Genomic DNA, 53,646 nt, shown 5'->3' on the forward strand with positions numbered 1-53,646 from the left:
ATCCTCCGTGGTGATCCGCAGGGTCACGAAGTTCCGCGAAGGACTGGTCACAAAGACTTCAGCAGCAATGATTTTCACAGTTGGTCCAGGCTTTCGGTGTCGGTTGAAGTTCGGTGGAGGGCGGGTGGATGCTTGCGGGCATTCCCTAGCGCTGGGTGGTTCCGCTGGGCGTGGCCCCGAGCAGCGCGAGCTCGTCCCGGCGGGGCAGGCCCTCCCAGTCACCTGCGGTGCTGACGGCGAAAGCCCCCGCGAGGGCGCCGCGCTGCAGGCGGCCGGCCACGTCCTCGCCGTCGAGCAGGGCCGAGAGGTAGCCGGCGGTGAAGGCGTCCCCGGCGCCCACGGTGTCGATGCTGGTGACGGGTACGGCAGGTGTTTCCCACCTGCCGGCCGCGGTGTGGACCCCGGCGCCGGCCGCGCCGCGCTTGACCACCACCTCCCGCACGCCGCCCTCGAGGAGTTCGGCGGCCATGGCCGTTTCGGCGTCGTCTGCCGCACGGGGTTCGGCCGTTCCGTTGACGCCGTCTGCAGCGCAGACCAAGCCAAGTTCGTCGTCGGAGGCGATCAGGATGCTGGCATGCCGGGCCAGCGGGGTGAGGACGGCGCGCGCCTCGTTCCGGGACCAGAGCTTGCTGCGGTAGTTGACGTCGAGGGAAACGTCCAGCCCTTCGCCGGCAGCCCGCGCGGCCGCGTATTCCACAGCCCGCCGCGCCTCCTGGCTGAGGGCGGCCGTGATTCCCGTGAGGTGCAGGACGCGGGCGCCATTGCGGAAGGCGGCGTCGACGTCGTCTCGGCTGAGTGTGGATCCGGCGGACCCCGCGCGGTAGTAGAAGGCACGGGTGACGTCCGCGGTGCGCTGCTCCAGGAACATCACCCCGGTGCCGCGGGAGGCGTCCGCCCGGTGGTGCACCCCGATGCCCTCGCTCCGCAACTGCCGCAGGATGAACTCTCCGTGCGGGTCGGCGCCCACCACTCCGGCCCAGCCCACCCTGTGGCCGAGCCGTGCGACTCCGACGGCCACGTTCGATTCCGCCCCGGCCACATGCATCGCCAGGGAGCCGCCGGCGGACAGCGGTCCGGCCGAGCGCAGCGAGACCATCGACTCTCCGAAGGTCAGGAGCTCAGGAATCCCCGGGACGGGTAGCACAGGTCCGGAAGTCACGGCAGCCGCTCCGCGGCGAGCCGGCGATCGAAGTCGGATGCGAGTGCCACGAAGGCGCGGGCCCGCTCGCGCATCGGCGCCAGATCCCCGCCAGAGCCCGCGTCCCCGAAGAGCGGTCCGCCGAGGCCGACGGCGACGGCACCCGCGTTCCAGTAGCCCGCCGCCTCGTCGAGCCCCACGCCGCCGACGGCAATGAAGGGGATCCCGGGGAACGGGTCACGCAGCGCCTTGAGGTAGCCCGGCCCGCCGATGGAGGCGGGAAAGAGCTTGACCGCGGCGGCGCCGCGATTCATCGCATCGTAGGCCTCTGTGGGTGTCAGGGCGCCGGCCAGCACGGGGATCCCCAGGGCAGCAGAGGCTTCGATCGACCCGGCCAGCGACGGTGTCACCATGAACTGGCCGCCGGCCTCGGCCACGTGGTCCACGTCCTGTGCCGTCAGCACCGTGCCGGCGCCGACGAAACAGCCTGCCGGGGCGGCGGCGCGGACTGCGCGGATCGCCGCGAGGGCGTCCGGCGTGGTCAGGGCGATTTCGACGAAGCGGAAGCCCTCCTCCATCGCGGCGAGGGCCGCCTTCGCGGCCGCGCCGCCGTCGGTGCCGCGGACTATCGCCACCAGGCGGGTCTCCCGGATTCCCGCGAGGAGCAGTTCAGGGGTCAGCACTGTTGTCATGTCGTTCACCATTCTGCGAAGGCTCCGTCGGGATGCCGCCAGACGGGCCCGCGCCAGGCGTGTCCGCGTTTGTCCGCGGCGCGGACCACGGCCTCGTCGATTTCGATGCCGAGACCCGGGCCGGTCAGGCGTTCGATGTGGCCGTCCACGAACTTCAGCGGGGACTTGTCCACCACGTAGTCCAGGACTTCGGCGCCCTGGTTGTAATGGATGCCGATGCTTTGCTCCTGGATCAGGAAGTTGGGCGTGGCGAAGCCCACCTGGAGGCAGGCGGCCAGGGCCAGCGGACCCAGCGGGCAGTGCGGGGCGAGCTGGACCTCGTAGATTTCGGCGAGCGAGGCGATCTTGCGGACCTCGGTGATGCCGCCGGCGTGCGAAAGGTCCGGCTGGGCCACGGCGATGCCGGCCTGCAGTGCGGGCAGGAACTCCTGCCGGCTGTAGAGCCTCTCGCCGGTGGAGACCGGCGTCGTGGTTGACGAGGTGAATTCGCGCAGCAGGTGGGTGTTTTCCGGGACCACGGGCTCTTCGAGGAAGAACGGCCGGTACGGTTCCAGCAGCGGTGCCACCCGGCGGGCGTTGGCCAGGCTGAAGCGGCCGTGGAAGTCGACCGCGACGTCGCGGTGGTCGCCCAGGACCTCGCGGGCGGCCGCGACGCGGCGGACGACGCCGTCGAGCTCGGCGACGGAAGCGATGGGGCTCATCCGGCCGCTGGCGTTCATTTTGACGGCCGTGAGCCCGACCTCCAGCTGGGCGCTGATCTGGTCGGCCACCTCGTTGGGCTCGTCCCCGCCCACCCAGCCGTACATCCGGATCCGGTCGCGGACGTGGCCGCCCAGGAGCTGGTGCACGGGGGTGTCGAAGTGCTTGCCGGCGATGTCCCACAGGGCCTGGTCCAGCCCGGAGACTGCGCTGGCCAGGATCGGGCCGCCGCGGTAGAAGGACCCCTTGGTCATCACCTGCCAGTGGTCCTCGATCCGCAGGGCATCGTTGCCGATGAGGAGTTCGGAGAGCTGGTCGACGGCGGTGCGGACGGTTTCGCTGCGGCCTTCGCAGCTGGCCTCGCCCCAGCCGACGATCCCGCTGTCGGTTTCGATCCGGACGAACAGCCAGCGCGGCGCGACGAGGAACGTTTCAATCCTGCTGATGAGTGTCATCGGTGGCCTAGCCCTTGGTCGCGCCGGCGGTCATGCCGGAGACGATGTACTTCTGCGTGAAGAGCGCAATGATCATGATCGGAACGGTGACCACCGTGGCGGCCGCCATGAGCCCGCCCCAGTCGATGCTGGCGTAAGAGACGAAGTCGAAGATCGCGACCGGGAGGGTCTTGGTCTTGGAACCGGAAAGCACCAGGGCGAACATAAAGTTGTTCCACGAGAAGATGAAGGACAGGATGCCCGCGGTGGCCATGCCGGCCACCGAGAGCGGCAGGGTGATGCGCCGGAATGCACCTATCGGGGTGAGCCCGTCCACCTGCGCGGATTCCTCCAGCTCCAGCGGCAGCGAGTCGAAGTAGCTCATCATGATGTAGACGATCAGCGGCAGCGAGACGAACATGTGGCTGAGGATCAGGACCTCGAAGCCGCCCACCATCTTCAGGTTGGAGAAGACGTAGTACCAGGGCACCAGCAGGGAGACGCCCGGAATGACACGGGCCATCAGGACCACCAGGGCCGAGCGGTGCATCGTGAAGCGGCTCATCGCATAGGCCGCCGGAACACCGAGGACCAGGGACAGGACCGTGGAGACGAAGGCCACCCAGAAGCTGTTGAAGATAAAGACGAAGTAGTTGTTGCGCTGCAGCACGTTCGCGTAGTTCTCGCCCGTGGGGGTGAAGAAGAACGACTTGCCGGTGTCGTAGATGTCCACGTTGGTCTTGAAGGATGCCAGCAGCATCCAGAACAGCGGGGCCACCAGGAACAGCACGACGGCGATCAGGGCGGCGACGCGGAAGGCCTTGTAGGCGCGCGTGCCGAGGGGTTTGCGGCGGCGGGGGGCCGGTGCGGGCCGGGCGGGGGTTGCGGACCGGGGTTCGGTCTTTTCGGTGTGTTCTGTGTTTTCAGACAGTACGGTCATTTGCTTACCGCTTTCTTGCGCATGGTCAGCAGCCACATGGAGCCGATGATGATCATGAAGAACAGGATCAGCACCGCGGAGGAGAGCCCGTACTGGTTGTAGTCGAAGCTCAGGCCGTAGGCGTAGACGTTGAGGGTCTCCACCTCGTGGAAGGAACCGCCGCCCTTGCCCTTGGTGGCGTACAGGATGTCGAAGGTCTTCAGGGCGTCGATGCCCCGGAGCAGGATGGCCACAATCACGGTCGGCATCATGAGGGGCAACGTGATGAAGAAGAAGCGCTGGAAGGCGTTGGCGCCGTCCATCCGGGCTGCCTCGTCGGGCTCCTCGGACAGGGAGGTCAGGCCGGCGAGCAGGATCAGCACCACCATGGGCGTCCACTGCCACACGTCCATGAAGATTGTGGTGCCCAGCGCGGTGTCCTGTCCGGACAGCCACGGCTGGGGCGGGATGCCGACCATGCCCAGCAGTTGGTTGACGAAGCCGATGTTGGGATCGAAGATCAGCCGCCACATCATGCCGACAGCTACCGGGGTGGCGACGAGCGGCAGGAGAATGGCCACGCGGACCCACTTCTCACCGCGGAAGGGGCGCCATAGCAGCAGCGCGATACACATGCCCAGGACCACCTCGCAAACCAGAGCGACTCCGGTGAACGTCAGCGTGCGTCCGACGGCGGGCCAGAAGCGTTCGACGTCGGACAGGACCGTGACGTAGTTTTCCAGGCCGATGAACTCGGAGGCAGCCCGGACCGAGCCCTGCGAATCGGTGAGGCTCAGGTAAAGGGTCCAGGCCAGCGGAAAGATGATCAGGACGCCCACGAAGATCATGGCGGGGGCCGCGAAAAGCCACTTGCGGTGCTGGTTCGCCCAGGCGGAGAAATTCTCACGGGCACCGGCCGCGCGGCCGGCGTTGCGGCTGGACGGCGGCTGGGACTGCGCGCTGCGGGGAGGGGTCAATACAGACATGGTTCACCTAAGGAGTCGGGGGTGAAGTGAAGAGCTGGCCCGGCGGGGCGGCGGTTCGGGCTGCCGCCCCGCCGGGCTGGTGATGCATCGGGCGCGAAGTGCGCCGGGCGCGTTACTTCTTTTCGCTGTCCAGGAACTTCTGGAAGGCGTCGTGGGCCGTGTCGGCTGCTGCGGAAGCGTCTTCACCGGTGATGGTGGCTACGATCGGTCCGCCCACGATTTCGCGGGCCTTGCCTACCGTGACCACCTCGGGGCGGTCGTGGCCGACGCCGTTCTTGGCGCTGGCGGCGATGGCCTCGGCCAGGTCCGCCGGGTAGGTGGAGGTGCCGGCGGGGTCGGCCCAGACGGAGGTGCGGGGTCCGGGGACACCGGCCTTCTGTGCTTCCAGGGTGCGTTCCTTGCTGGTGGCCCACTGGATGAACTTCCAGGCGTTGTCCTGGTTGCCCGAGGCTTCGTTGACGGCGAGGCCCCACGACGGGATGTTGTACGGCTTGGAACCGGCCGGGCCGGCGGGGAGCGCGGCGAAGCCGACCGTGTCCGCGACCTTGGACTTGGCCGGGTCGGTGGCGTTCTTGTAGAGCGAGTCGGCTTCGGTGTAGAAGGCGGCTTTGCCCTGGGTGAAGATGGCCATCGCCTCGGGCCAGCTCATGTCGGTGCTGACGTTGGCCGGGCCGTAGTTCTTGATCAGGCCGCCGTAGTACGCGTAGGCCTTCTTGGCGGCGTCGGTGTTGACGGCGGACTTGCCGCTGGCATCCGTGAAGTCGCCGCCGAAGCTGTACAGGAAGCTGGAGAACTGGGTGACGGCGGCGGATTTGCCGGTGCGGGCCACAAAGCCTGCGGTGCCCGGCGAGGAAGCTTTGATGGCCTTGGCCGCTGCTTCGAGCTCTTCCATGGTCTTGGGCACTTCAAGGCCGGCCGCCTTCAGCAGGTCCTTGCGGTAGTAGAGCACTTCGCGTTCGGTGATGATCGGGACGCCCACCACCTTGCCGTCAGCCGTTGTGGCCTTGACCGGGCCCTCCTGGTAGTCCTTCCAGTCCCAGCCGGTGTCCGAGGAAACCTTGGACGTCAGGTCGGCGAGGTAGCCGTTCTTGGCGAACGCCTTGCCCTCCTGCAGCGGGCGGTACATCATGACGTCGATCTCGTCGCTGCCGGCATTGAGCTTGACGTTGTACTGGTCAGAAAGCTGGTCCTCGCCGAGCTGCGTCAGCTCGACCTTGAGGCCGCTGGACTTCTCGAATTCCGGAATCGCGGCCTTGATGCCCTCGGTCCAGACGTGGTTTGCGAGGGTGACCCGGACGGTGCCGGCGGCTTTGGCATCGCTGCTGCCGCTGGCTCCGCCGCAGGCGGTGAGGCCCAGAGACAGGGCCGCGGCGACAGCCGCGTACTGCACGATCGAACGTCGCTTCATTACGACTCCCTTGGTTCTTCAGGGCTGGGCGTCACAGTCCAGCCGGCTGCAAATGCATCTTTACATCTGCTCTGGAAGCGATCTTAGAGAAATAAAGCAGACTTAAACAACCCCTTGCGCCTCACCCGTATGATTTATTTATGAAAACCCCAAAGGCGGAGTCCTCAGCTGACCTGCATTCCGTGCTGGTCCAAAACCTGGGACTCGCTATTGCCGAGGGGACCCTGGCGCCGCACTCGATCCTGCGCCTGGACGAGCTTGAGGCGCAGCACAGCGTGTCCCGTTCGGTGGTCCGGGAAGCCACCCGGGTGCTCTCCTCCAAGGGCATGCTGGAATCACGACGCCGTCTGGGCACCGTAGTCCAGCCGGAAGATTCCTGGAACGCCTACGATCCGCAGGTAATCCGCTGGCGGCTCGCCTCATCCAAACGGCTGGAGCAGCTGCAGGCCTTGAACGAACTCCGCGGAGCCATCGAACCCCACGCCGCGCGTCTGGCCGCCGGGCGTGCCTCCTTGGACGCCGGCAGCGACCTCGTCTCCCAAGCGGCCAGGCTCTGGGCAGCGGGGCAGCGCGGAGACCACGACGAATTCCTCCGGCTCGACATCGAATTCCACGCCGCCGTGCTCAAGGCTTCCGGAAACGCCATGTTTTCCCAGTTGCACAACCTCGTGACCGAGGTCCTGACGGGGCGCACCGAGCACGGCCTGATGCCGCACCTGCCGCACCATGAAGCGCTTCAGCTGCATGTGGATGTGGCCAGCGCCATCCAGCGCGGCGAGGCGGCGGCGGCCCAGGCCGCGATGAGCCGGATCGTGGAGCAGTCCACCGAGGAGATGGGCGACATCTGGTCCAGGCACCAGCAGCCCGCCGCGCCCGCCCCTTAGCGGCCGCCGTTGAGCTTCCGGCTGCGCTGCTCCTGGGCCAGCGGTCCGTACGGGTAGACCCCGACGCGCGGCCGGCTCACCTCGCTCAGCCGCATCAGTTCCCCCTCGGTCAGCAGGAGATCCGCGGCCGCGAGATTGTCGGCGAGCTGTTCCGTGCTCCGCGCACCCAGGATCACGGAGGTTACGGCCGGCTGTTCGGCCAGCCAGGCCAAAGACACCTGGGCGGCACTTGCCTCGTGGCGGCCGGCGATGTCGTGCACTGCCTCCACGATTTCCCAGGTGCGCGGGTCGGCATTCCGGGCCTTCCAGGCTTCCATGCCGCGTTCCGGGTTTTCACCCAGCCGGGTGGCGCCGGCGGGCGGCTGGTCCCGCCGGTACTTTCCGGACAGCCAGCCCCCGCCCAGCGGCGACCACGGCAGCAGGCCGATCCCGGCGTCGAGCGAGGCCGGAACAATCTCGGACTCGATTTCGCGGACCAGCAGGCTGTATTGCGGCTGCAGCGTCACCGGCCCGCTCCAGCCGTGGGCGCGCGCCACGTGGACGGCCTTCGTCAGCTGCCAGCCCAGGAAATTCGAGAACCCGTAATAGGCGATCTTCCCGCTGCCGACGGCATCGTCCAGGAACCGCAGGGATTCCTCCAGCGGCGTGATCGGATCCCAGGCATGCAACTGGTACAGGTCGATCTGTTCCACGCCCAGACGGCGCAGCGAGTCATCCAGCGCGCGATTAAGGTGCCGCCGGGAGGTGCCGACGTCGTTCGGGGCCGCGCCCATCGGGAAGCGGCCCTTGGTGGCGAGCACGACGCGGTCCCGGGCGTCCGGGCGCGCGGCGAACCAGCGGCCGATGATCTCCTCCGAGACCCCTGCGGCGTAGACATCGGCGGTGTCGATAAAATTGCCGCCCGCCGCGACGTAGTGGTCAAGGATCGCGTGGGACTGCTCCTCGGTGGACTCGGCGCCGAAGGTCATGGTGCCCAGCGCGTAGCTGGAGACAACGGCGCCGCTGGTGCCCAGGGTGCGGTAGTGCATGGGGCTCCTCAGTCTTCGGTGGGAGTGGTGCGGAGCGGGTGGTAGCTCCGCCAGCTGTGCTCCGGCGCGTAGCCCAGCAGGCGTTTGGCCTTGTCGATGGAGAGCAGGGTTTCGTGCTCTCCGAGTTCCTTCACCACGGGCACGTCCGGGAACACCTCCGCGGCCAGACTGGCGCTGGAACGGCTCATCACCGTGTCCGCGTTGGCAATGATGAACGCCTCAAACCCCGGGGTGCCGTGCTCAAGGGCCCGGGATACCGCCTGTGCCCCGTCCCGCCCGTCGATGTAGCCCCAGAGGTTCCACTTGCGCTGCCTGGCGTCGGCGTCGAAGCCCGGGAATTCCTCGTAGTCCTGCGGGTCCATCACGTTCGAAAAGCGCAGGCCGGTGATGCTTAGCTCCGGATCCCAGCGGGTGAGTTGGATAGCCATCTGCTCCTCGAGGTGCTTCACCAGGGAGTAGGTGCTTTCCGGCCGGGCCGGGTACTCCTCGTCCACCGGTATATAGGGAGGATCGACGTCGAAGGGCAGTCCCAGCACCGTCTCGCTGGATGCGTAGACAATCTTTTTGATCCCGGCCCGACGCGCCGCCTGGAACACGTTGTACGTGGCCTGCATGTTGTTCTCGAAAGTGCCGGCGTCCGGCGCGAGGCCGGGGGCCGGTATCGCGGCGAGGTGCACCACCGCATCAAACCCCGAGTGCCGGTCCTCCAAGCCCAGGAACACGTCCACCACCTGGCCGTAGTTGCGCAGGTCCACCTTGGTAAACCTGTGTCCGCGCTCGCCGTCGCGGTCCAGGTTGGTGACGTCGTGGCCCTCCTCGCTCAGCCGCCGGACAACGCTCCGGCCCAGCTTTCCGCTTCCTCCGGTAACAGCAACTTTCATCAGCACTCCTTGGGGTGGGGTTGTGTGACGGGTTTGTTCCACCCTAGAGGGGCAGGCGGACGGTGCACAGCCCCGGGTCCCCGCGCCCTCGCCGCGGGTCGACTTCCCGGGTGACTTTTGGCCCTAGGCGGTGCCGGGCGGACCGGGCAGGCTGGTGCCATGAACGCTGATCAGCGGATAGTCGTGGGTGTGGACGGTTCGGATTTCTCGACGACGGCGCTCCGGCTCGCCGGGCGCCTGGCCAGGAGCCTCGATGCGCCGCTGGCGGTGGTCACCTGCCTCGGCACCTCGGATCTCTTCCTGGCGTCCCATCTGCCCGAAGAGAGTTCCCCCACCACCACCGAGCTTGAAGAGACAGCGAAGCGCCTCGTCGACGAGTCCCTGGACCGGGCCTTCGGCGGCGCCGTCCCGGAGGGCCTGACCCGGACCGTGAAGTTCGGCCCGCCGGCGAAGGTCCTGGTGGAGGAAAGCCGGGACGCCCAACTCCTGGTGGTCGGCCGGCGGGGCCGCGGCGGCTTCCTCGCGCAGATCATGGGGTCGGTCAGCGGCGCCTGCGCGGCCCATGCCCACTGCCCGGTCCTGGTCGTCGGTGAGGACACGGGCAAAACCCGGCCGGGCGGATGAACCGGGCCCCTGCATCCCTCCGGCTCCGCGGCCCCCTGGCGGGCCTTGCCGCGGCGGCGGCGGCCGCCTGCTACGTCCTGGCAGTCCGGCCCCGGCTGTTGCAGTGGGGTGCAAGCACCCAGGAGTCCGCCGGCCCGCTTCCCGGCGATGACCTCGTACCGACACCGCGGATGCAGAGCACCCGTGCCGTCACCATCAATGCACCGGCCGCGAGCGTCTGGCCCTGGCTCGTCCAGCTGGGCGCCGGACGCGGCGGAATGTACAGCTACGACCTGCTGGAGAACGCCGCCGGCCTCGGCATCCACAGCGCCGACCGGATCCTTCCCGAACACCAGATGCTCGACGTCGGCGATGCCATTCCGCTGGGCCCCGACGTCGGGATTCCGGTGCGGCAAATCGTGGCCGAATCCGTGCTGGCTCTCGGCGGCACCATGGATCCGCGCACCGGAAAGAACATCCCAGCCGGTACTCCGGCCGCGGGCCCGCGTTTGGAGATCAGCTGGACATTTGTGCTGGAACCCGTCGATGAGCGCACCACGCGGCTGCTGTCCCGGACGCGGTATGACTATTCGCCCCTGCCCGTGGGACTCATCCTCCGGCCTTTGCTGGAACCGCTGCAGTTCGTCATGGAACGGCGCATGCTCCTGGGTATCAAGTCCCGGGCGGAGGGAGCCACACTGTGAATTCAGCGAAGACCAGCATCATCGCCGGTCTCGCACTGATGGCGGCGGGCGTCCTGCTGCTGCTGGATCTGCTTGGGATCCTCGACAGCGCGGCCCTCGTGTGGCCGCTCATTTTCGCGGCAGCCGGAACGGCTTTCCTGACCCTGTTCTTCCGCAGCCGCGATGACTGGTGGGCCGCCATTCCCGGCTCCGTTTTCCTGGGGCTGGCGGCGGTCATCCTGGTCACCCAGCTCTGGCCGGGACCGGCGGCGTACTGGGCGGGCGCCTCCCTGTTCCTGTTCATGGGCGCAGGTTTCGCCGCGGTGTACGTGCGCGAACCGGCCAACTGGTGGGCGCTGATCCCCTGCGGCGTGATGCTGACACTCTCACTCGTGGTGGCCCTCCCGCCGGCCTGGGGCGGCATGCCCGTTGCCGCGGTCCTGTTCCTGGGCCTGGCTGCCACGTTCGCGGCGCTCGCCCTGGTTCCCGTCCGCCCCGAGCACAGACCGGGCCCGGCTGAGGCTTTCCCCGGTCCGCACGGTCAGCCAGGCCAGCAAGCGCCGGCGGAACCAGCAAGGATGAAGTGGCCGTTGATTCCGGCCGCGGTACTCGCCGTGCTGGGGCTGATCTTCGCCTTGCAGGCCACGGTTCTGCTCACCGCCAGCGAATTTTTCGTCCCCGTGCTGCTGGTGCTCGCCGGGGTGGCTTTGCTGATCTACGCCTTCCGCCACCGCGCAGGCGGCCACCACAAGGCCCACGGGGTCTGACGCGCCTACTTCCGGAGTTCGGTTTCGGCCTGCAGCAGGTAGTCGACGAACCAGTCCCTGGCGAGGATGGCTGCCGCCGCCAATGTGCCGGGTTCTTCAAAGAGATGCGTGGCGCCCTGGACCACGGCCAGCTGGTTGGGACAGCGCATCATGGACTTCGCCTTGCGGTTGAGCTCCAGCACTTCGTAGTCATAGCTGCCCACGATAAGGAGCGTGGGCGCCCGGACGGCGGACAACCTGGGCCCCGCCAGATCAGGGCGGCCGCCGCGGGAAACGACGGCATCGATCCTGGCGGTTGGTTCGGATGCTGCCCAGAGCGCGGCCCCGGCACCGGTGCTGGCACCGAAATAGCCGATAGTGCAGGAGGCCGTGTCCTGCCGCGTGGCGAGCCAGTCCGTGGCTGAGGACAGCCTGCGGGCCAGCAGTTCGATATCGAAAACATTGGCCCGGTGCCGTTCCTCCGTCGGGGTCAGCAGATCCAGCAGCAGTGTGCCGAGTCCGGCCTGCTGCAGCACCCCGGCAACATACCTGTTCCGCGGGCTGTGGCGGCTGCTGCCGCTGCCGTGCGCGAACAGCACCACCCCCCGGGCCGGGACCGGCAGGTGCAGCTGGCCTTGGAGCCGCACCCCGCGCGACGGGATCTCGACTTCCTCGTCGATCTCCGCCGGGTCCTCCGCGCCGGCCGCGGAGGGATTCCATGGCGCCGGCTGGGAATTCCGCAGGCGCTTGGCCGCCGCGTCGAGCAGCTGCACCACTTCGTCGTCCTCGGTGGGCGAGAAATCGCGGTAGTGGTAACCCACCGCGGAGAAGTGGTGCGGGGTGGCGAGGCAGACTATTTCGTCCGGCTCGGTCAGGCTCCCGAGGGTGTCGGCGGGGGCCACCGGAACAGCGAGGATTACCCTCGCGGCACCAAGCTGCCGGGCTATCCGGCAGGCGACCCTGGCAGTGGACCCGGTGGCGATCCCGTCGTCGACTATCACCGCGATGCGTCCGGTGAGGTCCTGCCGGGTCCGGCCCTTCCGGAACCGGGCCACACGGTTCTCCAAGACAGCACGTTCATGGTCCTCGACGGCCTGCAGCTCCGTGTCACTGACCCGGGCATGCGCCAGCACGCGCTCCTCCAGCACGCGGGCGCCACCCTCCCCGATCGCTCCCATGGCAAGCTCGGGCTGGTAGGGAAGCCCCAGCTTCCGCACTACGATCACGTCCAGCGGTGCGTCGAGGGCGGCGGCGACCTCGAAGGCCACCGGGACCCCGCCACGCGGCAGGCCCAGGACCACGATGTCCTGGCCCCGCAGGTCCGCGAGCCGTCGGCCCAGTTGCCGGCCGGCGTCGACCCTGTCTTCGAAAATGCTCATCGGTTAGGCTTTCCAGTCGAGGTGCCGGCCGTGGCCTTCATCCAGGCGTGCGCTCCGCAGGCTGGGAAATCGACCGATTGGCCTCTCCCTCCCACTATCTGACAGGAACCCTCGGTACGTGAGGGCCTTTATGCCCGGTTTGGCGACGCCGCCACCCCGGTCCCCGGTAGTGGAGCAAGGGGCCGGCTTTCGCAGTGCTGAACCGCGCTGCCCGGCGCGCAATGTGGTGGGTCCGGCCGCGGCGCCGCACCGCTGCCGTCCGGGGCGGGACAGGCTGCTGCGCCGCGCGGGCATAGAACCAGAGTTTCGCCATTTCCACCATCACCAGGTACACCACTGCCATCCCCAACAGGGCGAGGAAGAAGGGAACGGGCAACGGATCGAATCCAAGCACACCGGCCAGGGGCGAGAGCGGAAGGTAAACGCCGAGAGCCATGACGCCAAGGGACGCGCCGACGAGGCCCACCGACGGGCGGCTACGGAAGAAGGGCACTCGCCGGGTCCGGATGACGAAGATGATCAGCGTCTGCGTGACGATCGACTCTATGAACCAGCCGGCGCGAAACTCGCCCGGAACGGCATCGAAGACGAACAGCATCAGGGCGAACGTGGCGAAATCGAACAGTGAGCTGATGGGACCGAAAAGGAACATAAACCGCCGGATGAACCCGATGTCCCAGTGCGACGGCGCCAGGAGCTGTTCAGGGTCCACCCGGTCCCCCGGGATAGCGAGCTGGCCGGCGTCGTACAGCAGGTTGTTCAGCAGGATCTGCCCCGGCAGCATCGGCAGGAAGCTCAAGACCACGGAGGCGATCGCGGCGCTGAACATGTTTCCAAAGTTGCTGGATGTGCCCATAAGCACGTATTTGATGGTGTTGGCAAAGATCCGCCGGCCTTCCATCACGCCTTCGGCAAGGACTCCCAGGTCCTTGTCCAGCAGCACCACGTCGGCGGCATCCTTTGCGACGTCGGTGGCGCTGTCGACGGAGATGCCGACATCCGCCGCGTGCAGCGCCAGCGCGTCGTTGACGCCGTCGCCCATAAATCCGACGGACCCACCGCTTCGCCGCAGCAGCCGGATGATCCGGGCCTTCTGTTCGGGCGAGACGCGGGCGAAGATGCTGGCCTCGCGCGCAGCAGCAGCAAGTTCCGGATCCGACAGGGCCTCGACGTCGCCGCCGGTCAGGGTACCGCCGGAGAGTACCCCGAGTTCGTCGCAGACCTTTTCGGCCACCTTGGGATTGTCCCCGGTAGCGATCTTGACCGTGATGCCGAGCTCCTCGAGCCTGTCCAGGGAGGCGCGGACGTTGGCTTTGGGCCTGTCCAGGAAGATGAGGAACCCGGCGAGGACCAGGTCCTTTTCGTCGGCGGGCCCGATCGCGGACAGGCCATCGGCGGCCCTGGTGGCGACGGCCAACACCCGGGATCCGGCATTGAACTGTTCATCCAGCATCGCCTGCACACTGGCCGGCGTGTCCCCGCAGAGCGCCAGGACATCTTCCGGTGAGCCCTTCGTGACGATGCGGGCGGCGGCGCCGGCTTCGCTGACCAGCACGCTGGTCCGCCGCCGCAGATGGTCGAAGTCGATGACGTCGAGGCGCACATACCGGGCAGGCGCGAAAGTTGCGGCGTCGGTGGAAGTCCACAGCGCGGCGTCAAGCGGATTCAGGCCCACAGGGGACGCCTGGGATTCCGTATAGTCGGCTTCGGTGGCGAGCAGCCCCAGGGTCAGCAAGTCGCTGGCGGAGATCCCTGGGCCGGTGGGCAGGGCCGCGGTGAAGCTGATCCGGCCATCCGTCAGCGTCCCGGTCTTGTCTGTCACCAGGACATCCATGTCGCCGAGGTCCTCAATGCAGACCAGGCGTTTGACCAGGACCTTGCGCTTGGCCAGCTGCCGGGTTCCGGTGGCCAGGCTGGTGCTGACGATGGCGGGCAACAGCTGCGGTGTGATCCCGACGGCGATCGCGAGCGAGAAGAGCAGCGACTCGATGACGGGCCGTTGCAGTAACAGGTTTGCGAGGAAGATCAGGGACGTGAGGCCGATCGCCACCTGGAGCAGCAGGTAGGAGAAGCCCTGGAGGCCCCGCTGGAATTCGGTCTGGGGCTGACGCTCGCCGAGGGCCAGGGCGATCCGGCCAAATTCGGCCCGCCCGCCGGTGGAGACCACCACACCGGCGCAGTTCCCGGCCTGGATCACTGTTCCCATGAACAGGCACGATGTCAGGTCCCCCAGCGCTGCGGCGGCGGGGACCGGGGCGGGGTCCTTACCGGCTGGCATTGATTCCCCGGTGAGGATGCTTTCATCGCACAGCAGGTCTTCGGCGCTCAGCAGCCTTATGTCGGCGGGGATTATCGCGCCAATGGCCAGATGCACGACGTCGCCAGGCACCAGGGCGGTGACGTCCACTTCCTGGGGGGTCCCGTCGCGGACCACGACTGCGCGGTGGGTGACCCGGGAGTGCAGCGCCTCCGCGGCCCGTTCGGCGCGGAATTCGTTGCTGAAGCCGAGGCCGACGCTAACCAGCAGGATGACGCCGATCACGATTGAGTTCGTGGCGTCGCCGAGGAAGAGCGAGAGTCCGGCCGTCACGAGCAGCAGGATCAGGATAGGGCTGCGCAGCTGCCGGCCCAGGACAGACCATCCGCTGGCCTGGTGGGTACGTAACGCGTTCGGTCCCAGCTCCGCGAGGCGCCGGGCGGCCTCGCCGCCACTGAGTCCCTCCACGCCGGATCCCAGCCCCTTCAGAACCTCGTCCGCGGGCCGGTGGGCGGCTTCTGAGATGGCGAGGGGCTGGGAGCGCGGTTCCCGTATATCGAGCTCTGGCATGGAGTTTCCGTTCGAGAGTCGAGTTATGTCCTAGGGTACGTCCGCTGCCCGGCATTGCCTGGCGGGTTGCGGGCTGCGCCGGACCGGACGGACAGGCGTGAAGCGGCTGTATATAATTTTCCGGTACGGTTCTGCAGCGGGCCGTTGGATTGTTCTTCGATCCGGCCGCCCGCCGTTGCAGCTTCCCGCACGTCGGTGGCCTGTCCGGATCGTTTTGACCTGAGTGAAACGGCACGACGAGACAGTGGTTAGCGAATCAACCGCAGCTTACACAGACGCGACATCAACCAATCAGCACTTCAATGAACTGGTGCTCAGCAGCTCCGACGTTGAGGAGTTCCTGGGCGAATTGGCGCGGGTATCCGCCTGCAGCCTCTCGGAACCCGGTGACGAGATCCTCTGCGGGATCACGCTCTTCCGCCACCGCAAGGCCGCGACGGTGGCCAGCAGCAGCCCGGAAGCCCAGGTCATGGACGAAATCCAGTACACCTTCGGTGACGGCCCGTGTGTGACGGCCTCCCGGGAACAGGAAACTGTTCATATCCGTGACCTTGAGGATTGCGGACGCTGGCCGCAATACGCCGCCACCGTCCGGGGCCACGGCGTCCGCTCGATTCTGGCCCTTCCGTTCCTGCTGGACGGCGACACCCGCGCGGCCCTCAACCTGTACTCGCACCGGTCCGGCCGGTTCGACGGCAGGGCGATGGACCTGGCCCGGAACTTCGTGAGCCAGACGTCCATGGCACTGCGCCTCGCCGTGCGTTTCGCGAACTACAGCGACACAGCGGCGAACCTCAGGGCCACCCTGGAGACTCGGACCGGCATCGACGTCGCGGTAGGCATCATCATGGCGCAGAACCGCTGCAGCCAGGACGCCGCCTTTGAGCTCCTCAAGGCCGCGTCCAGCGCGCGCAACATCAAGCTGCATGTGGTGGCCGCCGGCGTCGTGGAATCACTGGGCAAGGGGCCGGCCAGGACGCACTTCGACGTCTAGGCCTCGCGCCGGATTTCCCGGATCAGCCAGTCCACGATCATCCGGCTGGCGCCGGAACTGCTGTCGGCCCGGTGCTGCTGCGCGTGCCAGCGGTGGACGTCGCCCTGCCGTCCGCCGCGGGAATCGAGGTAATCCGTCAAGGGGCAGTCCTGGATGCGGTGCGGGTGCGGGGATCCGAGGCGAAGGAACTTCCAGTGGAAAGCCAGGGCTCCGAGGGCCGTGGTGACCTGGCGGGCGGATTCGCGCGGTTCGAAGTCCGCCGTCCAGCCCGGCACCTCGGCGGCAGGCATTGGGCGGGCGAGATGGTACCCCTGGCCGTACCTGGCTCCGAGCACGGCCACGGCTTCGGTCATGCCGAGGTCCTCCAGCCCCTCTGCCACGACCGACAGGTCGAAATCCCTGCCAATCTGCACCAGCGTGGCGATGAGGCTGAGGGTCTCCAGCGGGCTGGTGCGCAGGCCGGTGAGCATGTCCCTGTCGATTTTGACCGCCGTGAAGGGCAGCATGGACAGCCGCTTCAGGCTGCTGTAGCCCGCGCCCAGATCGTCCATGGCAAGTCCGACGCCCAGCTCGACCAGGCGGTCCAGGGGGCCCCGGAGCAGGTCCCAGTCCGTGGTCTCGGTCTCGAGCAGTTCCAGGACCAGCCGCGGCGGAGCGATCGTGTGACGTCGGAGGGCCTCTTCAACGAAACGCACGCAGTCCGGGCCCAGCAGGCTGGACGGCGCAATGTTAATGGAGACCTTGGCGGACAGGCCCAGCCCGTCCCAGGCCGCAAGGCAGGCCAGCACCTGATCGAGTCCCACCCCGAACAGCATGTCCGTCTCCGCCGGGCTGAGGTGCGGGAGGAATGTTGCCGGCGGCACAAGGCTGCCGTCGCGCAGCCGCAGCCGGGCCAGCGACTCGAAGAGATAAACGCTGCCGGCGTGAAGGTCCACCACGGGCTGCATGAACATTTCCAGCCCGCCGTCGAACAGCTCCTCCTTGTACGAGGCAACGACGTCGCCGGCCGGGTCTGCCGACGTCGACACCCCGGCGGGTGCGCCGGCTGTCGGCGCGGGGGCCGGAGCCGCGTCCGACGCGTCCCCGGAAAGTTCCCACCAGCCCTGCGTTCCCGCGGTTCGCGCTTTAGCCACATTGAGGGCCGCGTCGGCGCCGCGCAGCAGGGTTCGCATGTCATTGCCGTCCCGGGGCGAACATGCCAGCCCCGCGCTCATGGTCAGGGAAATCGTTTCCCCTGCCACTTCGAAGGGTTCATCGACACTGCGCCCGAGCCGGCGGAGCACACCGGCCAATGTCGCCGCGGCGTCATCCCCGCCTGCCCCTTCAACCACAAGCACAAATTCGTCGCCGCCCATCCGGGCGAGGAACTCGGCCGGCTGGAGCCGCGCCTGCATCCTGGCCGCCCAGCTTTTCAGGATGACGTCGCCGGCCTCGTGACCCAGGGCATTGTTCACTTCCTTGAACCGGTCCAGGTCAATCAGCCCGACGGCGACGGCGGGACGGGAGCCGCCGTCGGGATCCAGCGACTTGGCGAGGTGTCCGTCCAGGGCCGCGCGGTTGGGCAGGCCTGTCAGCTGATCGTGGGTGGCCTGGAAGCGGAGCTGTTCGTGCAGTGCCATCCGGGCATTAATGTCCCGCTGCACGCTGACGAAGTGTGTCACGTGACCGTCCTCGTCCAGGAGCGGCGTGATGGTCAGTGCGTTCCAGAACGGTGACCCGTCCTTGCGGTAGTTGAGGATGTCCCCGCGGAACTGTTCCCCGCGCGCCAATGCGTCCCGGATGGTCGCGGCGGCCTCCGGCGCTGTACCCGGCCCCTGGAGGATCCGGCAGTTACTGCCCAGCACCTCGGCTTCCGAGTACCCGGTGATGGTACTGAAGGAGCGGCTGGCGTGCAGGATGTTCTGCGCAGCATCCGTGATCAGCGAGATTTCGGACGTTGCGGACAGCGCCCTGACAAGGAGCTCCGGGGGAATGCCGTCGGCAACGTGGGGCGAGGCCGCGGGCGCGGGAGTTGGCCTGCGAAGAGACATGCTGGATCCATTGAAAAGTCAGTCCGGGGTCCGGAAATTGATAAGTTCACTGACAGACTAGCCGTCCCGTGGCCGAACGCCCGGCAACTATTGGCGCTCAGGCGCGGCCGCGATGTCCAGGATGGTTCGGACGGTGTCCTCATCGGCCAGGATCCGGAAGTGCCCGGCGGTGTCCAGCTGGATGTTCCGGGCGCCGGGCAGCACACTGCCCTCGGGGATGTGCGGGTCAAAGCGTCCGTAGACCGAAGTGATGCGCTCGTTGACGCGTTCCTCCCGGGCGAGTTGCATGGTCACCGCACTCCGGGGCGAGAAGGCGCGCAGGCTCGGCAGCAGCATGAATGACGCGTAGCGCGATCCGGAGAATGGCGAGCAGACCGCCACCATGCCCGCGATCCGGCGATCCGGATCCAGCTGCATCATCACGAATTTGCCGATCAGTCCGCCCTTGCTGTGCGCGACGATCATCGCGTCCGTGAGCTCACGCTCCCTGATGTATCCGGCGATCAGATCTGCGGCCCTAGGCACCGCGAGCCGGTTCCGGTGCAGCAATGCCAGCACATGCACCGGGTGGCCCGCTTCATGAAGCCGCTCGACGAGCGGCAGCATAAAGCGCCAATCCTCATACACTCCCGGAATCACCACGACGGGCCGTCCGGTCCCGCCGAGGAAATCCTCCGGCCTGGTCCGGGAGGCTGCGCTGAGGACCTGCCGACCCGCGGCATACAGATAGTCCTGGACCCACCAGCGGGCGGTTTGCAGCACCCCGCTCAGCACCCCGCTCACGCCGGATGTCCTTGGGAGGCCTCCCCGGCGGTCTGGCGGATCCCGGCAAATTCCAGGATGGCTGCCGCCACTTCCACGGACCGGTTGTGCTGCACGACGTGCCCGGTGCCTGCGATTTCGAGCAGCTGCCCCTCGGCCGCGTGGGCGGCAAGGCGGCGGCACCAGTCAGCCGAGGCGACGGGGTCGTTCGCGCCGCGCACCACCAGGACCGGGGCAGAGACTCCCGTAATTTTCTGCTCCGTGGGGTAGCCCATCATGACGCGGAGGGTCTTCAGGTACCAGACGGGCCCGCAGCGGAGATAGTCCGTGAAGACGAGGGCGTTGGCGGACGGGCTTTCGAAGAACAGGCTGTCCCGGCCGAGTGCGAGGGCCTGCTGCATGACGGTGCGCCGCTTGGAATCAACCACGGGCCCCATCAGGACCAGATGGGACACCCGCTCGGGCTGCTGAAGTGCAGCCTCTACGGCGAACTGGGAGCCCATCGAATGTCCGACCAGCACGAATTCCAAAACCCCCAGCTGTTCCAGGGCTCCGAGGATGTAGGTGGCGTGGTCCGCGACCGAGAGCGTGTTTTCCGGGCGTGGCGTCGCGCCGAACCCGGGGAGATCGATCGAGTAGGTGTCGGCAGACTCCGCCAGCAGCCCGTGGAGCCTGCCGAGATAACGGTGCGAGACGCCGATCCCGTGGATCAGCACGACAGCGGGGCGTGCGGCCCCGCCGTCGGCCGGGCCGGCGTGGCCCCTGGAGACGAACACGTGGCCCACATGGCCTGCGGCCTCGATCTCTAGACGGTCGGGCCTGCTCATAGTGGGCTCTTTTCTGTTCAGCGCTCTCTGTCCGCGCCGCGTGTCAGCGTCCACTAAGCATACTGACAGAATTCCACCGGTCAGTCTTGGCGCTTGTCCCGCTCGCTGAACTCCTCGTCAAGGTCGTAGTGCCTGAATTCGGTCTCCGGGTTAGGTTCACCCTCAGCCACGTACTCGTAGTCCAGCTGCCGCTGGACCTGGCTGTCGAGGACCTGCAAGTCCTTGTCCTCCACCTTACTGAGGTCCTCCGGGAATTCATCCTCCGGCGTCAGGTGCAGCTTCTCGGTCATGGCGTGCCTCTCTGGGCAGGACATGTGGACTCGATAATGCGATGTCCCGGCCGCCTTTAGGATAGCCGCGCCCCGGCGCGAGAGGAATACGGCGGCCCGCGCTTAGGCCGCGCCTAGGCCTGGCCCGCCTCGGGGCCGACGTTGACCAGCCAGTCCGTGCCGAACTTATCCGTACACATGCCGAAGACATCTCCCCACGGAGCTTTCTCCATGGCGACTGTCACGTTTCCGCTTTCGGCGAGCTTGTCGAAGTAGCCGCGCAGTTCCGTCTCGTCCGAACCGCTCAGGGAAACGGAGATGCTGCTGCCGGGCGTGAAGTCCATGCCGTTGGGCGTGTCCGCGCCCATCAGCACCATGCCTTTGTCGGTGGTAAGCATGGCATGCATGATCTTGTCCTGCTCGGCAGGATCTTCGCTGGCGTGGTATTCGCCGAAGGTGCTCATGTTCAGTTCACCGCCAAAGACCGACTGGTAGAAAGTCATGGCCTCCTTGGCGTTGTCGCGGAAACTCAGGTACGGGTTCAGCGTTGTCATATCCGGGACTCCTTGCAGCTGGGATGCCGGCAAGCGTGCCATGTTGCGGCGCGGCCGGCACACATTTACATGGCATATCCTGCCCCAAATCAGGCATTCACGGTAGGCCTCCGCCGGGTGTCCGGCTGCGGGGCGTTGCTGCCGCCTAGGCTGTCTGTCCGGCGTGCTCGCCTTCCTCGATCTCCTCCAGCAGTTTGTCGTTGAAGGCGGGAAGATCGTGCGGGTTCCGGCTGGTCACCAGCCCCTGGTCCACCACCACTTCCTGGTCGCTCCAGTTGGCACCGGCATTCTTCAGGTCGGTCTGGAGCGTGTGGTAAGACGTGACGTTCCGGCCGTTGATGACCCCGGCGTCGATCAGCAGCCAGGGTCCGTGGCAGATTGAGGCCACCGGCTTGTGCTGCTCGAAGAAGGCCCGGGTGAAGGCCTGGGCACCCTTGTCGGCGCGGAGATGGTCCGCATTGACGACGCCGCCGGGGATCACGAGGGCGTGGAAATCACTGGCGTTGGCCTCGGCGACCGTGAGGTCGACGTCGAAAGTCTGCCCTTTCTCCGTACCGTCATAGCCCTGCAGCGTCCCGCTCTTGGGCGCCACCAGGGTGGGCTCGCCGCCGGCTTCCTTCACGGCGTTCCAGGGGCTGGTCAGTTCCACCTGCTCCACGCCGTCGGTGAGCAGGAAGGCGACTTTCTTACCGGCAATGTTGTGCTGGGACATGGGTCCTCCTCTGGTGCCCGGGGAGGACCTGCGGCCGTGGACGGGCCGGATCCCCCGCTCGGGGAGTTTTGATGCCTGACAGGATCAACTCTAGGAAGCCACAAACTAATAAGCAAGCTGATTATGTTTGCCGTTTGGTCGCCCCAAAAGAGTGCGCTTTTGTCCCCCCGGCCTCCCCTCGCTCGTCCGAAGTGAGAGCCCCCTCCGGTCAACGGTCCTCTGGCCAGTGCATCACCGCCTAGCTACTCTGGCGGAAGGACTGCTACCCGAAAGAAGGCCCTCATGGACGAACAACACATCCTGGAACGCATTTCAGCGCTTGTGGGAGAAGAACAGGCGCTCCGCGAGAAGGCCCCGTCCTCCTCGCCGGACTACGAGCACAGCCCCGAGCACGCCCGGCTGAAGCGCATCGAAGAGTACCTGGACCAGTGCTGGGACCTCCTGCGGCAGCGCCGGGCAAAGCTGCAGTACGGCGAAAACCCTGACGAGGCGGAGCCCCGCCCCGTCAAGCAGGTGGAAAACTACGAGTCCTGAGCCCCAGGCGGGTTGCCATGTTGATTGGGTTGCTGGGCGACGTCATGCTGGGCCGGCTGGTCAATGAGCGGCTGCGGCGGGTCGGCGCTGCTTACCCGTGGGGCGATACGCACACCGTTCTGCGCACGGCGGACCTCACCGTCGCCAATCTTGAGTGCGTCCTGGCAGCCGGCGGCGAACCGCAAGCCGGCAAGGTGTTCCATTTCCGCTCTGACCCGAGGAATGCGGCGAGCCTCCGCGCGGCGGGGATCGGGATGGTGTCGCTGGCCAACAACCATGTCCTGGATTACGGGGCCGGGGCGTTCCGGGAGATGCTGCCCGCGCTCGACTCGGCCGGCATTCTGCATGCAGGGGCCGGACTGGACGGGGACGCCGCCCGTCGGCCCGCGGTGCGCCGCGTGTCAGGGATCGCCGTCGGGCTCATTGCGTTCACCGACAACCAGCCGGACTGGGAAGCGGACGGCGGGCCCGGCGTTTTCTTCGTGCCCGTGGTGGACAGCGACCGCAGGGTGGCCGACCTGCTGGCGTTGGTTCGGCGGACGAAGGCCCGCGTCCAGCTCCTGATCGTTTCCGCGCACTGGGGGCCGAACTGGGGCTCCGGGGCGCCGTCCGAGCACCGCGGACTGGCCCGGGCACTGATCGAGGCGGGTGCCGACGTCGTCTATGGGCATTCGCCGCATATCTTCCGCGGCGTCGAGGTGCTCCAGGGCCGGCCCGTCATCTACAGCGCTGGGGACTTTGTGGACGACTACGCGGTGGATCCGCTGGAACGCAATGACCAGTCGTTCATTTTCATGCTCCACACGGACGCCGGCACGCCCCGGACGCTGCGGCTGTATCCGACGCTGATCACCGATTTCCAGGCCCGGCTGGCGGGCAGGAGCTCCCGGCGGATCGCAGAACGGATGCAACGGCTCAGCCGCCACCTCGGGACCGCGAGCAGCTGGGACGCGGCCGCCGGGTGCCTGGAGATTCCGCTCACCGCCGGGGACTGAGTGCGATTGCCCGCACGGGCGGGCGTCAACGCTTTTTGGCCATTTCCCCGCTGACGGTCAGCTGTTCAGCTACGTCGCGCAGCTTGATGTTCAGCTCCGAGCTTGCCCGCGAGAGCAGCAGGAACGCCTGCTGGGCGGTGACCTTGTAACGCTCCATCAGGATTCCCTTCGCCTGCCCGATCAGGTCGCGGGTGTCCAGGGCCTGGGTGAGCTGGCTGACCTGCTGGTTCCCGGCGACGGCGACGGCGGCATGGGCGGCCACCAGCGCCCCGATCCGCTCCGATTCGGCGTCGAAGACGCCAACCTCCTTGCCAAAGAGATTCAAGGCCCCAAGGTGGTCACCGTCCACAAAGAGCTGGAAGGAGAGCATGCTCCGCGCACCGAGCGCAAAAGCCGGCCGCGCGAAAGCCGGCCAGCGGGGGTCCCTGCTGAGGTCGGGAACGCTGACAACGCGCTCTTCATATGAGGCGTCCAGGCACGGCCCCTGCCCGGTTTCGCTCTGGAGGGCGTCCACGCGGCGCGGAAGTTCGCTGGACGCGGCCCGCGAGTCAATCGTCCGGGGGCCAGAGATCAGGCTGACGGAGGCGTCGGCGGCGTGTGGGACCAGCTCCAGGGCGGCGTGCACAATGCCTGCCAGCATGGAGTCGGTGTCTTCCTCGTGCTGGAGTTCACGGGCCAGGTCGCCCAGGCGCTGGGCCAGTGCCGCCGCGGCGACCGGGCGTCCGCCCTGCTGTCCCTCTCCTATGACACCGGTTTCGGCCGGGTTCAAGTCCATCACGGCACCTCCTGACGGGCGCGAGTATTGCGGCTTTTCTTCGAAATATACGCCTCTCAACCCAGCCCGGCACCGGACACGAGACACGGATCTTACGGGCTGGTAACCCGCCGTTAACGCGGTGGTGTGAAACTGGAGTACGGACCCAATCGAGACTGACACGTCCCTGTACGGCGAACCCTCCAAGGAGCAGCAGACATGACCAGTCCAGAGCACAATTCTGCCGGCGGCCCCCGGATCCATGAGTCCAGCCAGGACCGCCCCGACCTGAGCAGCCTGCATGTCCGCGAGGACGTGGCGATTACCGGGCTCTGCGGCAACGTACATCTGCCCACGGGCCGGACCTGCGTCCTGTCGGAACGGCACGAGGGTTCCTGCCACTTTGTCGGGCCCGAGGACGCAGAAAACCTGGCAGCGCGTTAAGGATCCACGGCAGATCCGGCAGCCCGCGCTGGTTGCCGGGCATAAAGCGCGCGTACGCTCACCGTGTGGACATCGTTGAATTCCTGTCCGAACGGATCAGCGAGGACGAGGCCGTGGCGCGGACGCTGCTCGGCGACCGGGCTGTCTCGAAATCCGGCGCCTGGTACGAGCAGCGCCTGCTGCTCGAGTGCGAGGCCAAGAAGCGCCTGATCCGCATCGTGGAGTCCGCCCGGCAGTCGGCCCTAGCAGCCATGGTCAGCGACACCGACCCGGAGCTGGGCTGGATCCCGCAATCGATCGAGTGGATGGAACAGTCGCTTTATGCCCTGGCGCTTCCTTACTACGACCATCCCGACTTCGAGCAGGGCTGGCTCCGCGCTTAGGGCGGCCTGCCGTCCGCTTGATTTCACAGTTCGCTCTAAGAAAATCCCAAGGTCCGTGTGCAATATCCAATCGCTGGCCTAAGCTAAAGAGCGGGGGGCGCTCAATAGCGAAGACGCAAAAATGGAGGCCACCATGTTCAGCTACGTCCGCCGTCCGGGAATATTGCGACGACCAGCGCCCGCCACCGCGGGCCGACGCAAAGATCCCGGGAATGCCGCTCCCCCGCCCAAGGCCAGGCACCGGATCCGGGGAATCCTCGGTGGCCTTGCAGCGCTGAGCCTGGCTGTGGCCGGAAGCCTCGTGGCAGCCGTCCCCTCAACCGCCGCCGAGCAGAAACAAAATTACATCGTGGTGCTCAAAGACGGCCTTGTCGACGCCGGCACATCGGCCGCGGCCCAGCAAGGTAAATACGGTCTGGCTGTTTCCACGGTCTATCGCAATGCCGTCAAGGGGTACGCGGCCACTATGACGCCGTCCGCCGCGGCCCGCCTCGCAGCAGATCCCGGTGTTGACTTCGTTACCGTGGCCAGGGAGTTCGACAAGCCGGAGAATCCGGGGCCCAACAACCAGGTGGCGCCCCTTTGGTGGCTGCGAATCGGCGGTTCCCTCCCGGACGGCGATCAACAGCGACGGACGCAGGACGACGTCAACGTCAACGTGGCCGTGATTGATAGCGGCATTGACAGCAGCCACCCGGACCTGAATGTGCAGGGTGGCATCGACTGTTCCACCGGCTCACCGGTGAAGGTTACCTCCACGGATACCGTTGGACACGGGACTTTCGTGGCCGGGGTAATCGGCGCGAAGGACAACAACCTGGGCGTGATCGGCACGGCGCCGGGAACCCCGTTGTGGTCCGTCCGCGTGGTTGACGACGCCGGAGTGATCACGGAGGAAATGCTCATCTGCGCCATCGACTGGGTGACCGCGACGCTCAACGACGATGACCCGGAGAACGACATCGCCGTGGCCAACATCAGCATCGGCGGACCGGGGGTCGAAACCGAGAACTGCGGCAAGGGAACGGACCCGATGCACTACGCCATCTGCCGCTCTGTGGACGCCGGAGTCGTGTACGCCGTAGCGGCCGGGAACTCCGGCCAGGACATCGCCGGCTTTGTCCCGGCCACCTACGACGAGGTGCTGACCGCCACGGCCATAGCGGACTTCGACGGCAAGCCTGACAGCCTGAAGTCCCCGCTCTGCGGGACCGAGGACTGGTCCAAGGTGGGGCAAAAGGATGACTATCCGGCGTACTTCTCCAACTACGCCAGCGGATCCGCGGACAAGGCCCATACCATCGCCGCACCCGGGGTCTGCATGACGTCCACCGCGCCGGGCGGCTATGGAGTGGCCCACGGAACCAGCTTCGCCAGCCCTGCGGTCGCGGGCTCACTGGCGCTGTGCATCAGCGCAGGAGCGTGTGAGGGCTCGGGTAAGGAAGCAATGTCCCAGTTCCTGGATCTCACCGCCGCCTACAACGAGGAAAACCGCGACTTCGGCTTTGAGGGTGACCCGTTCCGCCCGGTCGAAGGCAAGTTCTACGGCTATCTGGCCCAGATCGCGGGATACTGACCCCACGGCGGAACCCGGATCCCGGCCACGGCTTGGGCCGGGACCGGGTTCCGCCGGACGGCCGGCTGGCCAGGGCGCGTGCTTGGGGACGGAAGGAGAGCAGCCCGCTAAGAACCGGACCAGATCTGCCGCCACCAGGGACGGCGGACCTCCGGCGTCTGCAGCGCTTCCTGCTTGGCGACGTCGGCCGCGAGCGCCGCACGGCGTTCCGCCCAGCGCCGCAGTTCCGCCTCGACATCACGTGTCGCGGTGACAACGGGCGGACCGCCCTGCAGCTGCCGACGGGCGTCAACCACCCGTGCATTGAAATCATCCAGGAGCTCGCGGACCTGCTTCTCGGAGGGCAGCTCGTCCATCCGGGCGTCCAGCCCGGCGTCCTCCGTGCGGAGCAGGATGGCTTTGGGTCCCATTCCGGTGATGTTTTCACGCTGCATCAGGCCCTTGACCCACCAGTCAGGGTCGTACTTCTCCCCCAGTCCCGGGATGGGTTTGCCGGCGTATTTCAAGTGGTCGAATTTTCCCTGCGCCATGGCATCGCGGATCAGGTATTCCGCCCTGGTGGCTTCGTCGAACTTCGCGCGCAGGTCCCGTTCCTTCTCTTCGGCAGCGGCCAGCTCCTGCTCCTCCTGGAGCGTCAATCCGCTGACCCGCAGGGTCCGGAGTTCCGCTGCGCGTTCCACCCGGCGCCGGAACGCCCCGCTCGATCCGCTGCCCATCGCTACCCTTCCCGTTGACCGCCCGGCTTCCTTCTTCCAGTATGCGAATCAAAGTCGTGGCGGCCAAGGCACGGGAAACAGGAGCGGACGACGGCGGGAGCTCCCCGCCGTCGTCCGCCCTCGTAGTGCCCGGCTGGTTGTCAGACCGCGGACCAGCCCCCGTCGGAGGCGAGGGTCGCGCCGTTGACGTTGGTGCCGTCGTCGCTGAGCAGGAAGGTGATGGAGGCTGCCAGCTGGGCCGCGGTGGCGGGGGCCGGGATGTTGGCACCCATCAGCGGGCCGAGCCGTTCGGCGGCCAGCTGGGAACCCCAGGTGGCCTCGATGTTGGTGATGGTGGCGCCGGGGGCCACGGCGTTGAAGCGCAGGCCCTGCGGCCCGTACATCACCGCGGAATTCCTGGTCAGGCCGACGACGGCGTGCTTGGACGCGGTGTACGCGGCGCCGGCGGCGGAACCGCGCAGGCCAGCTTCGGAGGCGACGTTGACCACGGAGCCGGAACCGGCCTCCAACATCAGCGGCACCACGGCGCGGGTCAGGCGCATGAGGGCGGTGACGTTGATCCTGAAGACCCGGTCCCAGGTGTCGTCGTCCACCTCGTGGATCGGCGCGAAGTGGTCCATGATGCCCGCGACGTTCGCGAGGGCGTCCACCCTGCCACCCGCGGCAGCGACGACGGCGGCCACGGTGTCTTCCGTAGAGATGTCGCCGGCCACCGGGATCAGGTCCAGGCCGGCGTTCCCGGAAACCAGGGCATCCAGCCGCTCAGCGCTGATATCGGCGGCGATGACGCGGCCGCCTTCCCCGGCGACACGCAGCGCCGTGGCGAGACCGATGCCCGAACCGGCGCCCGTGACGATGACCGTTTTGCCGGCGAACCGGCCTGCGGTGATGATTTCCTGCCATGAAGCGTCGTTGCCCATGATGTCCTTCCGAACGTTGCGGGATGTTGTCATTTCCCACCTTATGACACGCTGTGTCATTATGAAAGGGTGAATACTGGTGGGATGCCCGCGCAAGACTCCACGCCTGCCGAACCGCGTTCCTCCGGGCGCCCGGCGACTATCGATCCGGACGCCATCGCCGGCCTCGCGTTGCGGCTCTTCGCCGAGGACGGCTACGAACAGACGTCGATGGAGGACATCGCGCGCGCGGCCGGGATCGGCCGCAAGAGCCTCTACCGGTATTTCTCCAGCAAGGCCGATCTCATCTGGGGCGGCATGGAACCGGTTGTCCGCGCGTCCGGCCTGGTCCTGGAGGAGGCCCGAATCCGCGGGGCGGGCGATGACGGGATCATGGCGGGTTTGCGGGCGGCCGCGAGCGCCGGGGTGGCGGCGATACCCGACCTGGCGGTGTCGCGGGGGCGGTTGCGCCTGATCGCCCGGCATCCCGAACTGGCCAGCCGGAGCTACGGTTCCCTGGCGCCGCAGCGCGACGGGGCCCGGCGTTATCTTGTGGACCGCGGGGTTCCCGAGGCCACCGCGGGTTACCTGTGTGCGGCTTATCTGGCGGCGACATTTGAAGCGTGGATGCAGTGGGCGGAGGGCACGGAACCTGACCCGGTGCCGTATCTGCTGGCTGCCATGGAAGTGCTGCGGGTTCCGGAGGCCTGATTCCCCGGACCCGCGGGAGCCTGCCATTGTGCGGCGCGGTGGAAGGAGCGAGATTTTCGCTGAGCCAGCTGGCCGTCGCTGCGCGAAATTCCGCACGCTACGCGAATACGGCAGCGCCGAGTATTTTGCGCAGCGCCCGCCATTTTGCGCGGCGTCGAACCGCGACGGCGGGAGACCACAGCGTCGCGGTTTGACGTACAAGCCCCTGATTGTTCACAGTAAGTCAGTGCTGGCCAACGTTGAAGAAGTCCCCCCGCTCCCCGCGCTGATGGGCGGCCGCCCCTGGCAGCGGCAGGGCCCGGCACTGATCGGCTTCCTGGCGGTGTCATGGTTGGTGTCGCTGCTGGGCTCCCTGCCGATCCGGATGAACGGCACATGGTACGCCCTGGCCGACAAGGCGCCGTGGACACCGCCGGGGTGGATCTTCAGCTCGGTGTGGCTGGTGCTCTACGCCGCCATGGCCGTGGCCGCGTGGCTGGTGTGGCGGCAGCGGCTCCTCCCCCGTAAGGCTGCTTTTAGGGCCTATGGGGTCCTCCTGGTGCTGAACCTGGCATGGCCGCTGATGTTCTTCGGCCTGTACCCGATGCTGGGGGCCGCCGCCTTGTGGATGGCACTCCTCGTTATTGGTGCCCACGCCGTGGTGGCAACACTGACGGTGCTGTTCTTCGGGCCGATCAGCAGGACTGCCGGATTGCTGATGCTGCCCTACGTTTCGTGGTTGGTGTTCTCGGCGAGCCTGAACCTTTATGCCGCCATGAACAACTGACAGGCACGGAGCGACGGCCGGAGAGTGCGGAATTATTCCGTGGGGTGACATCCTGAGAACACTATGACCGCGCACGAAGAAGGCCCCGACACGTCAGACCACGGCCGCGAGGCACCCGCACCAGAGAAAGCCGGCAGCGAGGCTCCGGCTGCGAGCGGCCCCGGAACGGAGGCTTCCGGGGCCGTTGCGGGCACAGACCGGAGCCGCCGCGGGGTGTTGGCCCGGGCGCTGGGCGGCGGGACCGACCCGGATCCGCGGTTCACCCTGGCCAACGAGCGCACGTTTTTGGCCTGGATCCGGACCTCGCTTGCCATGGTGGCCGGCGGCATCGCCGTGGAGGCCTTCACCTCGGGGCTGCTCGGCCCGGAAATCCGAAAAACCGTGTCTGTGCTGCTGCTTCTGCTGGGGATGGTGACCGGCGGCGGCTCGTTCTTCCGCTGGCTCAACGTGGAACGGGCCATGCGGCACCAGACTCCGTTGCCGGCGCCCTTGCTCGCTCCGATCCTGGCGGCCGGCGGAGCGCTCGTTGCGGCCGTACTGATCGTTTTTGTGATCGGGCGGTCAGCCTAGCTGTGGCGAACACCAGGTCCGCTGCGGTGCACAACGACCCGGGGCTCCAGCCCGAGCGTACGGATCTCGCCTGGCGCCGGACCTCATTGACGCTCGTAACGGCGGCCTGCATCTTCCTGCGCTGGGTACCCCGCTACGGCTGGTTTGCCGGCACTCTGGTGGCCGTTTCACTGTTGGTCGCCTTTGGCATCGCGCTGACGCAGCGGCGCCGTTACCACCACCACGCCAGCGGCATCGGCGGAGCGGCGATGGCCGCGAATATCAGGGGGACGGCGGCCATCGCCGGCAGCGTCGTGGTCCTCGCCGCACTCGGCATCTACACCGTGCTGTTCCTGCCGTTGCAGTAGGTGCGACAGCACTTGGGTTCGACAGCGCCCCATCGACTGCTCCGCATCCGCCGTCTTGGGGGCTCAAAAGGGCGGATGCGGAGCCGTCGACGCGTTGGGGTTAGGCGGTGGTGACCTGCAGCAGCAGGGCGTGCTCCGGGTTGAGGACGGGCATGGGCAGGCCCACCTCGGCCAGGAAGCGGCCGCTCGCCGTGGCGCCGGACTCCAGCCAGGCCGGAGGCTGGACCTGGGTGAAGGTGCGGGCGTAGTCGGCGTCGCCCGGGGCCGGGAAGACCGCTTCCACCCGGTAGTCCGCGTCAGCGGCGAGGCCGGGGATGGTGATCCGGCCGGGCTGCTCCGCGGGTGAGGTGCCGGTGCAGGCCAGGGTGAACAGTGCCGCCGTCGAGCCTGCCGCCGCAGGACTGCTACCGGCGGCCACCACCCCGTGCAGCATCAGGGACTGGTCGGCCAGGTCGGCGCGGACCATGCGGCCCGAGTGGATTAGGCCGCGGTGCTCCTTGTAGATTCCGATGAACCGCTTGAGTTCCTCCCGCTGCACACCCTGGACCTGCCGGACGTCCCATTCCATCCCGAAGTGCCCGAACAGGGCGGTGATGGCGCGGAAGGAGAGGTCGTGCGTGCGGGCGGTGGTGTGCGAGGTGGTGGGGCCGACGTGGCCGCCCACCAGTTCCGGCGGAACCACCAGCCCGGTCCACCGCTGGATGCTCTGCCGTTCCAGGGCGTCGTTGCAGTCCGAGGCCCAGATCCGGTCCGTCCGTTCCAGGATGCCAAGATCCACGCGCGCGCCGCCGGAGGAGCAGCTTTCAATCTCGACGCCGGGATGCGCGGCCTTGAGCGCGTCGAACAGCCGGTACGCCGCGAGGGTCTGTTCATGCACCGAGGCGCGGCCGGCGTGGCCGTGTTCCAGCAGGTCCCGGTTCTGGTCCCATTTGAGGTAGCTGATGTTGTTCTCGCGCAGGAGCGCATCCACGCGGTCATAGATGTACTGCCAGGCGTCCGGGTTGACGAGGTCAATGATGTGCTGGTGGCGCCATTCCAGCGGCAGCCGCCCGCCGTCCTTGTAGCTCTTGACCGACGGGCCGACGATCCACTCCGGATGTGCCCGGACGACGTCGGAGTCCAGGTTGACCATCTCCGGCTCCACCCACAGCCCGAATTCCATCCCGCGGGAGGTGACGGCGTCGATCAGGGGGGTCAGACCGGAGGGCCACAGGGATTCGTCCACGTACCAGTCGCCCAGGCCGGCGTGGTCGTCGCGCCGGCCGCGGAACCAGCCGTCGTCGAGCACGAAGCGCTCGACGCCGAGCTCCGCGGCGGAGTCCGCGAGTTCGATCAAGGTGATGAGGTTGTGGTCGAAGTACACGGCCTCCCAGGTGTTCAGCACCACCGGGCGGGGTTTGCCCGCGCCGCGCTGTCCAGTCCGCGACAGCCCGGCTGCCGCCGCGGCGGGCAGCACGTGGTGCGGCCGGTTCCGGAACCAGGCGTAGAAGGATTCGCTGATGCCGTCCAGGCCGCGGTCCGAGTGGGCGGCGAACAGTGCGGGCGTGGTGTAGCTGCCGCCGGGAGCCAGGACCACCTCGGCCGGGCCCAGCAGCTCGGAGCCGCCGATGATGGTCCGCCCGTCCGCGGCACTGTCCGCGAACTGTTCGTGGTTGCCGCTCCAGGCCAGGTGGGTGGCCCAGACCCTGCCGTGGCGATTGCCGAAGCCCGCGGTTCCCGCGGCGAAAAGCAGCGAGGCGTCGTGTCCGGTGCGGCCATGCCTTCCGGTGCGCACCCACGTGCCCTGCTCGATGGCGCGGCGCTGCGGGTGGCGTTCCCGGCACCAGCGGCCGGTCAGGTCCAGGAGCTCGACGGCGTCGGACGCCACCGGGAGCACGGTGGCCAGTTCGTCGAGCTGGTACGGCGAGGTGCCGGTGTTGGTGACAGTGTGCCGCAGTTCCAGCAGTCCGCCGTCGTGCAGGGTGAGGGCGGACGAAATGCGGATCCCTGCGTCGGCGTCGGCCTGGACAATCACCGCGGAGGTCCCGACGGCGCCGGCGGTCACCTCCGCGACGCGGAGGAGGACTGAAAAGTCGTAGCCGGGAACGCCGTCGGCGATCCGGTGGCCGCGCAGGGCGGGGCGGCCGCGCCAGCTGGAGGAAGCCTGCGGCAGGAGCCCGGCGGGGACGGCGGCGTCGACGGCGGAGTGCGGGACGGGGGCTCCGAGGATGGCCAGATCGGGCAGGGAGTCGCCCAGATCGGCACCCCAATGGATGACCTCGGCCTCTCCGCTGTCGAAGCTGATCACCAGGCTGGTGCTGGCGGAGCGGAGGTACAGGGGTTCCATGGCAGGTCTCTTTCGGTGGTTCGGGAGGCGTCCGGGACGCGGGGCACGTGCGGGGATGGTCCAGGGGGAATACCGGATGCCGCCGCCGCGAGGAGGTAGCGGCGGCATCCGGGGCGGGTGGGCCCTACTTGAAGAGGGCGTTGACCTGGTTGTTGGCTTCCGTGAGCGAGCTGGCCGGCTTCTTGCCGGACACAACGGCGTCCATGGCGGGCTCCATGATGCCCTTGACCTTCGCGGTGTTGTCCGTGATGGGATACAGGAACGTGGTGTTGTCCTTGACGTGGCCGGTGAACGCTGAGACATCCACGCCCTTTGCCTTGAAGGCCTCCGCGGCCTTGTCGGACGAGGACTTCAGCGCGGGGAAGACGACCGCTTTGGAGGCCACGACGTCCTGGCACTCGGCAGAGGCGAGGTACTCCACCCACTTGATGGCGGCGTCCTTCTTCTTGGTTCCGGCCCAGATTGAGTCGGCCAGGCCGTTGAACATGGAGGCCCGCTTGCCTTCCGGGCCCACCGGGGTGGGGGCGATGCCCACGTCGAGGCCCTTGTAGCCGGTGTACTGGCCGGTCATCCACGAGCCGTGGGCGTTGATGGCGGACTTGCCCGCTGCGAAGGTGTCCGCCATGCTGGCGCCCACGGTGGTCTCGAGCTTGGGCATGTAGCCCTTCTCGACCAGCTGCGCGAACCAGTCCATGCTCTCCTGGAACCTGGGGTCGTCGTAGTTGTAGTGCGTGCCCCACGGGTTCTTGTCCGTGTGGGACCATCCGGTGGTGTTGGTGAGGTAGCTCCACTCCGTCTGGCCCGAGGAGTCGCCGCCGCCGTTGAGACCCAGGCCGTAGACGGCAACGTTGTTCTTGTCGAAGCCGGGCTCGTCCCCGCGCTTGCCGTTTTTGTCGACCGTCAGGTGGGCGATCGCCTTCTCGTAGCTGCCGCCGTCCTGCGGGTTCCAGTCCAGCTTGGCCATCTGCTCGGCCGTGAGGCCCGCGGAGTCGGTCATGGCCTTGTTGTAGAACAGCCCGATGGTGTCCCAGTCCTTCGGCAGGCCGTAGCGCTTGCCGTCCTGGCCGACCCACAGGTCGGCCAAGCCTTCGTTGTAGGCGGCCAGGTCCACATTGTCCTTCTCGACGGCGTCGTCAATGGCCAGCAGCTGCTTGTTCTCTGCGAGCTCGCCGTAGCGGCCGAGGTGGTTGGTGAAGACGTCCGGGGCGGTGCCGCCAACAAAGCCGTTGGTGAGAGTGCTCCAGTAGTCTTCCCACCCGCGCTGGGTGATCTTGACCGTGATGTCGGCGTTGGCCTTATGGAAGTCAGTGGCGCACTGCTGGTAGGCGGGAAGCTGGTTGGCGTCCCAGAGCCAGTAGCTGATCTCGCCCTTGGCTGACTCTGCGGAGGAGGATGAGGAACCGCCACAGGCGGACAGGGAGAGCGCCACAGCAGCGGCGACGGCGACGGCGCCGAGGGATTTTTTCATGGTTCTACTTTCCGTTCGGGAATGGGGAGGAGCGGGAGGGAGTGGGGGTGGCTATTTGATGCCCGAGAAGCCGATGGAGTTGACGATCTTCTTGCCGAAGGCGGCGAAGAGGATGAGGACGGGCAGTGCCGAGACCAGGGTTGCGGCCATGAGGCCGGACCAGTCCGGGGCGCCCTGCGGGGACTGCGATTTGAAGACGCCGAGGCCTACCTGCAGGACGCGGACGTCCTCCTGGGATCCGACGAGCAGCGGCCAGAAATATTCGTTCCACTGGCCGATGAAGGTGAGCAGGGCCAGTGTGGCGATGGGCGCGGCGGCGTTGGGGAGGACGATCTGGAAGAAGATGCGCAGGTGCTTGGCGCCGTCGAGCATGGCGGCTTCTTCGACCTCGCGGGACATGTTCAGGAAGAACTGGCGCAGGAAGAAGATGGCGAACGGCGTCATAAAGACGTATGGCAGCACCATGCCGAGCATCGTGTTGAGCAGGTCCAGGTTCTTGATCAGCAGGAAGTTGGGCAGTGCCGTGAAGATCGGCGGAACCAGCATGGTGCCCAGGAACAGGCTGAAGACAAAGTTCCGCCCCCTCCAGCGCAGCCTGGCAAAGGCGTAGGCAGCCAACGCGCTGAAGAACACGGCCCCGGCGGTGGTGATGGACGAGAAGATGAGGGAGTTCCGCAGGTAGAGCCAGAAGTCGATCGCGGCCCCCGAACCGCCTTCGGCGATGGCGTCCTCCGGGCTCTGCAGCCCGAACACCCGCAGGAAGGCGCCGAAGGTGAAGTCTGCGGGCAGCAGGCTGGCTGATTGGGATGCCAGGGACCCGTTGGTGGACAGTGCCGTGCGCAGCACCCAGAGGAACGGGAGGACGGAGACCGCGATGGCCAGGACCAGGAGGGCCCATGCACCCGCGCGGCGGGGGTTGAACGGACGACGGCGGCGGGCTGGGGCCGGCAGCGGTGCGCGGCTGATGGTGGTGGTCATGCGGGACTCCTTAGTCCAGGTCCGACTCGTTGCCCTTGAGGAACTTCATCTGGATGAAGGCCACGAGGGCGAGGATGAGGAAGAGAATGACGGCGATGGCGGATCCGTACCCGAAGTCCGACTCGGTGAAGGCGCGCTGGTAGATGTAGTACTGGATGACGCGGGTGGCGTTGACCGGTCCGCCCTGGGTGGTGACGGCAACGGTGTCGAAGACCTGGAAGGAGCCGATCACTGTCACCACGAGGACCAGCACCAGGACGGGGCGCAGGAGCGGGACGGTGATCTTGCGGAAGGTCTGGAACGGTGAGGCGCCGTCCAGCTTGGCCACTTCGTAGAGGTGGCCCGGAATGGCCTGCAGGCCGGCGAAGATCAGCAGCGCGGTGTAGCCCATGTGGCGCCACGTGTTAATCAGGGCCTGGGTGGGGATGGCCCACTCCTCGCTGCCGAAGAACGCGACCCGGGGCAGACCGGCCCACTCGATGAACTGGTTGACCACACCGATCTGGTAGTCGAGCATCCAGAACCAGAGCAGGGCCGCGATGACGTTCGACATCAGGTAGGGCAGGAGCAGTGCGCCGCGGATGAGCGTGGATTTCGCGACCCGGTGCATCAGGAGGGCGAGGCCCAGGGCGAGCGCCGTCTGGAGGGCGATGTTGATGAGGACGTACTGGCCCGTGACGGCCAGGGAGTTCCAGAAGAGCGGGTCCTGGGCGATCGCCGTGTAGTTGTCCAGGCCCACCCATTCCGGATCGCCGAGGATGTTGTACTCCGTGAAGCTCAGATACACGCCGCGGATGGTCGGAACGACGTAGAAAAAGATGAATCCGATCATGGCCGGTGCGATGAACAGCAGGGCAATCTTGAGGTCACCGAGGCTGCGTCCGCGGCCGGCCCGGAGGAGGGTTTTCCCGCGGTGCTGGGGCTTGGATCCGCCAGCCACGGGATCCGGAAGTTTGGTGATGGTAGTCATCGTTGACTCTTCCTGGTGGTGTGATGTGGGTAACAGCTGTACACGAATCTACACGAGTAGATTCGAGCTTGCAAGAAAAAGTTCCCGCCTTTTAGGCGATGATCTCGTACCGGCCGGTAACCGTTGACTCGAGTAGATTGCCGTGGGACACTGTCTGAAATGTTCATCTCGAGAGGCGCCCCGTGAGCGATCGGCCCTGTGGCTAGCATGGAAGCCATGACGACTTCGGCAGTGCACACCCCCCGCGGCCCGGTGACCCGCAAGGACGTCGCCCGCTACGCCGGGGTGAGCACCGCCGTCGTGAGCTATGTGGTCAACGGCGGCCCGAAGAAGGTGGCCCCGGCCACGGAGGCGAAGGTCCAGGACGCCATCCGCATCCTGGGCTACCGGCCCAACGCCGCCGCCCGCGCCCTGAAGTTGGGCTCCAGCGAGACCATCGGCCTGATCGTCCCGGACAACACCAACCCGTTCTTCTCGCTGCTGGCCCACGCCGTCGAGGACGCCGCGGCAGAGCTCGGCTACGCCCTGCTGCTGACCAACTCCGACGGCAACCTCACCAAGGAGCGCCGGAACATCCGCAACCTCGCCTCGCGCCAGGTGGACGGGGTGGTTCTCGCCAGCGTGCTGTTTGAACCCGACCTCGCGGCCCTCGAATCGGCCGAGATCCCCGCGGTGCTCCTGAACCATGGCGGCAAGTCACCCGGCTTCAACAGTGTGGGCGTGGACCTGGCGGCCGGGGCACGGATGGCGGTGGACCACCTGATCGGGCACGGGCACACCAACATCGCCCTCGCCATGGGCACCAACACCGGCCACGACTACGACCTGCGTGAAGAGGGCTGGCTGCAGGCGCTCGCAGCGGCCGGGTTGCCGGAGGGACCCATTGTCCGTGGACCGTTCAGCCGGGAGGGCGGGTACGCCGTCGGGCGCAGGCTGCTTGCCTCTGCGGACCGGCCCACGGCCGTCTTCGCAAGTTCGGACATGCAGGCGATCGGCATCCTTCGCGCCATCCACGAAGCCGGGCTGAATGTGCCGGGCGATATCGCCCTGACCTCCTTCGACGGTGCCGCCGAGGCCGAATACAGCTGGCCCGCCCTGACGACGGTGGAGCAGCCCGTCCGGGTGATGGCGGAAGCCGCCGTCAGTGCCCTCCTCGGAGCACGCCGCGGCGAGCCGGCGGAGCACCGCACCTTCCCTACCGAACTGCGGGTCCGGCAGTCCTGCGGCTGCCCGGCCCAGGCCTCATCGGCTACTCCCTAACGGCCCTTTTGAGGGGTCTCAAGGGCCGTTTGGGCCCACGCCGGCAGGGTTCCCTGGCCGAGCTTGCGAGGCGAGGGGGCCGTTTGGGCCCACGCCGGCAGGGTTCCCTGGCCGAGCTTGCGAGGCGAGGGGGCCGGTGGGGAGCACTCGACGTCAGGACAGGCGCTCCGCTCCGGCGGCCGGCGTGACCGTGAAGATGTCCGGCGCGGTGAAGCCAGCGTCCGCGAAGGCACGCACGACGGCGCCGCGGACCTGCTGCTCGTCCTGCACCGGGGTGAGGGCGATCGCTGAGCCGCCGAAGCCGCCGCCGGTCATGCGGGCCCCGATGGCGCCGTGGCTTCGGGCCGTGTCCACGGCAAGGTCCAGTTCCGGGCAGGAGATCTCGAAGTCGTCCCGCATGGAGGCATGGCTGGCATCAAGGAGGGGTCCGATCCGGGCCGGGCCCTGGGACCGGAGGGTGTCCACGGCCTGCAGCACGCGGTCGTTTTCGGTGACGATGTGCCGGACCCGCCGGAACGTCACCGGATCCAGCAGGCCGCCGGCCTCCTCCAGGTCCGCGACGGCGACATCCCGCAGGGTTTTGACGCCCAGGACCTCGGCGCCGAGCTCGCAGGACGCCCGGCGGGACGCGTAACCGCCGTCGGCGTGGGAATGCGCCACCTTCGTGTCGATCACCAGCAGGACCAGCCCGGCATCCTGCGCCTGGAACGGGACGAGCTCCACGGACTGGTCCCGGCAGTCAAGGAAGACGGCGTGCCCGCTGGCGCCGCGCAGCGACGCCGACTGGTCCATGATGCCGGTGGGCGCGCCGACGAAGGCGTTTTCGGCATGGTGGGTGAGTGTGACCATTTCCTCGGCGGTGAGTCCGGCGCCAAGCAAATCATTCAGGGCAGTGACGACGGCGCATTCGATCGCGTGCGAGGAGGAAAGCCCGGCACCGAGAGGGACGTCGGAGTCGAGGAGAAGATCAAACCCCGGGACGTCGAGGCCGCGCTGCTGCAAGGCCCAGACCACTCCCAGCGGGTACTTGGCCCAGCCTTTGACGGCGCCCGGCGCCAGGGCGGCGAGGTCGGCGTCGACGAGCCCCTGGTCGCCGAACGTGGACAGCAGCCGGACTCGACTGTCCTTACGGAGGGAGCCCTCCCGGAGCCGGACGGCGGTCCTGGCCCGCTTGTCGATTGCGAAGGGCAGGACGAAGCCCTCGTTGTAGTCGGTGTGCTCGCCGATCAGATTGACCCGGCCCGGAGCGGCCCACACGCCCTGCGGGGCGGCGCCGAACGTGGCCTCGAACCGGTCCGCCAGGGCGCTGGCGTCGATGCGTGTGGTGGTGTTCATGCGGGGGCGCCTTCCGGGGTCAGGGTGGTGCGGCTTGCGGCGCTGGCCACTTCCCGCAGCCTGGCGGCGACGGATTCCGGCGTGGTGTCGTTGATAAAGGCTCCCATGGCGGCTTCGGAGCCGGCCAGGTACTTGAGCTTGTCCGCGGCGCGGCGGGGTGAGGTCAGCTGCAGGTGGAGGTGGCCGTCCCGGCGCAGGGCCGGCTCCAGCGGAGCCTGATGCCAGGCCGCGATGTAGGGGGTGTGCGTCGGGTACAGGGCGTCGAAGCGCTTCAGGAGTTCGGGGTAGAGCTCCGCCAGCTCGTCGCGTTCGGCCCCGTTCAGGGCGGCGAGGTCGGGGACCTGGCGGTGCGGGACGAGGTGGACTTCCAGGGGCCAGCGGGCCGCGAAGGGGACGTAGGCGCTGAAGAGTTCGCCTTCGAGCACCATGCGGCTGCCGTCGTGGCGTTCGGCCCGGAGCAGGGAGGACGTGAGCGTCGCCCCGCCGTCGGACGCGGCGGAGTAAGCGCCCGCTGCGGCCGCCAGCACCGCGGCGCGGGGCGTGACGTAGGGGTACGCGTAGATCTGCCCGTGCGGGTGATGCAGGGTGACGCCGATGTCGGCGCCCCGGTTTTCGAACGGGAAGACCTGCTGGATGCCGGGCAGTGCGCTGAGCGCTTCCGTGCGGTGGGCCCAGGCGTCGATCACCGTCCGGGTGCGGCGCCAGCCCAGCCCGGCGAAGGATCCGGTGTGCTGCGGGGTGAAGGCCACCACCTCGCAGCGGCCGACGGCGGGCGCGGTGGTCCCCCAGCCGGGCGCCGGCGGGACGTCGTGCGTGGCCGGCCCAAGGGAGGGGAAGCGGTTCTCAAAGACGGCGACGTCGTAGTCCGGCGCCGGGATCTCGGTCTGGTTGGCCGGCGTCGTCGGGCAGATGGGGCACTGGTCCGCCGGCGGCAGGTGCGTGCGGGACTGCCGGTGCGCGGCGACGGCGACCCATTCCCCGCTGAGCGCATCGAAGCGCAGCTGGCCCGGTTCGGGGCGGGCGGGCAGCTCGCGGTGGTCCACGAGGGAGGCGGCGGGCCGCTCCGCAGACCCGGCGTCGTCAAAATAGAGGATTTCGCGGCCGTCGGCCAGGCGGGTCATGGTGGTTCGCGTCATGGCTTCAGTTGTACACGACAAAAACATTTTCAAACAATAGAGCACAAAATGAAGCAGAAAGTGTGTGCTTTTGACGGGTACGGACACTAGGATGTGTAGGTGGAAGCCCGGGCAGTCGTTGCTTACCGCTCCCCCGAATCCCCGCCGGAACCCCACAAAGGACTCAGAATGCTCGCCGCAGCACGCCACTCCGCCATCATCGCGGAGGTCCAGCGCGAGCGGATCGTCCGCGTCGCGGACCTCGCCCGGATGCTGGGCGTGTCCCTCATGACCGTCCGCCGGGACATCGAGGCACTGGACGCGGCCGGCGCCGTGGAAAAAATCCATGGCGGGGCCAAGCTGCCCGGCGCAGTGAGCACCCACGAGCCCGGCTTCGAGCTGAAAGTGACGCAGCTGCAGGACGAGAAGATGGCGATCGCGCACGAGGCCGCGGCCCAGGTGCGCGAAGGCATGGCGGTCGGGCTCAGCGCAGGCACCACCACCTGGGCGCTGGCGCAGCTGCTCTCCGCCGGGCCCCGGATCACCGTGGTGACCAACTCGGTGCGCGTGGCCGACGTCTTCCACCAGAGCCCCTCCCCGTCCACCGTGATCTTGACCGGCGGCGAGCGCACGCCCTCCGATGCGCTGGTGGGGCCGCTGGCGACGTCGGCCCTCAAGCAGCTGCACCTGGACGTGTTGTTCCTGGGCGTCCACGGCGTGGATGCCGACGCGGGTTTTACGACGCCGAACGTGCTGGAAGCCGAGACGGACCGCGCCTTCGTGGCCGCGGCACGCCGGGTGGTGGTGCTGGCCGACCACACGAAGTGGGGCACCTTCGGCATCAGCACCATCGCGGGCCTGGAGGAAGCAGACGAGCTCATCAGCGACGAAGGACTGCCCGGGGAGGCCCGGCGGATCCTGGGCGAGCGGGTGGGCCGGTTGCGGCTGGCACCCGGTGGCGGCGGACCGGCCCTAGGCGGCGGACCGGCCAATATCGTGCAACGCTAGTTCCATGGATCTGGAGGTGTCACCCGCGCTCACGATTCCCGCATCAGAGCTCGGCTGGCGGTTCTCGCGGTCGTCCGGGCCCGGCGGCCAGCACGTCAACACCTCGGACAGCCGCGTCGAACTCTCGTGGAACATTGTCGCCTCAACGGCGCTTTCGGAAGAGCAGCGGCTGCGGCTGGCCACACGGCTCGGACGGCGGCTCGTCGCCGGGGTGGTCACAGTGACCGCGTCCGAGCGGCGCTCCCAGCTGCGCAACCGTGAGATCGCCCTGGCCAAGCTCGCCGGCCTTGTGGCAGAGGGCCTTGCCCCCGAGGCTGCCAGCCGCCGGCCGACCAAGCCTACCCGGGGATCGAAGCAGCGCCGCCTCGCGGCCAAGGGACAGCGGGCGGCGACGAAACTGCAGCGCAAGCGGCCGTCCGCCGAGTAGCCCCGGGCTATTCAGCCGGCACGTCGGTGGGCAGATCCGGCGACCATCCCGGATCGTAGTCCGGGTGCTCCCGATAGGACCCGGCCAAAATGGTCAGCATGGCCCGGCGGGCGACGGCAACCGTCCCCTCAGCATCCGCGGGATCCTCGATTCCTTCGTCCTCGGCAGCTTGCTTCCAGCTGGCGATGATGGCCCTCTTCTGCGCGCATTCCTCCTCCATCCGCTCGCCGAGGGAACCCTTGCCGTCACCTCGCTCGTCTGGACGATCGGACGTGCCGACAACGAACATGCCATCCCGGATAGCTGCTTCTTCTTCCGCGATGCGCGCTTCCAGAAACTCGACGATGTTCATGGCCACCATCATTGCACCCGCAGTCTTGTGCATGACGGTGTCATCCGATTCTGATTTCCGCTAGGTTTTTTCAACCCACTGGGCGCGCCAGGCCGGCGCTTCGAAGGCCTCGCTCCAGTACGCCGTTTCCGTGGCAATCTTGCCGTCCCGGAATTCGAAGATAAAGACCGTTTCATACGTCGGGCCGTCGTAGTCCAGTGACGCCTCGAGGACCACCAGGTCACCGCCGCTGACCAGCCTGCGGGGCGTGATGGTCGGCAGCTGCGGGAAGGTGTTGTAGATGGCCCTTCGGTTCTCGGCGCCGCGGACGAGTTCTCCGGATTGCGGCCAGTGCATCACCGCGTCGTCGTGGAACAGCTCATCCATGAGCTCAACCCGACGGTCATTGATGCATGCGACCAGCCGTTTCACCACGTTCTCGTTTGCAGATTCCACAGACCTCACGCTCCTCTCTGTTGATGTCTGCATTCTGCGCCCGCACACTGGTTTGCGCCATAGGAGGAAGCCCGCCCGCAGCACCGCCACCCTCACGCTGGCTCGGCGCCGTGGTGCGCCTCCTTCCGGCCTCAGTCGACGGAGCTCAGGAATTGCGTCATATCCTCAGCCACCTGGTCGGGGCACTCCCACAGCACCAGGTGCGCGACACCGGGATAGACCTTTAACTCGGCGCCCGCTATCCGTGCCGCCAGGGCCTCCTGGTGCCGCCGCGGCAGCACGCCGTCGTGGGCTCCCCACAGGATCAGCGTGGGCGCATGAATCGTTCCGGACTCGGTGGGCGCTGAGGCGGCACACAGGCCTTCCAGAATGCGCTTCCATGCGTGCGCGGGCATCCTGATGCCGTCCTGCACCCGGTCCTCGATGAACCACCTCGGCACGGCATGCAGCAGGGGAAACCAGGACAGCGAATTCCGCACCCAGTCCTCGTCGACGGGGTCCGTGAGGCGATCGACTTCGTCCGCGAATGCAGGCCGGCCACGCAGGCTCAAGGGAGCGCCCACCAGCACAAGCGCCGCGACGCGCTCCGGGTGCCCGACAGCCAGCTGCTGGGCCACGTAGCCGCCACTGGAGGAGCCGAGAACAAATGCCCTCCGCACGTCGAGGGCATCCAGGATGGCGGCGGCATCCCCGGCCTGTTCCGCCAGCGAGTACCCGTCCGCCGGTTTGTCCGCGTCTCCCTGACCCCGGAGGTCCGGCGCATAGACCCTGAAGCCGGTCAGCCGGGGAACAAGGCGGTCGAAGCTTCGGCGCGATTCGCCCCATGCGTGCAACAGCAACAGCGGCTGCGCGCCGGCACTTCCCCGGACGAGGCACGGCACCGTGATGCCTGTGGTGAGCCGCAGAGTCCGGACCTCGGAGTCCATAGGCTCAGGGTACGCCTCGCCGGTTGCGGCCTGGCGGTCCTCCCCGCACTTCCCTTCCAGCGACGTGCCGTCCGCGGCCGGGAAGGATAGTTTGAGGACATGACGGCAAGCTACAGGTACGACATCGAGATTCTGAACCTCCTCGTGTCGCCCGCGCACGCGTACTTTGGCCGCGCCCGCGAGGGCGCAGCCGACGTCCCCACAACGGACGCGAACCGGGTGGAGCTGGTGGCCGGCAAAGGGATCGTCGGCGACCGGTTCTTCGGCAAGGCGGCGCACATGGATGCAGCCGTCACCCTGATCGCGGCCGAAGCCCTCGAGGCGATGGCCGCGGAGCTCGGCGTCGGGCCCTTTGACCCGCTGTTGACCCGGCGCAACGTGGTCCTCCGGGGCGCCCACCTGGCTCCCCTGTTGGGCCACGACTTCGCCCTCGAGTCGGGCGGGAATCTGGTGCGGCTCCGGGCAGGGCGGCCGGCCCACCCGTGTGCCTGGATGGACCAGATGCTCGCCCCGGGAGCCCACGCCGCCATGCGCGGGCGGGGCGGCGTGCGCTGCCAGCCGCTGTCGGACGGCCTGCTGCACCGCGGCCCGGCCGTGCTGGTCAGCCCGGTGCCCCTGGATCCCGCTCTCGCCGGCACGCCCAGCCTGTTGCGGCCATCGCGGCTGCCCTAGGCCGGCACGCACCGGGTCTCCGCTGCCGAATTCGCCGGAGAGCCTGACACTCAGGGAGCTTCCGGCGAACCCGGCCCGGAGGCAGCGCGGACGCATTCCCCCTACGAAAAGCGTCCCGGCCGGAAGGTGGCCAGCAGCGGGTGCTTGGCACCGGTCAGAATCTCGCCCGCAAGAAGTTCGCCCGCGATGAGGCCGAGCGTGGCCCCCGAGTGCGTAAAGGCCACGAAGCAGCCGGGCACCTGGCCGAGCTCACCGAAGACCGGTTCGCCGTCGCCGGGGATGGGCTTGTACCCGAGCTTCCAGGAGGCGGGCTTGAGTTCGGGGTTGCCGGCGATGAGCTTGGAGGCTTCATCCGCCAGTTCCTGGACCACTTCATCGGGGATGCTGAAGGAGCCGTCGGCGTGTTCGGTGATGCGCTCCTCGTACCAGTCGTGGTCCAAGGCCAGCGCGTTGCCGGGGTTGGGCCGGATGGCGGCCCGGGGGGTGTTCAGCACGGCCTTCATTTCGTGGTCCACAGGCTTTGTCAACACCAGCATGGAAACCGGGGAGCCGTTCGGGATCTCGACGCCGAGGGGCGCGACGACGGCGGGCGTTGCGGCCCCGCAGGCCACCAGCACCGTGTCCGTTGCATAGGTGTCCCCTGCCGCCGTCTCGACGCCGGTGGCCCGGCCGGCATCGACTGTGACGGAGACCTTGCCGGCGTTGAGGACGAGTTCCCCGCCGAGGGAGTGAAACTCCTCCATCAGGAAGTCCACCAGTTCGGGCAGGCTGACCCAGCCTTCGCCGGGATTGAAGATGGCGTTCTCCGCTACGGCGTCCGGATCGAGGCCGGGTGTCGCGGCGGAAATCTGTTCAGGTGCCAGGAGTTTGGAGTCGTAGCCGATGGACGTCTCGTAGCTGTGGCGCGCTTCCGTGGCGGCCCGCTGTCCGGGAGCGTTCCACATGAGGCCGCCGCCGAATTGCAGCCAGTCCCGGCCGGGGTCAGCGGCGAAGAGCGTGCGGTAGCGGTCCACGCCGGCCACGCGGAGCTGGTGGTAGGGGGTGGACCGCTCGCCGGCGGAGTTCAGCCAGGACAGCGAGCGGCCCGTGGCGCCGCTGGCCAGGCCCTCTTCGCTCAGCAGGATGACGGACGCGCCTTCGCGGAGCAGGTGGACGGCAGTCGAGACGCCGAGGATGCCGGCGCCGATAACGGCCACGCGTTTGGTTGAGGGGGTGGAGGACATGAGTCTTCCTTTCTTTGCAGGTGCTTGGGTTGCGCACGGCCCCCGTGGGGGATGCGGTTAGGGCTGGGCGAAGGCTCGGATGTTCTCGATGACCTTCAAAATGTTGAGTGATTCTTCGGGGTCGACCGGCCGCGGTCCTTGGCCCCGGAGGGCTGCCGCCAGCCGGGTGTAGAACTCGGGGTAGGCTCCTCTCTTCGCCGTGACCGGTTTGGTGCCTCCATCCACGCCAATTCGGCCCCAGGATTCCTCGGGGTCCAGGCCGTAGGCGGGATCCGACGGCGGCATGCCGGTTGCGAGGGCGGGCTCCTGGCTGTCCAGGCCCCACTTCGTGTACCCGGCCCGGGACCCCAGGACGTGAAAACGCGGGCCGACCTGGGCTGCCATGCCGTTCATCCACAGCCGTGACCGGACCCCGGATTCATGGAGCAGCGAAACGAAGGCCTCGGTATCGGCTCCGTCGGGATGTCCATGGTTGGCTGTCTCGCCGCTGCTTTCAGCCACAGGGCCGAAGAGCTGAATGGCCTGGTCTATTAGGTGGGCGCCGAGGTCGTTGAGGATGCCGCCGCCGTCGGACACTGCCGCCGTGTCCCGCCAGTTTCCGAAGCCTTCGGGCCGCCACCACTCAAAGCGCGACTCGAAGCTGCGGACTTCACCCAGCGCCCCGTCCCGGAGAAGTTCTTGAAGCGTTAGGAAATCGGCGTCCCACCGCCGGTTCTGGAACACCGTGAGCTTCACCCCGGCGTCGGACGCCCGGGTGATGAGCTCTGCGCCATGCGCCGCCGTGGTGGCGAAGGGCTTGTCCACCACCAGATGCAGGCCGTGGGCGATGGCAGTCGCGGCGAGGTCGAAGTGCGTCAGCGGGGGCGTGCCGAGGACCACCAGGTCCAGGTCGCCGGCGAGGGCGAACAAAGCCTCGGGCGTCGGGACGATCCGGGCCTGCGGGTAGAGCCGTGCCGCCTCCGCGGCTCGGCCAGGATCAGCCGTAACGATCACGTCCAGCGAGTAGGCAGAATGCGCCGAGATCAGCGGGGCGTGAAAGACCTTGCCCGAGACTCCGAAGCCGACGACGGCTGTGCGGATGGGTGTCGCGACGGTGTCTTCCTCCAGGGTCTCCATCAGAGCACTTCCGAAAGGAAGCGCTGGAGGCGTTCGCTTTGCGGGGTGTCGAAGAGTTCGGCGGGAGTGCCGGACTCGACAACCTCGCCTTCATCCATAAAGACCACCTGGTCGGCGACTTTGCGGGCGAAGCCCATCTCATGCGTGACCACCAGCATGGTCATGCCGCGGCGGCCAAGGCCGGCCATCAGGTTCAGCACCCCCTTGACCAGTTCCGGATCCAGCGCGCTGGTGGCCTCGTCGAAGAGCATGACTTCAGGTTCCATCGCCAGGGCGCGTGCGATTGCAACGCGCTGCTGCTGCCCGCCGGAGAGGTCCCGGGGCCGGTGGTCGGCGCGTTCGGCGAGACCCACTTCGGCGAGGCGGCGGTGGGCGCGCTCCCTGGCTTCAGCCTTGGGCATTCCCTTAACGCTCCAGAGGGCCAGTGCCACATTTTCGAGGGCGGTATGGTCCGGAAAGAGATTGAAATGCTGAAACACCATGCCGATGCGGCTGCGCAGGAGATCCGGCTTGACCTCCAGCGCGCTCTCGCCTGCCAGCACCACGTCCCCGCTCTTGGGTTCGTGCAGACGGTTGACGCCGCGGAGAAGGGTGGACTTCCCGGAGCCGGAGGGGCCGATGATGCAGGTGGTGGTGCCGGGGGCGACGGTGAGGCTGACATTGCGAAGCACCTCGATGTCGCCGTAAGCCATGGTGAGGTTGTTCAGTTCCAGGCTGGAGCCATGGAAGGTCTCGATGTCGGGGGCGGTGTTCTTTGCACCGGTGGTGCTGCTGGCGGTGTTGCTTGCGAGGCTCATGTGTTGCTCCCGGTTGTCAGCGGTGAGGCCGCGGCGAGTTCTTTGACTTCCTTGAGGCCGCTACTGGGCGCGGCGGGGCGCCGCCGGCCGGTGCGGAAGCGGTTGTCGAAGTAGTTGACCAGATGGGTCAGGGGCACCGTGATCAGCAGGTAGAAGATCCCGGCCAGGACCAGCGGCGAGAGGTTGCCGGAGAGGACCGCGGCGTCCTGGCCCACGCGGAACAATTCGCGTTCGGAGACCAGCAGGCCCAGGAAGTAGACCAGCGAGGAGTCCTTGACGATCGCGATGAACTGGTTCACCAGCGCCGGCAGAACCCGGCGGACGCCTTGCGGCACCACCACAAGGGCCATGGACTTCGCGTAGCTCATGCCCAGAGCACGGCAGGCTTCACCCTGGCCTTTGTCCACGCTCTGTATGCCGGCCCGGAAGATCTCGCCGATGTAGGCGCTGGCGATCAGGCTCAGGGCGATAATTCCCAAAGGGTAGGGCGAGGGGCCGAAGATCGACTGGCTGAAGCGGGCGAACCCCTGGCCGATCAGCAGGATAGTCAGGATGGCAGGTAGGCCTCGGAATAGGTCGGTGTAGATCCGTGCGGGGATACGGAGCCACTTGGACGGGGAAATCCCCATCACGGCGACCACCATGCCCAGGACAACGCCGATGATCGTTGCGGCAATGGAGATGATGAGGGTGTTAAGGAGACCGACTCCCAGAAGCTGGGGCAGGACTTCGGCCATTGCGCCGAAGTCGAAGAAGGTGCGGGTGATGGTGCTTAACCAGTCCATGGTTGCTCTCAAACGTAGGTGGTTTGTGGATGCCGGGCGGGCCGCACGGTGGGGCCCGCCCGGTCAGGTGGCGGCTGGGCCGTTTACTTGCTCGGCGTCGGGCTGGCCGTCTGTTCGGCCTTCGGCAGGTACTGCTCGGGCATCGGGGAGCCCGGGAACCACTTCTCGTAAAGCTTCTTCCAGGTGCCGTCCTCCATGGCTTCGGCGAGACCCTTGTTGAGGGCGTCCGTGAAGGCCGTCTTGCCTTTCGCCACGGCGAAGCCGGCGGGGGCGTCGAAGGACGGGATGTCGGCGGCGCTGACCAGTCCGTACTGTTTTTGGTAGGCCTTCGCGGCCTCGTAGTCCAGGAAGTGTGCGTCGATGGATCCGCTGTTCACCGCCGAGATGGCGGTGTTGTTGTCCGGGAAGCGCACGAGGTCCGCGGTGGTGAAGTTCTTGACGGCGTAGGCCTCCTGGAGCGTTCCCTGCACGACGCCGAGGCGCTTGCCGGAGAGCCCGTCGGCGTTGGCGATGCCCGAGGTCTTTGTGGTGATGACGGTCAGGTAGCCGGCCAGGTAGCCGTCGGAGAAGTCGACGGTCTGCTTGCGCTTGTCCGTAATGCCGATCGCCGCGACGCCGGCGTCGAACTGGCCGTTGGCGACGGCGGCCAGCAGTCCCGAGAAGTCCTGTCCGGTGAAGACGACGTTGTCGACTCCGGCGCGGTGGGCGACGTCCTTGAAGAGTTCGACGTCGAAGCCGGTGAAGTTCCCCTGGGCGTCGGCGAAGGTGTAGGGCTTGGAGTCGCCCAGGCTGGCGACGCGAATGGTGCCGGGCTCAATCAGGCCGTAGGGGTTGTCCGCGGGCGTGGACGAGGCGGAGGACGTGCCGCCGCAGCCGGACAGGGCCAGGACCGCGGCCACAGCAGCGGCGATGAGCGCCACAGGGCGCATCTTATTTCCTGTGTTCACAGCGTTTCCAATCATGGAGGGTGAGGGGTGGGGCAGACGGGCAGTGAGACCCGCGGCGCGGGACTGTCGATGTGGTCTTGCTGAGTCCGGTCTCAGTCCCTAGGATTGAGACCGGACTCACATCGATTGCTAGAAATGTAATCGAAGCCACATGGGGCGTCAAGGGTCCGCTACGAAAGGCCGTAATGAATAGTGATGCTTCCCGGCGCCGCGATGTCACTGTCGCCGATGTCGCACGAGCCGCCCAGGTGTCCAAGGCCCAGGCGGCCCGCGCCCTCGGCAACTACGGTGCCGTAAGCGACGACGTCCGAGAGCGGGTGCTGGCGGCCGCCGAAGAGCTGGACTACCGGCCCAACGAGCTGGCCCGCAGCATGAACACGGGAAAATCGCACACCATCGGCGTGGTGGTGGGCGACATCGAAAACCCCCATTTCGGTCTGGCCACCCGGGGCATCACGGACACCGCCAAGCGGAGCGGATTCAACGTCATCCTGATCAATACGGACGAGGACACCGGGGCGGAAATCGATGCTGTCAGGGTCCTCTTGGACAAGCGCGTGGACGGCCTGATTGTGGCGCCAGCGTCTTCCGTAGAAACGCAACATTTACGGCGCGTTTACGAATCCGGCCGCCCGCTGGTCCTGCTGGACCGCAAGGCGCCAGGGCTCGACGTTCACACCGTAGCCGTCGACATGGAGGGCATCTCCCACGATTCCACCACCTACCTGATCAGCTCCGGCCACCGCAGAATCGCGTTCATATCCACGCTGAAGACAGACGGCCCGTACTGGGACGGCATGCAGCTGGACTCATCCCAGATTTCGGACCGTCGCGACGGTATGAAGCGCGCGTTCGTTGAGGCGGGCCTGGAAGTGCCGGACGATCTGATCCGGCTCAATGCTGGCGATGCCGAGTCGATCAAGAAAATCACCCGCGAGCTGCTCCAGCGCCCTGACCCCGCGACGGCGATCATCGCCTCCGACGGGCTCATCGGCCTGAGTGTGGTGGAGGCCATCCAGGAGCTTGACCTGTCGATTCCGCAGGATGTCTCCTTCCTCATGTATGACGACTTCGCTTGGACACGGCTGACCACCCCTCCGCTCACCGTCATCGCGCAGCCCGTGTATGACATGGGTGTTGCAGCTGCGGAGGCCCTGATCCGGCAGATCGAAGGCCGGAAGATGCCTGCGGCCGATCCGGCGTTTATGGCCGAGCTGATTCGCCGCGGTTCGGTCGCGGCGCCGAAAGCGATCGACGTCGGCCACCGATCTGGATCCCGCCCTCGCCGGCACGCCCAGCCTGCTGCGGCCGTCGCGGATGTCCCAGGCAGGTTGTTAGGATCAAGCCCACCATCCTGACCATGAGCTTTTCCCGAGAGCGAGGATCCGTGAAGGCCGACCACTATGACAGTTTCGCCGAGAGCTACTCGGCGGAGAACGAGTCCAGTCTCCTCAACGCCTACTACGAGCGCCCGGCGATGATAGATCTCGCCGGCGACGTCGACGGCCACCGGGTCCTGGACGCAGGGTGCGGCTCCGGGCCCCTGTCCGCGGCGCTGAGCGCGAAAGGCGCGATCATGACCGGCTTCGATTCCAGTCCGGCGATGCTCGAATTGGCAAGACAGCGATTGGGCGCGACCGCGGACCTGTACGTGGCCGACCTCGGCAAGCCGCTCCCTTTCGCCGATGGCTCCTTCGACGACGTTGTCTCGTCCTTGGTCCTGCACTATCTGGAAGACTGGTCAGCACCACTCGCCGAACTGCGGCGCGTGCTGAAACCGGGCGGTCGCCTGATCCTGTCGGTCAACCACCCCACGGTCAGCGTGGTCACCCAACCAACCGAGGACTACTTCGCCATCCGGCAGTACTCGGAGGATTACGAGTTCGATGGCGAGCCTGCGGTCCTGACCTTCTGGCACCGTCCACTCCACGCGATGATCAACGCCTTCACCTCGGCGGGATACCGCGTAGCCACCGTGAGCGAACCAGAGCCAGCTCCAGACACACCGCACGAGCTCCTTCCGCCGCGCATCCTCAACGGCGAGAAGACGGCGTTCCTGTCCTTCATCTTCTTCGTCCTCGAAGCCGGCTGAGGGTTGAGGACGGACGTGAAGGCATGAGCCGCCGGCACCGCCCCGGCTCGGAGCTGTCCTGGAGGATCGGCTGCCCGACGTGGACCGAATCATGGAACCAGACATTGATTGACGCTTGAACCGGCCTGAATCACACTGAAATGGTGAGCGACGCCGAGAGGGAACCGACCATCCGCAAGGTTGCAGACCGCCTCGCCATCCGCTTCCCCGCGGCGCCCCGGCACCGGATTGAAGGAATCGTCGCGGAGGAGTACGACTCCCTGGACAGCGGGCGGATCAGAATCTACATCCCGACGCTGGTCGAAAACAGCGCCCGGAGCAGACTCCACCGGGAACTCAACACATGAGCGGGCTTTCCAGGCCGGCCCCTAGGGACTTTGGACACAGGCCCGGGCCGGTCCACCCGGCCTAAAATTGAGCATGGCCAGCTCCGGCACGCCCGGACTGGAACGAAGAACGACCCGCAGGAGCAAAAAACTCGTGTCCAGCGCGGAGATCGAAGAACTGCGCGCATTGCTTGAAGAAGTCATCAGGCTCCGGCGCAACGTCAAGCACGCCGAAACAAGCAGCGCCGGAAAGATCGACGCCGTGCGGCCCCGCCACCGCGAGAGCGCCCTCAACCTCGTTCGCTACGCCGAGCTGCGGCGCCACGACATCCGGACGGACCCGACATGGAGCTGACGGCCCTAGTCCTTATCACCGCCACGCTGTTCGTGTGGGCACTGGTGTCCGCGCGGCTTCAGCAGGCGGACCTGACCGCTCCCGTGGTGTTCACCGTTGTCGGCGCGGCCATGGCCTGGTCCGGGATCGTCGATGGCTCCTCGCCTCCGGAGGCGGTCACCCCGGTGGTCGAGATCACCCTGGTGTGGGTGCTTTTCTCCGACGCCGCCCGCCTGCCTCTCCAGCAGCTGCGCCGTGACGTGGGCCGTTACGTCCGGCTGCTGGGAGTCGGGCTGCCGCTGACAATCGTATTCGGGTGGGTCCTGGCCCTGTGGTTCTTCCCCCACTTCGGGCTGTGGCTGGCCCTCCTCGTCGGCGCCGCACTGGCGCCCACCGACGCCGCTCTCGGGATCCCCGTGGTGACGAACCCGGCGGTGCCGTCACGGATCCGCCAGCTGATCACTGTCGAGAGCGGCCTCAACGACGGCATAGCCACCCCGGTGGTGATGGTCGCCATTGCGGGCGCGGCCGCCGCAGCAGGATTGGAGAGCGCCGCCGCTCCCGGCAGCGCCGCCGTCGCGCTGCTCATCGGCGCCGGCGTCGGCGCAGCAACCGGCGCCCTGGGCGGGTGGCTGCTGCAGCTGGCCCGTCGGCACGGGACTGCCGCCGAGGACTTCGCCGGCATCGGCGTCCTTGCCCTGAGCCTGCTCGCCTACACCGCCGCCCTCGCCGTGGACGGCAACGGGTTCGTCGCCGCGTTCTGCGCCGGCCTGGCGTTCGGCACGTGCGCCGGCCAGCGGGGACCGGCGGAACTGGTCTTCGTCGAGCAGATGGGCGGACTGGTCTCCCTGCTGGTGTGGCTCGCATTCGGAGCCATCTCCATTCCCACCATGCTGGCGAACTTTGTCCCCCTGACGCTGGTCTATGCCGTGCTCAGCCTCACGGTGGTGCGTATGCTGCCGGTGGCCCTCGCCTCGATGGGCGCCGGCCTCGACCGGAAGACCATCCTTTTTGTGGGGTGGTTCGGTCCGCGGGGCCTGGCGTCGCTTGTGTTCGCACTGCTGGCGCTGGAAGCCCTCGGAGCAGTGTCAGATGAGGCGGTGGGCGTCATCACGGCCACTGTCCTGCTCAGTGTCCTGGCCCACGGCATCAGCGCCGCGCCGCTGGCCGCCCGCTACGGACGGGCCGCTGCCGCCGCGGGCCCGGAGCCCGGCGGTCCGGTGCCGGTCACCCCCGCCCCCGCCCGGGGCTTGAGCCGCAAGCACACCATCGTTCCGCGTTTTCGGCCGAAATGGCTTCGTCGCTGAGCCCCGATTCGCCCGGCCGGGCCGGCCGGCCCGCCGACAACGTGCCCGTGCACCGGTCCGGGACGCCTGCCGCTCCGAATCAGTTGCTGAGGCCACGACCAGAAGGTGACATGAGCGTTCAGCAGGACCCTGCTCCGAAGGAAACGGCCGTTTTGCACCGGTATGTCCTTCCCACGGAATTAGGCCCCTGCACGGTTCGTGTCCAGGAGTGCACCGACGGCCCGCCTCCCGCGTCCGGCACGGCGGATGTCTACCTTCACGGCGCCGCAGGGTCCTGGACCAGCTTCCTCCCGCTGCTTGCCGGTGTGCCGGCCCGTCCCCGGGTGCTCATTGATCTGCCCGGCTGGGGCGAATCGACGAAGGGCGCCCGGCTGGAACTATTCGGCATCGAGGCGATGGCACGGGCTGTCACGGGGGTACTGCATTCGCTCGGCTACCGGCGGTGGAACCTGGTAGGCCACTCCATGGGAGGATTCCTGGCATTGCACATTGCCGCTGCCTGGCCGGAGCGGACCGCCAGCGTCGCCGCCATTTCGGCCGCCACTTTCGGCGTGGCCGAGGCGGCCCGGCGGCCGCTGCGCGGCCTGTCCGGATTCCCCACGTTTGCCGGCATGCTGCTCCTCATGCGCTCCATGGCGGCCCTCGGGGCGGCCGGGGATGCGCTGGTACGTGCGGTCGGCATCACCCCGGTCATGGGACTGCTGATGTCCCCGTTTTTCGCAAACCCCGCAGCCATATCCAGGCACGCCATCCGCGGGCTCGGCAACGACGCCCGGCCCGCCGGCTTTTGCGCTGCCGCCCGGGCCGCGGCGTACTACGACTTTGACCACTGGCGTGGCATCCGCTGCCCTGTGCTGGCGACCCGCGGAGACCGCGATGTGTTCACGCCTCCGTCTGATCTGGCCCGGCTGGCCGGTGTCGTCCCGCGGGCCCAGCTGGTCACCATCCCGCGTTGCGGCCACTTCGCCAATATTGAGCGGCCGGAGCAAATACGGCGGTTGATCGATAACCTGCACTCGCCGTGAGGTGTCCGCAGCGGGCCGTGGTCCCCTAACAGCCGTCTAATTGTCGTCCTGGGATTTGGGGGCCTGACGGCGGGAGCCTCCCGCCGTCGTCGTACTCCCGCTGCCGTGCGCCGCGGCGTTACGGCCGTGCCGCGGCGACGGGTGCGGCCGCCGGCGGGGCCAGGTCGAGCCGTTTGATCCGCCGGTACGCGACCCGGACGAACCGCACGCCGTTGGACGCGATACTGACCACGCCGAAGAAGGCGAAGCCGAACACGGGGTCCGCCGTCTCG

Annotated in this window: 58 protein-coding genes (1 of these 58 only partly in view); 24 read left to right on the top strand and 34 right to left on the bottom strand. The window is 67.4% G+C overall.

The features are described from left to right. Positions 1 to 145 precede the first annotated feature (145 nt). The 6 genes from AC6EUH_RS10630 to AC6EUH_RS10655 form a co-directional block, all read right to left on the bottom strand. Positions 146 to 1,159 carry a sugar kinase gene (locus AC6EUH_RS10630; RefSeq protein WP_235500222.1) on the bottom strand — a complete coding sequence of 338 codons (1,014 nt, stop codon included), beginning with the start codon at positions 1,157 to 1,159 and terminating at the stop codon, positions 146 to 148. Further along, positions 1,156 to 1,830, bottom strand: coding sequence for a bifunctional 4-hydroxy-2-oxoglutarate aldolase/2-dehydro-3-deoxy-phosphogluconate aldolase (locus AC6EUH_RS10635; RefSeq protein ID WP_499738598.1), 675 nt, complete (start codon positions 1,828 to 1,830; stop codon positions 1,156 to 1,158). Before AC6EUH_RS10635 ends, AC6EUH_RS10630 begins: the two co-directional genes overlap by 4 nt. A 5-nt stretch (positions 1,831 to 1,835) precedes the next feature. Continuing rightward, entirely contained in the window at positions 1,836 to 2,984 is a 1,149-nt protein-coding gene (gene dgoD, locus AC6EUH_RS10640) for a galactonate dehydratase (RefSeq protein WP_499738599.1), read from the bottom strand. A gap of 7 nt (positions 2,985 to 2,991) precedes the next feature. Beyond that, positions 2,992 to 3,903 carry a carbohydrate ABC transporter permease gene (locus tag AC6EUH_RS10645; RefSeq protein ID WP_056430103.1) on the bottom strand — a complete coding sequence of 304 codons (912 nt, stop codon included), beginning with the start codon at positions 3,901 to 3,903 and terminating at the stop codon, positions 2,992 to 2,994. Beyond that, positions 3,900 to 4,868, bottom strand: coding sequence for a carbohydrate ABC transporter permease (locus AC6EUH_RS10650; protein WP_499738600.1), 969 nt, complete (start codon positions 4,866 to 4,868; stop codon positions 3,900 to 3,902). Before AC6EUH_RS10650 ends, AC6EUH_RS10645 begins: the two co-directional genes overlap by 4 nt. A 112-nt stretch (positions 4,869 to 4,980) precedes the next feature. Then, complete coding sequence (locus AC6EUH_RS10655; RefSeq protein ID WP_499738601.1) at positions 4,981 to 6,276, bottom strand: ABC transporter substrate-binding protein; 1,296 nt, start codon at positions 6,274 to 6,276, stop codon at positions 4,981 to 4,983. Between the two features lie 140 nt (positions 6,277 to 6,416). Here AC6EUH_RS10655 and AC6EUH_RS10660 point away from each other — a divergent pair, with 140 nt between their 5' ends. Next, the gene (locus AC6EUH_RS10660; RefSeq protein ID WP_056430110.1) at positions 6,417 to 7,160 is read left to right on the top strand and encodes a FadR/GntR family transcriptional regulator; all 744 of its coding nucleotides are present in this window, start codon (positions 6,417 to 6,419) and stop codon (positions 7,158 to 7,160) included. Here AC6EUH_RS10660 and AC6EUH_RS10665 read toward each other — a convergent pair. Together AC6EUH_RS10665 and AC6EUH_RS10670 are read right to left on the bottom strand one after the other, a co-directional pair. Further along, positions 7,157 to 8,188: an aldo/keto reductase gene (locus tag AC6EUH_RS10665; protein WP_499738602.1), complete on the bottom strand. Its 1,032-nt coding sequence runs from the start codon at positions 8,186 to 8,188 to the stop codon at positions 7,157 to 7,159. The two genes, AC6EUH_RS10660 and AC6EUH_RS10665, sit on opposite strands and share 4 nt — an antisense overlap. Positions 8,189 to 8,196: 8 nt before the next feature. Further along, positions 8,197 to 9,069, bottom strand: a complete 873-nt coding sequence (locus AC6EUH_RS10670) for an NAD-dependent epimerase/dehydratase family protein (protein WP_499738603.1) — start codon at positions 9,067 to 9,069, stop codon at positions 8,197 to 8,199. Between the two features lie 159 nt (positions 9,070 to 9,228). Here AC6EUH_RS10670 and AC6EUH_RS10675 point away from each other — a divergent pair, with 159 nt between their 5' ends. The 3 genes from AC6EUH_RS10675 to AC6EUH_RS10685 are packed head-to-tail and all read left to right on the top strand — an operon-like array spanning position 9,229 to position 11,122. Further along, complete coding sequence (locus tag AC6EUH_RS10675; RefSeq protein ID WP_056430119.1) at positions 9,229 to 9,693, top strand: universal stress protein; 465 nt, start codon at positions 9,229 to 9,231, stop codon at positions 9,691 to 9,693. Further along, on the top strand, positions 9,690 to 10,376 hold the full coding sequence (locus AC6EUH_RS10680; protein ID WP_056430122.1) for a hypothetical protein: 687 nt from the start codon (positions 9,690 to 9,692) through the stop codon (positions 10,374 to 10,376). Before AC6EUH_RS10675 ends, AC6EUH_RS10680 begins: the two co-directional genes overlap by 4 nt. Then, entirely contained in the window at positions 10,373 to 11,122 is a 750-nt protein-coding gene (locus AC6EUH_RS10685; RefSeq protein ID WP_499738604.1) for a hypothetical protein, read from the top strand. Before AC6EUH_RS10680 ends, AC6EUH_RS10685 begins: the two co-directional genes overlap by 4 nt. 5 nt (positions 11,123 to 11,127) lie before the next feature. On the opposite strand, the gene AC6EUH_RS10690 is transcribed toward AC6EUH_RS10685, so the two are convergent. Together AC6EUH_RS10690 and mgtA are read right to left on the bottom strand one after the other, a co-directional pair. Then, positions 11,128 to 12,480 carry a phosphoribosyltransferase gene (locus AC6EUH_RS10690; protein WP_056430129.1) on the bottom strand — a complete coding sequence of 451 codons (1,353 nt, stop codon included), beginning with the start codon at positions 12,478 to 12,480 and terminating at the stop codon, positions 11,128 to 11,130. A gap of 94 nt (positions 12,481 to 12,574) precedes the next feature. Continuing rightward, entirely contained in the window at positions 12,575 to 15,307 is a 2,733-nt protein-coding gene (mgtA, locus tag AC6EUH_RS10695; RefSeq protein WP_499738605.1) for a magnesium-translocating P-type ATPase, read from the bottom strand. A 244-nt stretch (positions 15,308 to 15,551) separates the two neighbouring features. Between mgtA and AC6EUH_RS10700 the strand changes: the two genes are divergently transcribed. Then, a complete protein-coding gene (locus AC6EUH_RS10700) occupies positions 15,552 to 16,301 on the top strand; it encodes a GAF and ANTAR domain-containing protein (protein ID WP_056430983.1) in 750 nt (249 codons plus the stop codon). On the opposite strand, the gene AC6EUH_RS10705 is transcribed toward AC6EUH_RS10700, so the two are convergent. The 6 genes from AC6EUH_RS10705 to AC6EUH_RS10730 form a co-directional block, all read right to left on the bottom strand. Then, a complete protein-coding gene (locus AC6EUH_RS10705; RefSeq protein WP_499738606.1) occupies positions 16,298 to 18,331 on the bottom strand; it encodes a putative bifunctional diguanylate cyclase/phosphodiesterase in 2,034 nt (677 codons plus the stop codon). The two genes, AC6EUH_RS10700 and AC6EUH_RS10705, sit on opposite strands and share 4 nt — an antisense overlap. A gap of 87 nt (positions 18,332 to 18,418) precedes the next feature. Further along, positions 18,419 to 19,114, bottom strand: a complete 696-nt coding sequence (locus tag AC6EUH_RS10710) for an esterase/lipase family protein (RefSeq protein ID WP_235500223.1) — start codon at positions 19,112 to 19,114, stop codon at positions 18,419 to 18,421. Continuing rightward, complete coding sequence (locus AC6EUH_RS10715) at positions 19,111 to 19,920, bottom strand: alpha/beta fold hydrolase (RefSeq protein ID WP_499738607.1); 810 nt, start codon at positions 19,918 to 19,920, stop codon at positions 19,111 to 19,113. Before AC6EUH_RS10715 ends, AC6EUH_RS10710 begins: the two co-directional genes overlap by 4 nt. A gap of 80 nt (positions 19,921 to 20,000) precedes the next feature. Continuing rightward, positions 20,001 to 20,210, bottom strand: a complete 210-nt coding sequence (locus AC6EUH_RS10720) for a hypothetical protein (protein WP_056430141.1) — start codon at positions 20,208 to 20,210, stop codon at positions 20,001 to 20,003. Positions 20,211 to 20,323: 113 nt separating this feature from the next. Continuing rightward, complete coding sequence (locus AC6EUH_RS10725; protein WP_499738608.1) at positions 20,324 to 20,743, bottom strand: VOC family protein; 420 nt, start codon at positions 20,741 to 20,743, stop codon at positions 20,324 to 20,326. Between the two features lie 145 nt (positions 20,744 to 20,888). After that, positions 20,889 to 21,455: a type 1 glutamine amidotransferase domain-containing protein gene (locus AC6EUH_RS10730; protein WP_499738609.1), complete on the bottom strand. Its 567-nt coding sequence runs from the start codon at positions 21,453 to 21,455 to the stop codon at positions 20,889 to 20,891. A gap of 282 nt (positions 21,456 to 21,737) precedes the next feature. Between AC6EUH_RS10730 and AC6EUH_RS10735 the strand changes: the two genes are divergently transcribed. Continuing rightward, positions 21,738 to 21,989: a DUF2630 family protein gene (locus tag AC6EUH_RS10735; protein WP_499738610.1), complete on the top strand. Its 252-nt coding sequence runs from the start codon at positions 21,738 to 21,740 to the stop codon at positions 21,987 to 21,989. A gap of 17 nt (positions 21,990 to 22,006) precedes the next feature. Further along, positions 22,007 to 22,984 carry a CapA family protein gene (locus tag AC6EUH_RS10740; RefSeq protein WP_499738611.1) on the top strand — a complete coding sequence of 326 codons (978 nt, stop codon included), beginning with the start codon at positions 22,007 to 22,009 and terminating at the stop codon, positions 22,982 to 22,984. Positions 22,985 to 23,009: 25 nt separating this feature from the next. On the opposite strand, the gene AC6EUH_RS10745 is transcribed toward AC6EUH_RS10740, so the two are convergent. Continuing rightward, the gene (locus AC6EUH_RS10745; protein ID WP_082492703.1) at positions 23,010 to 23,759 is read right to left on the bottom strand and encodes a GAF and ANTAR domain-containing protein; all 750 of its coding nucleotides are present in this window, start codon (positions 23,757 to 23,759) and stop codon (positions 23,010 to 23,012) included. 198 nt (positions 23,760 to 23,957) lie between these two features. Here AC6EUH_RS10745 and AC6EUH_RS10750 point away from each other — a divergent pair, with 198 nt between their 5' ends. The 3 genes from AC6EUH_RS10750 to AC6EUH_RS10760 all read left to right on the top strand — a co-directional run bounded on the left by AC6EUH_RS10750 (position 23,958) and on the right by AC6EUH_RS10760 (position 26,141). Continuing rightward, positions 23,958 to 24,182: a hypothetical protein gene (locus tag AC6EUH_RS10750; RefSeq protein ID WP_056430152.1), complete on the top strand. Its 225-nt coding sequence runs from the start codon at positions 23,958 to 23,960 to the stop codon at positions 24,180 to 24,182. 65 nt (positions 24,183 to 24,247) lie between these two features. Further along, positions 24,248 to 24,565 (top strand): DUF6221 family protein, encoded by a 318-nt coding sequence (locus AC6EUH_RS10755; protein ID WP_056430155.1) that lies wholly within the window; start codon positions 24,248 to 24,250, stop codon positions 24,563 to 24,565. A gap of 133 nt (positions 24,566 to 24,698) precedes the next feature. Next, a complete protein-coding gene (locus tag AC6EUH_RS10760; RefSeq protein ID WP_499738612.1) occupies positions 24,699 to 26,141 on the top strand; it encodes a S8 family peptidase in 1,443 nt (480 codons plus the stop codon). Between the two features lie 107 nt (positions 26,142 to 26,248). On the opposite strand, the gene AC6EUH_RS10765 is transcribed toward AC6EUH_RS10760, so the two are convergent. Further along, positions 26,249 to 26,857, bottom strand: a complete 609-nt coding sequence (locus AC6EUH_RS10765; RefSeq protein ID WP_499738613.1) for a DnaJ family domain-containing protein — start codon at positions 26,855 to 26,857, stop codon at positions 26,249 to 26,251. A gap of 140 nt (positions 26,858 to 26,997) precedes the next feature. Then, positions 26,998 to 27,777: an SDR family NAD(P)-dependent oxidoreductase gene (locus tag AC6EUH_RS10770; protein WP_499738702.1), complete on the bottom strand. Its 780-nt coding sequence runs from the start codon at positions 27,775 to 27,777 to the stop codon at positions 26,998 to 27,000. 84 nt (positions 27,778 to 27,861) lie between these two features. Here AC6EUH_RS10770 and AC6EUH_RS10775 point away from each other — a divergent pair, with 84 nt between their 5' ends. The 4 genes from AC6EUH_RS10775 to AC6EUH_RS10790 all read left to right on the top strand — a co-directional run bounded on the left by AC6EUH_RS10775 (position 27,862) and on the right by AC6EUH_RS10790 (position 30,150). After that, complete coding sequence (locus AC6EUH_RS10775; protein WP_499738614.1) at positions 27,862 to 28,467, top strand: TetR/AcrR family transcriptional regulator; 606 nt, start codon at positions 27,862 to 27,864, stop codon at positions 28,465 to 28,467. A 190-nt stretch (positions 28,468 to 28,657) separates the two neighbouring features. Continuing rightward, on the top strand, positions 28,658 to 29,233 hold the full coding sequence (locus tag AC6EUH_RS10780; protein ID WP_499738615.1) for a TspO/MBR family protein: 576 nt from the start codon (positions 28,658 to 28,660) through the stop codon (positions 29,231 to 29,233). 213 nt (positions 29,234 to 29,446) lie between these two features. Further along, the gene (locus AC6EUH_RS10785) at positions 29,447 to 29,803 is read left to right on the top strand and encodes a YidH family protein (RefSeq protein ID WP_499738703.1); all 357 of its coding nucleotides are present in this window, start codon (positions 29,447 to 29,449) and stop codon (positions 29,801 to 29,803) included. Between the two features lie 2 nt (positions 29,804 to 29,805). Next, complete coding sequence (locus AC6EUH_RS10790) at positions 29,806 to 30,150, top strand: DUF202 domain-containing protein (protein ID WP_499738616.1); 345 nt, start codon at positions 29,806 to 29,808, stop codon at positions 30,148 to 30,150. 100 nt (positions 30,151 to 30,250) lie between these two features. Here the strand turns inward: AC6EUH_RS10790 and AC6EUH_RS10795 are convergent, their stop codons facing one another. The 4 genes from AC6EUH_RS10795 to AC6EUH_RS10810 form a co-directional block, all read right to left on the bottom strand. Continuing rightward, positions 30,251 to 32,476, bottom strand: coding sequence for an alpha-galactosidase (locus tag AC6EUH_RS10795; protein ID WP_499738617.1), 2,226 nt, complete (start codon positions 32,474 to 32,476; stop codon positions 30,251 to 30,253). A gap of 124 nt (positions 32,477 to 32,600) precedes the next feature. Beyond that, positions 32,601 to 33,944: an ABC transporter substrate-binding protein gene (locus AC6EUH_RS10800; RefSeq protein WP_499738618.1), complete on the bottom strand. Its 1,344-nt coding sequence runs from the start codon at positions 33,942 to 33,944 to the stop codon at positions 32,601 to 32,603. Positions 33,945 to 33,995: 51 nt separating this feature from the next. Further along, positions 33,996 to 34,922 (bottom strand): carbohydrate ABC transporter permease, encoded by a 927-nt coding sequence (locus AC6EUH_RS10805; protein ID WP_499738619.1) that lies wholly within the window; start codon positions 34,920 to 34,922, stop codon positions 33,996 to 33,998. A gap of 10 nt (positions 34,923 to 34,932) precedes the next feature. Further along, a complete protein-coding gene (locus AC6EUH_RS10810; protein WP_499738620.1) occupies positions 34,933 to 35,892 on the bottom strand; it encodes a carbohydrate ABC transporter permease in 960 nt (319 codons plus the stop codon). Positions 35,893 to 36,099: 207 nt separating this feature from the next. On the opposite strand from AC6EUH_RS10810, the gene AC6EUH_RS10815 reads away from it, so the two are divergent. Next, positions 36,100 to 37,152 (top strand): LacI family DNA-binding transcriptional regulator, encoded by a 1,053-nt coding sequence (locus AC6EUH_RS10815; RefSeq protein ID WP_499738704.1) that lies wholly within the window; start codon positions 36,100 to 36,102, stop codon positions 37,150 to 37,152. Positions 37,153 to 37,305: 153 nt separating this feature from the next. Here AC6EUH_RS10815 and galK read toward each other — a convergent pair whose 3' ends face one another. Continuing rightward, the gene (gene galK, locus AC6EUH_RS10820) at positions 37,306 to 38,487 is read right to left on the bottom strand and encodes a galactokinase (protein ID WP_056430179.1); all 1,182 of its coding nucleotides are present in this window, start codon (positions 38,485 to 38,487) and stop codon (positions 37,306 to 37,308) included. Continuing rightward, positions 38,484 to 39,623: a galactose-1-phosphate uridylyltransferase gene (galT, locus tag AC6EUH_RS10825; protein WP_499738621.1), complete on the bottom strand. Its 1,140-nt coding sequence runs from the start codon at positions 39,621 to 39,623 to the stop codon at positions 38,484 to 38,486. The genes galK and galT overlap by 4 nt, the downstream gene beginning before the upstream one ends. Positions 39,624 to 39,791: 168 nt before the next feature. Between galT and AC6EUH_RS10830 the strand changes: the two genes are divergently transcribed. Together AC6EUH_RS10830 and arfB are read left to right on the top strand one after the other, a co-directional pair. Then, on the top strand, positions 39,792 to 40,610 hold the full coding sequence (locus AC6EUH_RS10830) for a DeoR/GlpR family DNA-binding transcription regulator (protein ID WP_499738622.1): 819 nt from the start codon (positions 39,792 to 39,794) through the stop codon (positions 40,608 to 40,610). A 4-nt stretch (positions 40,611 to 40,614) separates the two neighbouring features. Further along, entirely contained in the window at positions 40,615 to 41,037 is a 423-nt protein-coding gene (gene arfB / locus AC6EUH_RS10835; RefSeq protein ID WP_499738623.1) for an alternative ribosome rescue aminoacyl-tRNA hydrolase ArfB, read from the top strand. A gap of 7 nt (positions 41,038 to 41,044) precedes the next feature. On the opposite strand, the gene AC6EUH_RS10840 is transcribed toward arfB, so the two are convergent. From AC6EUH_RS10840 to AC6EUH_RS10850, 3 genes are all read right to left on the bottom strand, one after another. After that, complete coding sequence (locus AC6EUH_RS10840; RefSeq protein WP_499738624.1) at positions 41,045 to 41,389, bottom strand: DUF6221 family protein; 345 nt, start codon at positions 41,387 to 41,389, stop codon at positions 41,045 to 41,047. A 60-nt stretch (positions 41,390 to 41,449) separates the two neighbouring features. After that, the gene (locus AC6EUH_RS10845) at positions 41,450 to 41,824 is read right to left on the bottom strand and encodes a nuclear transport factor 2 family protein (RefSeq protein WP_499738625.1); all 375 of its coding nucleotides are present in this window, start codon (positions 41,822 to 41,824) and stop codon (positions 41,450 to 41,452) included. 131 nt (positions 41,825 to 41,955) lie between these two features. Next, positions 41,956 to 42,750 carry an alpha/beta fold hydrolase gene (locus AC6EUH_RS10850; protein WP_499738626.1) on the bottom strand — a complete coding sequence of 265 codons (795 nt, stop codon included), beginning with the start codon at positions 42,748 to 42,750 and terminating at the stop codon, positions 41,956 to 41,958. Between the two features lie 99 nt (positions 42,751 to 42,849). Here AC6EUH_RS10850 and AC6EUH_RS10855 point away from each other — a divergent pair, with 99 nt between their 5' ends. After that, the gene (locus AC6EUH_RS10855) at positions 42,850 to 43,422 is read left to right on the top strand and encodes an MOSC domain-containing protein (RefSeq protein ID WP_499738627.1); all 573 of its coding nucleotides are present in this window, start codon (positions 42,850 to 42,852) and stop codon (positions 43,420 to 43,422) included. A 101-nt stretch (positions 43,423 to 43,523) separates the two neighbouring features. Here the strand turns inward: AC6EUH_RS10855 and AC6EUH_RS10860 are convergent, their stop codons facing one another. The 5 genes from AC6EUH_RS10860 to AC6EUH_RS10880 form a co-directional block, all read right to left on the bottom strand. Further along, entirely contained in the window at positions 43,524 to 44,645 is a 1,122-nt protein-coding gene (locus AC6EUH_RS10860) for an NAD(P)/FAD-dependent oxidoreductase (protein WP_499738628.1), read from the bottom strand. 57 nt (positions 44,646 to 44,702) lie between these two features. Then, the gene (locus AC6EUH_RS10865; protein WP_499738629.1) at positions 44,703 to 45,761 is read right to left on the bottom strand and encodes a Gfo/Idh/MocA family protein; all 1,059 of its coding nucleotides are present in this window, start codon (positions 45,759 to 45,761) and stop codon (positions 44,703 to 44,705) included. Next, positions 45,761 to 46,558 (bottom strand): amino acid ABC transporter ATP-binding protein, encoded by a 798-nt coding sequence (locus AC6EUH_RS10870; RefSeq protein WP_499738630.1) that lies wholly within the window; start codon positions 46,556 to 46,558, stop codon positions 45,761 to 45,763. The genes AC6EUH_RS10865 and AC6EUH_RS10870 overlap by 1 nt, the downstream gene beginning before the upstream one ends. Then, positions 46,555 to 47,343, bottom strand: coding sequence for an amino acid ABC transporter permease (locus tag AC6EUH_RS10875; RefSeq protein WP_056430206.1), 789 nt, complete (start codon positions 47,341 to 47,343; stop codon positions 46,555 to 46,557). The genes AC6EUH_RS10870 and AC6EUH_RS10875 overlap by 4 nt, the downstream gene beginning before the upstream one ends. An 83-nt stretch (positions 47,344 to 47,426) precedes the next feature. Further along, positions 47,427 to 48,272, bottom strand: coding sequence for an ABC transporter substrate-binding protein (locus AC6EUH_RS10880; RefSeq protein WP_056430209.1), 846 nt, complete (start codon positions 48,270 to 48,272; stop codon positions 47,427 to 47,429). Positions 48,273 to 48,475: 203 nt separating this feature from the next. Here AC6EUH_RS10880 and AC6EUH_RS10885 point away from each other — a divergent pair, with 203 nt between their 5' ends. The 6 genes from AC6EUH_RS10885 to AC6EUH_RS10910 all read left to right on the top strand — a co-directional run bounded on the left by AC6EUH_RS10885 (position 48,476) and on the right by AC6EUH_RS10910 (position 53,374). Then, complete coding sequence (locus tag AC6EUH_RS10885; protein WP_499738631.1) at positions 48,476 to 49,648, top strand: LacI family DNA-binding transcriptional regulator; 1,173 nt, start codon at positions 48,476 to 48,478, stop codon at positions 49,646 to 49,648. 29 nt (positions 49,649 to 49,677) lie between these two features. Next, entirely contained in the window at positions 49,678 to 50,382 is a 705-nt protein-coding gene (locus AC6EUH_RS10890; protein ID WP_499738705.1) for a class I SAM-dependent methyltransferase, read from the top strand. Between the two features lie 143 nt (positions 50,383 to 50,525). Then, entirely contained in the window at positions 50,526 to 50,729 is a 204-nt protein-coding gene (locus AC6EUH_RS10895) for a three-helix bundle dimerization domain-containing protein (protein WP_235500227.1), read from the top strand. A gap of 73 nt (positions 50,730 to 50,802) precedes the next feature. Then, positions 50,803 to 51,063, top strand: coding sequence for a hypothetical protein (locus AC6EUH_RS10900; RefSeq protein ID WP_162238824.1), 261 nt, complete (start codon positions 50,803 to 50,805; stop codon positions 51,061 to 51,063). Next, positions 51,054 to 52,349 carry a cation:proton antiporter domain-containing protein gene (locus tag AC6EUH_RS10905; RefSeq protein WP_499738632.1) on the top strand — a complete coding sequence of 432 codons (1,296 nt, stop codon included), beginning with the start codon at positions 51,054 to 51,056 and terminating at the stop codon, positions 52,347 to 52,349. The genes AC6EUH_RS10900 and AC6EUH_RS10905 overlap by 10 nt, the downstream gene beginning before the upstream one ends. Positions 52,350 to 52,459: 110 nt before the next feature. After that, complete coding sequence (locus tag AC6EUH_RS10910) at positions 52,460 to 53,374, top strand: alpha/beta fold hydrolase (protein ID WP_162238825.1); 915 nt, start codon at positions 52,460 to 52,462, stop codon at positions 53,372 to 53,374. Between the two features lie 118 nt (positions 53,375 to 53,492). Here AC6EUH_RS10910 and AC6EUH_RS10915 read toward each other — a convergent pair whose 3' ends face one another. Continuing rightward, positions 53,493 to 53,646: the end of a hypothetical protein gene (locus tag AC6EUH_RS10915; protein WP_499738633.1), read on the bottom strand. 527 nt of this gene lie beyond the right edge of the window; only the last 154 of its 681 coding nucleotides appear in the window; its start codon lies beyond the right edge, outside the window; the stop codon is at positions 53,493 to 53,495.

The organism is Arthrobacter sp. 001422645 (genome assembly GCF_059816125.1).

What these genes read in the sequence shown, in the direction of transcription:
- AC6EUH_RS10770 (WP_499738702.1), bottom strand. Translation starts at nt 27,777, where the DNA reads ATGGGCAACGACGCTTCATGGCAGGAAATCATCACCGCAGGCCGGTTC.
- arfB (WP_499738623.1), top strand. Translation starts at nt 40,615, where the DNA reads ATGGATCTGGAGGTGTCACCCGCGCTCACGATTCCCGCATCAGAGCTC.
- AC6EUH_RS10900 (WP_162238824.1), top strand. Translation starts at nt 50,803, where the DNA reads ATGGCCAGCTCCGGCACGCCCGGACTGGAACGAAGAACGACCCGCAGG.
- AC6EUH_RS10830 (WP_499738622.1), top strand. Translation starts at nt 39,792, where the DNA reads ATGCTCGCCGCAGCACGCCACTCCGCCATCATCGCGGAGGTCCAGCGC.
- AC6EUH_RS10735 (WP_499738610.1), top strand. Translation starts at nt 21,738, where the DNA reads ATGGACGAACAACACATCCTGGAACGCATTTCAGCGCTTGTGGGAGAA.
- AC6EUH_RS10730 (WP_499738609.1), bottom strand. Translation starts at nt 21,455, where the DNA reads ATGTCCCAGCACAACATTGCCGGTAAGAAAGTCGCCTTCCTGCTCACC.
- AC6EUH_RS10650 (WP_499738600.1), bottom strand. Translation starts at nt 4,868, where the DNA reads ATGTCTGTATTGACCCCTCCCCGCAGCGCGCAGTCCCAGCCGCCGTCC.
- AC6EUH_RS10635 (WP_499738598.1), bottom strand. Translation starts at nt 1,830, where the DNA reads ATGACAACAGTGCTGACCCCTGAACTGCTCCTCGCGGGAATCCGGGAG.
- AC6EUH_RS10855 (WP_499738627.1), top strand. Translation starts at nt 42,850, where the DNA reads ATGACGGCAAGCTACAGGTACGACATCGAGATTCTGAACCTCCTCGTG.
- AC6EUH_RS10680 (WP_056430122.1), top strand. Translation starts at nt 9,690, where the DNA reads ATGAACCGGGCCCCTGCATCCCTCCGGCTCCGCGGCCCCCTGGCGGGC.
- AC6EUH_RS10875 (WP_056430206.1), bottom strand. Translation starts at nt 47,343, where the DNA reads ATGGACTGGTTAAGCACCATCACCCGCACCTTCTTCGACTTCGGCGCA.
- AC6EUH_RS10880 (WP_056430209.1), bottom strand. Translation starts at nt 48,272, where the DNA reads ATGCGCCCTGTGGCGCTCATCGCCGCTGCTGTGGCCGCGGTCCTGGCC.
- AC6EUH_RS10705 (WP_499738606.1), bottom strand. Translation starts at nt 18,331, where the DNA reads ATGTCTCTTCGCAGGCCAACTCCCGCGCCCGCGGCCTCGCCCCACGTT.
- AC6EUH_RS10715 (WP_499738607.1), bottom strand. Translation starts at nt 19,920, where the DNA reads ATGAGCAGGCCCGACCGTCTAGAGATCGAGGCCGCAGGCCATGTGGGC.
- AC6EUH_RS10885 (WP_499738631.1), top strand. Translation starts at nt 48,476, where the DNA reads ATGAATAGTGATGCTTCCCGGCGCCGCGATGTCACTGTCGCCGATGTC.
- AC6EUH_RS10850 (WP_499738626.1), bottom strand. Translation starts at nt 42,750, where the DNA reads ATGGACTCCGAGGTCCGGACTCTGCGGCTCACCACAGGCATCACGGTG.
- AC6EUH_RS10840 (WP_499738624.1), bottom strand. Translation starts at nt 41,389, where the DNA reads ATGAACATCGTCGAGTTTCTGGAAGCGCGCATCGCGGAAGAAGAAGCA.
- AC6EUH_RS10740 (WP_499738611.1), top strand. Translation starts at nt 22,007, where the DNA reads ATGTTGATTGGGTTGCTGGGCGACGTCATGCTGGGCCGGCTGGTCAAT.
- AC6EUH_RS10720 (WP_056430141.1), bottom strand. Translation starts at nt 20,210, where the DNA reads ATGACCGAGAAGCTGCACCTGACGCCGGAGGATGAATTCCCGGAGGAC.
- galK (WP_056430179.1), bottom strand. Translation starts at nt 38,487, where the DNA reads ATGAACACCACCACACGCATCGACGCCAGCGCCCTGGCGGACCGGTTC.
- AC6EUH_RS10655 (WP_499738601.1), bottom strand. Translation starts at nt 6,276, where the DNA reads ATGAAGCGACGTTCGATCGTGCAGTACGCGGCTGTCGCCGCGGCCCTG.
- AC6EUH_RS10805 (WP_499738619.1), bottom strand. Translation starts at nt 34,922, where the DNA reads ATGACCACCACCATCAGCCGCGCACCGCTGCCGGCCCCAGCCCGCCGC.
- AC6EUH_RS10865 (WP_499738629.1), bottom strand. Translation starts at nt 45,761, where the DNA reads ATGGAGACCCTGGAGGAAGACACCGTCGCGACACCCATCCGCACAGCC.
- AC6EUH_RS10775 (WP_499738614.1), top strand. Translation starts at nt 27,862, where the DNA reads ATGCCCGCGCAAGACTCCACGCCTGCCGAACCGCGTTCCTCCGGGCGC.
- AC6EUH_RS10800 (WP_499738618.1), bottom strand. Translation starts at nt 33,944, where the DNA reads ATGAAAAAATCCCTCGGCGCCGTCGCCGTCGCCGCTGCTGTGGCGCTC.
- AC6EUH_RS10665 (WP_499738602.1), bottom strand. Translation starts at nt 8,188, where the DNA reads ATGCACTACCGCACCCTGGGCACCAGCGGCGCCGTTGTCTCCAGCTAC.
- AC6EUH_RS10810 (WP_499738620.1), bottom strand. Translation starts at nt 35,892, where the DNA reads ATGACTACCATCACCAAACTTCCGGATCCCGTGGCTGGCGGATCCAAG.
- AC6EUH_RS10795 (WP_499738617.1), bottom strand. Translation starts at nt 32,476, where the DNA reads ATGGAACCCCTGTACCTCCGCTCCGCCAGCACCAGCCTGGTGATCAGC.
- AC6EUH_RS10660 (WP_056430110.1), top strand. Translation starts at nt 6,417, where the DNA reads ATGAAAACCCCAAAGGCGGAGTCCTCAGCTGACCTGCATTCCGTGCTG.
- AC6EUH_RS10750 (WP_056430152.1), top strand. Translation starts at nt 23,958, where the DNA reads ATGACCAGTCCAGAGCACAATTCTGCCGGCGGCCCCCGGATCCATGAG.
- galT (WP_499738621.1), bottom strand. Translation starts at nt 39,623, where the DNA reads ATGACGCGAACCACCATGACCCGCCTGGCCGACGGCCGCGAAATCCTC.
- AC6EUH_RS10725 (WP_499738608.1), bottom strand. Translation starts at nt 20,743, where the DNA reads ATGACAACGCTGAACCCGTACCTGAGTTTCCGCGACAACGCCAAGGAG.
- AC6EUH_RS10675 (WP_056430119.1), top strand. Translation starts at nt 9,229, where the DNA reads ATGAACGCTGATCAGCGGATAGTCGTGGGTGTGGACGGTTCGGATTTC.
- AC6EUH_RS10765 (WP_499738613.1), bottom strand. Translation starts at nt 26,857, where the DNA reads ATGGGCAGCGGATCGAGCGGGGCGTTCCGGCGCCGGGTGGAACGCGCA.
- AC6EUH_RS10910 (WP_162238825.1), top strand. Translation starts at nt 52,460, where the DNA reads ATGAGCGTTCAGCAGGACCCTGCTCCGAAGGAAACGGCCGTTTTGCAC.
- mgtA (WP_499738605.1), bottom strand. Translation starts at nt 15,307, where the DNA reads ATGCCAGAGCTCGATATACGGGAACCGCGCTCCCAGCCCCTCGCCATC.
- AC6EUH_RS10905 (WP_499738632.1), top strand. Translation starts at nt 51,054, where the DNA reads ATGGAGCTGACGGCCCTAGTCCTTATCACCGCCACGCTGTTCGTGTGG.
- AC6EUH_RS10860 (WP_499738628.1), bottom strand. Translation starts at nt 44,645, where the DNA reads ATGTCCTCCACCCCCTCAACCAAACGCGTGGCCGTTATCGGCGCCGGC.
- AC6EUH_RS10815 (WP_499738704.1), top strand. Translation starts at nt 36,100, where the DNA reads ATGGAAGCCATGACGACTTCGGCAGTGCACACCCCCCGCGGCCCGGTG.
- AC6EUH_RS10670 (WP_499738603.1), bottom strand. Translation starts at nt 9,069, where the DNA reads ATGAAAGTTGCTGTTACCGGAGGAAGCGGAAAGCTGGGCCGGAGCGTT.
- AC6EUH_RS10645 (WP_056430103.1), bottom strand. Translation starts at nt 3,903, where the DNA reads ATGACCGTACTGTCTGAAAACACAGAACACACCGAAAAGACCGAACCC.
- AC6EUH_RS10745 (WP_082492703.1), bottom strand. Translation starts at nt 23,759, where the DNA reads ATGGACTTGAACCCGGCCGAAACCGGTGTCATAGGAGAGGGACAGCAG.
- AC6EUH_RS10760 (WP_499738612.1), top strand. Translation starts at nt 24,699, where the DNA reads ATGTTCAGCTACGTCCGCCGTCCGGGAATATTGCGACGACCAGCGCCC.
- AC6EUH_RS10870 (WP_499738630.1), bottom strand. Translation starts at nt 46,558, where the DNA reads ATGAGCCTCGCAAGCAACACCGCCAGCAGCACCACCGGTGCAAAGAAC.
- dgoD (WP_499738599.1), bottom strand. Translation starts at nt 2,984, where the DNA reads ATGACACTCATCAGCAGGATTGAAACGTTCCTCGTCGCGCCGCGCTGG.
- AC6EUH_RS10690 (WP_056430129.1), bottom strand. Translation starts at nt 12,480, where the DNA reads ATGAGCATTTTCGAAGACAGGGTCGACGCCGGCCGGCAACTGGGCCGA.